This window comes from Rhizobium leguminosarum (genome assembly GCF_010668065.1).
In the GTDB taxonomy this organism is placed as follows: Bacteria; Pseudomonadota; Alphaproteobacteria; order Rhizobiales; family Rhizobiaceae; genus Rhizobium; species Rhizobium leguminosarum_S.
Genome location: NZ_WUEN01000002.1, coordinates 398,521 through 454,572 on the forward strand (window position 1 = coordinate 398,521; position 56,052 = coordinate 454,572).

Genomic DNA, 56,052 nt, shown 5'->3' on the forward strand with positions numbered 1-56,052 from the left:
GGCCGACGCCGCCGGCAGCGGCGTGGAACAGCAGGACCGTCTGCGGGCCGACCTTGAAGGTGCGGTTCAAGAGATATTCGGCGGTCATGCCCTTCAGCATCATCGCCGCTGCGGTCTTAAGCTCTATGCCTTCAGGCACATGCACCAGATGGCGCGTCTCGACATTTCGTTCGGCGCTATAGGCGCCGTCGGCGCCGGCATAGGCGACACGGTCGCCGACCTTGAAATCCTCGACGCCGGGGCCGACCGATGTCACGGTGCCGGCACCCTCCTTGCCGGTGACGAAGGGCAGATGCGGCGCCTTGTAGGTGCCGTTGCGGAAATAGACGTCGATGAAATTAAGCCCGACCGCCGCCTGCCTGATCTGCACTTCGCCCGCCGAGGGCGAGGGAAGATCGATCTCGACATAGTCGAAAACCTCCGGCCCGCCCGTCCTCGAAAATGAAACCGCCTGCGTTTTGGTCATCTGCCTATCCTAAGTTTCGCGTCCAAGGGCGGGGAAGAATTGCAGCACCGCGCCGATGACGTAAAGATAGGCTCCGGTCACGATGAAGAGAATGAGCGCCCATTCGGGTGTGTCGAAATGCATCAGCAGCGAAAAAATGCCCAGCCCCGACCACAGGAAAAAGACGCCGAGGTTGAGCGGGCGCAGCCTTTTGACCCGGACCGGGTGGAGGAAATTGATCGGCAGGAAGGTCAGCACCACCGAAACGATGACAACGGTCAGCGCCGTCGTGGCGCTGGCATCGATGACGAACAGCGTGAAGACGATCATGTTCCAGACGACGGGGAAGCCGGAAAAGAAATACTCGTCCGTCTTCATGCCCATATCGGCATAGTAGATGGCGCTGGAGACGACGATCATGCCGGCGGCGACGAAGGACCAGGGCTCGCCGATCATGCCGCTCTGATAAAGCGCGAAAGCCGGCAGAAGCACATAGGTGACGTAATCGATGATATTGTCGAGCGTATCGCCCGACCAGTTCGGTAGCACTTCCTTGACACGCACCTTGCGGGCGATCGGCCCGTCTATGCCGTCGACGAGAAGGGCAAGGCCCAGCCACCAGAACATGTCGATGAAGCGGTGCTCGGCGGCGGCGACGACGCCGAGAAAGGCAAGGAAGGAGCCGGATGCCGTCAGGATATGGACGGAAAAGGCGCGCATCTCCGCATAAGGAACACGCTTGTAGTTGAAAATCTTCATATTCCCCCGACCGCCCTATCGCGCTCGCCCCGGCAAGCATCTTTTTTTTCGCCACCATCGCCGGACCCTGTTGCTGAATCGGGTTCGACGCCGTAGGTCTTTGTTGTCGCACCGTTTTTGCCGAAAACCGGCATCCGTTTCCGGCGTGCTGCTCTAATATGCATCCTTTGCCGGGCTTCGCCAGCGGGAAATACGACATTCTCCGCCTGCCCCCTGCTCCCCATTGAATCCTGACGATGACATGCATATTTCCCTTTAGAAGCGTCGCGTGGAATGGAATGCCTTTAATTCCGGCCGGATATGTAATATCTCGCTCGCATCCGACTGTTCATCCGACGAAACGGGATCCGCTACCGAAATGAACGCGCCTGCAAAGACCGAAGACTTCGCCTTGTCCATCCCCGCTGGCGTCTATGCCGAGACGGTGCTCGATGTCACGCACTATACCGACCGGCTCTTCCGCTTCACGATGACCCGGCCGCAGGGCTTCCGTTTCCGTTCCGGCGAATTCGCGATGATCGGCCTGATGGTCGAGGGCAAGCCTGTGTTCCGCGCCTATTCGATCGCCAGCCCCGCCTGGGCCGAGGAGCTTGAATTCTTCTCGATCAAGGTGCCGGACGGTCCGCTCACTTCCCATCTGCAGGCGATCAAGCCGGGCGACCAGGTGCTGATGCGCAAGAAGCCGACGGGCACGCTGGTGCTCGATGCGCTGACGCCCGGCCGTCGTCTCTACATGTTCTCGACGGGAACGGGCATTGCGCCTTTCGCCAGCCTGATCCGCGATCCCGAGACCTATGAGAAGTTCGAGGAAGTCATCCTCACCCATACGACACGCGATGTCGCCGAACTGAAATACGGCTTCGACCTCGTGCACGAGATCCAGAACGACGAGTTGCTGAAGGAAGTCGTCGGCGACAAGCTGCGCCACTATCCCACGGTCACGCGCGAGGATTTCGAATATCGCGGCCGCATCACCGACCTGATCTCTTCCGGCAAGCTGTTCACCGATCTCGGCGTGCCGCCGCTCGACCCGGTGATCGACCGCGGCATGATCTGCGGTTCCTCGGCCATGCTGAAGGATACCAAGGAACTGCTCGAGAAGGCCGGCCTCGATGAAGGCGCCAACAGCAAGCCCGCCGAATTCGTCATCGAGCGCGCTTTCGTCGGCTAAAACATTTCTGACAACCAGACCTGTAGCGGCTCCGGAAACGGAGCCGCTTCTATGTGTGGCTGAGGTAATCGATCAGCAGCGCCATGGTGGCGCGCGCTTCATCCGGCCTGCCCTGATGGATGGCGCGGATGACGGCGACATGCAGCGAGATGGCGCGATCCATGCGCTCCGGGCTTGCCTTGGAGTACCAGAGGCGGCGCGAATGCGTCTGCACCGGGCCGAGTGCTGCCGTGATGAAGCCGTTCGGGCAGGCATCTTCAAGGATTTCGTCGAAGGCCTTGTCGGCGGCGAAGAAGCCGTCGAGATCGCCGGTGACGGCGCATTCCTCCATTGCGCGGACGCAATCGATGAGGCGCGCGCGCTGCTCGTCGCTCGCATGTTCGGCAACAAGGCTCGCCGCGATCGGCTCCAGCTCGCGGCGCACCTGCATGACATTGCCATGATCCTCGGGCGCGATCTCGGCGACCTGCAGCCCGACGCGCGGCTTCACCAGGATCAGCCCCTGCCAGGCAAGCTTCTGGATAGCCTCGCGCACCGGCGTACGCCCATGGCCCGCCATATCGATCAGCTGTTTTTCGGTGACAAGCGCGCCGGGCTTTAGCGCCAGCGTCACGATCAGATGCTCCAGCGCGAGATAGGCAAGATGGCTCTGAGAAGTCTGCAATACGGAGCTCCGTCGCCAAGTCTGATATATCACATAGTGACACGGCCAAAAACCGAAGACAAGTCGGCACCGAATATCAGAATAGAGACAGATAGATAACTTTGGCGAGGCGTGAAACTCGGCGATAGCATTGCCGGCATGGGCGTCTACGCCGTGAATGGCTCCTGCCGACCACCCCACTCTCCGTCGTGCTCGGCCTTGAGCCGAGCATCCACCACGCATCCATCAGCAGCCGCGGCAGGGATCCTCGGCTCAAGGCCGAGGAGGACGGAGAGTACGGTTGGCTTTCTCGCCAACTCACCCTCGCCTACAGAGGCAAACCGCATCGGCTGCTTCATCATCAGGCCGGCACCTTCCCTCGGTCACCCCTTGCGAAACGCCCGGCTGGAAACCGAGATCGAATTTTGACATGGGTCTTTTGCATTGGCGAACTGATAGCCATCGGCTTTATGGATGGCACCGAACTCCAGGCCGTTCTCCGCGCATCGCCTGCAAAAGGTCTCGACGTCCTCCACGTCGAAGACCAGCTTGACGGTGGATTGGCCGCTCCGCTGCCCCTTGGCGGCTTGGTGCAGCATGATATTCGCACCGCCGTCCTGAGCGACCAGTTCAATGATCCTGTCGCCCGGCAGGCTTGTCGCCTTGAAACCGAAGTGCTTCTCATAAAAGCGCGCGGTTTCCTCGACATTCCCAGCATAGATCACCAGCCTGTTGAGCGGCATGATGCTTGGCCTCCGATAACGGTTGCGTTCGATTGATAAGGGTAGAGAGACATCATGCGTTTTGCCATGGCGCATTATTCGTGCCGCAACGCCTCGATCGGGTTCAACTGCGCTGCCCTTCTCGCCGGGAAATAGCCGAAGATCATGCCGATTGCCGCGGAGAACAGGAAGGCGACGGCGACCATGAGCGGGCTGAAGACGAAGGGTACTTTCAGCAGCGTCACGGCGCCGAAGCCGAGGCTCAGGCCAAGCACGATGCCGGTGATGCCGCCGAACAGCGACAGCGCCACGGCTTCGACCAGGAACTGGGTGAGCACCTGGCTTTCGAGCGCGCCGATCGCCAGGCGGATGCCGATCTCGCGGGTTCGCTCGGTAACGGAGACCAGCATGATGTTCATGATGCCGATGCCGCCGACGAGCAGGCTGATCGCCGCGACGGCGCCGAGCAGGCCGGTTAGCAGCGTCGTCGTGCCGGTCATCGCCTCGGCGATCTGCGTCATGTCGTTGACGTTGAAATCGTCCTGGCGGCCGGGCACGATCTTGCGGCGCTCGCGCAGGAGATTTTCGACATCCGACTGCACCTTGGCTGTGGAGACACCGTCGCGCGCCGAGATGATGATCTGCGGCACGTTGCTGCTGCCGCTGATGCGCCGCTGAAACACCTTGACCGGCATGATGACGACATCGTCCTGATCGTTGCCCATGCCGGACTGGCCCCGCTTGGCGAGCACGCCGATGACGGGGCATGAGACCTTGCCGACGCGGATCTGCTGGCCGGTGGGATCGGCGCTGCCGAAGAGCTGCGAGCGCACCGTTTCGCCGATGATGCAGCGCGCCTGGCCGCGTTCCTCAGCGGGGGTGAAATTGCGGCCGAGCGCCAGGTTCCAATCCTGCGCGATGAAATAATCGTTGGTGGTGCCGGAGACGCTGGTCGAATGGTTCTGGCCGCCGAAAATCACCGTCGCCGTCGACTGATTGAGCGGCGCCACGGCCCGGAGGCCGCCGATCTGGTCGCGGATCGCCGCGACGTCCTTGACGCTGAAGCGCTTGGCCTCGGAGCTCGCCCGGCCGGGGCCGAACTGGCCGGGACGGACGAACAGCATGTTGGTGCCGAGCCGCGACAGCTCGGTCGAGACTTGCGCGGTGGTGCCGTTGCCGATCGTCACCAGCGCGATGACAGCGGCAACGCCGATGACGACGCCGAGCACGGTCAGGAAGGAGCGCAGCATGTTGCGGCTGATAGCCCGCAGCGCCAGCTTCAGCGTCTCAAAGAACATGATCCGCCCTCCTCCGGTGCTCGACCTCAGTCTCCAGCTTGCCGTCGACGAAACGCAGCAGCCGCTGGGCATAGGCGGCGATATCGGGTTCGTGGGTGACCATGACGATGGTGATGCCCTGCTCGCGGTTCAGCCGCGTCATCAGATCCATGATCTCGACGCTGGTCTTCGTGTCGAGATTGCCTGTGGGCTCATCGGCGAGGAGCAGTGCCGGCTCGGTGACGATGGCGCGGGCGATGGCGACGCGCTGCTGCTGGCCGCCTGACAGTTCCTGTGTCTTATGATGTTCGCGACCGGTGAGGCCGACCAGTGCCAGCGCCTCGCGAGCCCTTTCGCGGCGCTCGCGCACCGCCATGCCGCGATAGATCAGCGGCAGTTCGACATTTTCGACGGCCGAGGTGCGCGACAGGAGATTGAAGCCCTGGAAGACGAAGCCGAGCATGTGGCGGCGCAGCAGCGTCAGTTGGCTGCGGTCGAAGCCGCTGGTCGGAATGCCTTCGAAGATGTAGTCGCCGGCGCTCGGCACATCGAGGCAGCCGAGAATGTTCATCGCCGTCGATTTGCCGGAGCCAGACGGCCCCATGATCGCGACGAATTCATGGGCGTTGATCGCAAGGTCGACATGGTCGAGCGCGCGGATCGCCGCCTCGCCCTCGCCGTAGATTTTCGAGACCTGTCTGAATTCGATGAGCGGCGGGCTTGCCATCCGTCTCTCCGCCTAGTTCGCACGCGTCGTGGCGTCGGTCACCAGTGCGTCGTTTTCCTTGATGTCGCCGGAGACGACCTGGGTGAACTGGCCGTCGGATGAACCGACCTGGATGACGACAGGCGCAGGGCGGCCGTTGCGCAGCACCCAGACGCGGCGCTCAGCGCCCTTCAGCGCCGGACCGGCATTGTTGTTGCGCTGGCGCGGCGGGCCGAAGATACCGAAAATACCGCGGCCGCGCCTTTCCGCCTGCGCCGGGGCGTAGCGCAGCGCGGCATTTGGGACCATCAAGGTATCCTTGACGGCCTCGACGGTGACGTCGGCCGTCGCCGTCATGCCGGGGCGCAGCAGCAGATCGGCATTGTCGACGGATAGAACCGCCTTATAGGTCACGACATTGTTGACCACTTCGGAGGCGAAGCGGATCTGCTCGATCTCGGCGGGAAAGGTGCGGTCGGGATAGGCGTCGACGGTGAATTTCGCCTTCTGGCCGACGGCGATCTGGCCGACATCGGCCTCGTCGACATCGACCTGCAGCTCCATCTTCTTCAGGTCGCCGGCGATGGTGAAAAGGATCGGCGCCGAAAGCGAGGCGGCGACCGTGGCGCCCGGATTGACGGAGCGGGTGAGGATGACGCCGTCGATCGGCGAGATGATCTTTGCCTTGGCGAGATTGACCTCGGCGAGCTGCAGGTCGGCCTCCGAGGCGAGGACCTCGGCCTCGTTGATCTGTTTGGCGGCGACGGCGGAATCATATTTGTAGCTGGCGTCGTCGAGGCTCTGCTGGGTGGAGACGTTGCTTCTGACCAGGCTCTTCAACCGCTCGAGAGAGGTGCTTGCGGATTGCATATCGGCATTGGCCTTGATGACATTCGCCTTGGCCGAATTGAGCTTGGCGCGCGAGCTCTTCACATCCGCCTCGAGCTTGTTCGTATCGAGGAGGGCGAGCACTTCGCCTGATTTGACCGTGCTGTTGTAATCGACATTGACGTCGCGGACCGTGCCGGAAAGCTCGCTCGATATATCCACCTGCTCGGTCGGCTGTACGGAGCCGGTGGCGGTGACGAGCACCGTCAGGTCGCCGCGCTTTACCGGCTGGGTGGCATAGCTCAATTCGCTTTGCCCACGACCCATATAGAAATAAGCGGCGACGGCTGCGGCAGCGATGAGGATCAGCAGGATGAGCAGGCGTCCGCGCCAGCGGCTGCGCTTGCCTTGCCGTCCCGATGCGGCAAGGACCGCGGCGAGATCGGACGCTGCGCCTGTCTTTGCTCCGGTCTCGCTGCCGCTTACGATTTTGTTCATGTCGTCCTCAATCCGTCAGTGGCCGCCTGCGGCCTCTGCGGTGAAGTAATCACAGTGCAGATGAACCGGCGATTAGCGTTGCCGCCGAACTGGCACGGAATTGCGGATGGGTGAAATGAAATATTGGTAAGGAAAGTCAAGTTTTCGGTGAGCAAGCGTCCGTCAGTTCGCATCCTCGGCAAATTGGCCCGCGTCCGGCAAACGATGCAGCCACGGTTCACGCCGCTTGATCCAGACCTCATAGCCAGGCGCAAAGTCGGTTGGCGGACTGTCGAGCGAGCCCAGGCGGACTTCCGCCTCATCATCCCTAAGGCAGAAAAGCCTGCCGCCGCAGGCGGGGCAGAAGCTGCGGCCGGCGAATGTGGCGATCTCCCCGTTATGGGAAAAAGCCTGGCGCGGCCAGACCGCGAAGAAGGTGAAGGCGGAGCCGCTCGATTTACGGCAATCGGCGCAGTGGCAGAGGCCGGTGCGAAGCGGTTCGCCTTCCACCCTGTAGGCCACCGCCCCGCAAAGACAGCTTCCGGTTCGGATCCTCATAGAGCGCCTTCAGGCGTCGAGATTGGTCGGCAGGCCCGGCGGGCGGCGCTTCGCCGCCATCAACAGGTCGAGTTCGGTGGCCGACGGGCCGAACTTGTCGTAGAGGCGTTTTGCCTCCTTGTCGTCCAACCGGTATTTTCTGGCAAATTCGCCGATGCTGTAGGGGCGGCCCCGCAACACTCTTCGCGCCGGGGTCGCCGTATTCGGTGCGTCGGTCATCATTTTCTCCTTTTCGTCAGGTATCCTTTAAGCTAGAGCGACCCGTCGATTTGGAAAGAGCCCGCGAGCCGTATCAGGGCTTCCGGCGTGGATGGATGCGGTTGTTTTCCTGGAATCTTTTCGCCGACATGCGCATTTTTTGATCGAAGTTGCGGGCCGCGCCAAGCGGACGCGGCGGTGCCAGCCTGTGCTGCGTGCCGCACAAAAACTCTAACGTGCGGATACAAGGGACTGCCTGAGCACGCCGGCGACAAACGTGAGCGCGTCCCCCGTCGGCGACGGGCTTGCTCCATGAGCTGCGCGATCAAGGAACAATGATCGCCATGGCTAGAAAGCCGCTTTCTCGAAGGTATTCGACCAGTTCGGAAAATGGGATCATGGCGATGGTGAAGAGAGAATCTCTTGATGTCACCAGCAGCGCCCGGTTGGAAATCACCGGAGCCTGCCCCCACTCAAAATTGGAGAAATTGGGCCAGAACAATGGTGTGCGCCGGGCGTATTCCGCGTATGGCTCGGCGAAGAGGTGAAACAAATATATGGCCTCCCGCTTCGCCGTATATCTGAACACAAGATAGGCGAGCAGCGTGAAAATTCCGGTGAAAAGCAGACTACCAAACACCAGGCAGACACCGCTGATCATGCAGAGCGAAAACAGATAAAGAGGGTTGCGCGTGATCGAATAGGGTCCCTGGGTCACAAGCGCGGAATTCTTTCGACCTCCAATATAGATGGTCGACCAGATTCGTCCGATTATGCCAAAGGCGATCAACAACGTACCGAACTGAGCGAGCAGGGTCAGAAAAAGGCTTTCAGATCCGAAGCTTGGATGCGCGATGAGCTGGAAGGTGACAAAGGCAACGGTCAGCGCCCAAAAGGCCCAAATTCGCCGCTTCTGCTTGAAGGGGCGGTCGGAGGAAGTCGTATAAGCCATCAATATTTCCGATCTCTATAAAGTCTTCGAAACGCTCTGCAGGCTGCTGCCTGCAGAGCGAGGTTGAATTCGGGGGCCGAGGCAACAATCAGCTATCCGCAATCCCTCTGTTTGCATGGATGCTGTTCCTGAGCGCGCCACTCCTTGACGAGTTGGCGGCGGTTTCCCGGATAGTGATCGTCCAGGAAACAGACGGTCATGACGTGGTCAGCTTGGAAGATACGAAAGTCGCCCTGCAGTTCGCACCAACCCGCGATAAATCGCTGTGAATCAATGAAACCCAGCATGATTGGCCATATGGTCCTCTCGGACACGGCCCCGCTTCGATCTTTGTGCGTGATGCTTATCTTTCGCTGCTCGCGCATCGCTCGCCTGACCTGCGCCAGATCAACAACCGATGAACCTCTTTCAGAACGACCAACAAAGAACGTATTATCGTCCAAGCCCCGTCGCAGGTCGGGGGGAAGCACACCCCCGATTTTTGCAAGCGCGTTTTGAACAGCGTGCGCCAAAGCATCGTCCGTGTGTCGACTGACCCACTGCGCGCCAGCGACAAGCGCCTGGATCTCTTCTTCCGTGAAAGACAGAGGCGGCAAAAGGAAGCCCGGCTGCAGTATGTAGCCGACCCCGGGCTCTCCATCGATATCGGCGCCCATGGCCTGCAGCGTCACGATGTCACGACGGATGGTCCGCAGCGAAACGCCGAGCTCACGCGCAAGCGTCAAACCGGGCACCGTTCCGCGGTGACGACGAAGAACTTGCATCAGGTCAAATAATCGGTGGCTTCGTGACACGCTCAATCCATCATGACGAGGGCTTTTCCGGCGAGCTTCCGTCCGGACTCAAGAGCCGTGATGAGTGGAATGGCTTCGCTGAGAGGCACGATCTCGGCGATCGGAAGGCGAAGATTTTCGTCCTTGGCGGCACGAGCGATTCTATCGAGGATCTCGGACCTCGGTGTGCACACCACAACCTTCAGTCTTCGGTTGAACATTGACCGAATGAATTTCCCCGGCGTGGGATTGAGGTCCACGAACCGGCCATTCTGACGCAAGAGCCCAAGCCCCACTGCGTCCGTCATCGTCGCAGCCGTGTCGTAGACCACATCGAAACGCTCGCGAACCGTCGACAAATCAGTTGTCCGATAGTCGAACACGGTTTGAACGCCGAGGGCCAGCGCCCGTTCCGTCGCCACCGCGCTGCAACTGCCCGAGACCTTTGCGCCCAGAATCTGCGCGATCTGCACAGCCGCTTCGCCCACCGCACCGGTACAGCCATTGATGAAGACGTGCTCGCCGGCAGTCAGCTTCGCTTTGTCGACCAGCCCGTTCCAAGCAGTGGCTCCAGGCGTCCCGAGACAAGCCGCCGCCTCAAACGAAACGGTTTCGGGCTTCTTGGCCAAGAAGCTGTCCTTGGTGACGACAGCCTCTCCCAGGGCGCCGCTCTCCTTGAACCGTGCAAGACCAAACACGGCATCGCCGATCTTGAAGCGCGTCACCCCTTCACCGACCGAAATGACCGTCCCGGAAATATCCATCCCCATTGCGCGAGGAAAAGCCCTTCCCGTAACGATCTTCATCCGCCCCGCCCGCAGCTTCCAATCGATGGGATTGATCGCTGCGAACCTGATCTTCACCGCCACTTGTCCTTTACCCGGCGAAGCCAGTTCGAACTCCTCGAGCCGCATCAGATCGGGGCCGCCGTACTGGTGATATTGAATGCGTTTCATAGTGGGCCATTCTTCCTGTTTTGTTGAAGGCACGACTGTGACAGTGGCAGCCGCAGCAAGCCCGGGCAGCGCCAGCGGCTCGATGACCAGGCGACCTCCCCTGCCCGCGATTGACGGGAATGCTTGGGGATCGCATGGACATCCGCGGAGGCAATTTCCGGCGTCGCCGCGAAGTCTGATGACCGTGGCTTTCCTGAATTCCGTCACGTCGATGCAGGTTAGACCACCACGGTGCCAGATTCTGGCACCATCGTTAGTGTGACGTCGTCCGCTTGCAGATCTAGCGGCCGAGCAGCGATCTTCGGGAGGGATTGCCGCGACCGATCAGGAGCGGCTGTTCATGCGCTCGAACAGGGCTTCGCCCATCCGGCGCGTGTCCGCGGAGACGCCGACGAGGATCTCATCCTTATCCGCTTCAAGCTGCGCCAGCGCATCGGCAGCGAACTCTTCCGAGGAGACCATCATGCGGCTTGCGGTGCCTTCGCTGCGCGTACTACCGCCGAGAGCGGTATCGACGATCGGTGGCGCGACCTCGATCACCCGAATTGCTGTGGATTTCAGCTGATGGCGCAGGCTGAGCGTAAAGGAGTGGATCGCGGCCTTCGTGGCGCAATAGACCGGCACATCGGCCATCGGCGAAAAGGCGAGGCCCGAGCTGACGTTGATGATGAACGCATGCTCTTGCTGCCTCAAGGTGGCGAGCAGCTCGGCGATCAGATGGATCGGTGCCGTAAGATTGATCGCCACTTCCTGATCGAGAGTGTCGATCGCCGGATCGGTATTGAAATCGCGCCGATGCTGAACGCCGGCGTTGTTGACGACGACGTTGAGTGCCGGATGCTCCGCCTTCAGCCATTCGACCATAGAATGGCGGCTCTCGCCGTTGGCAACGTCGCAAATGCGGGTGATCAGCGCAGGCACGTCCTCCTGTGCCTTCCGGAGCGCTGCTTCGCTTCTGCCGCAAATGATGACGTGATTGCCCTTTTCGGAAAGGCGCCGCGCGAGCGCAAAACCGATGCCGGTTGCGCCGCCAGTGATGAGAATTGTGTTTCCTGTGAGCTTCAAGGTCGTCCATCCTTCCAACAGTTGAGAAGGTGCGCCGACGGTGACGTGGTTATCAGCGGACACACCTTTGCGACCGGCAAGTCGGTCTCGGGTGTCGCGGATACCCTTGCAGGGAGAATTGCCGTCCCTTGAGACGGCGACCGGGCTACCATCCGGTCAGCACTCTTTCGACGGGCCGTTCGTAGCAGAATGCCGATCATACCGCAATCAGTCGCCGATGGATGTGGGTTTCAGCCACCTTTCCAGCAGAGCGCCGTAAGAGCAAAAGGCTGTGTCGCTGGCAGAATTCCGCCTGTGACCGGCCTGCATTGATGATTCACGCTCATAAGTTCATGCGATTTGCAGCGCCTAATCATGGTTCGGTACGCGCTCTATATTCAAAGCATGAGATCGGGAAGCGCTACCACGACTGTAGCCAAACTGAGCGGAGAGCGACGATGAACTGGTCGGATGACGAGCTTAGCAAAATCGATCAGGCCGACGATTTGAAAATCGCGCCGTTCAGGGACGATGGCGCCACCTATGGCACCCCGACCTGGATCTGGGAGGTTGTCGTCGATGGCTCGCTCTACGTGCGCGGCTACCATGGTCAGAAGTCCCGCTGGTATCAGGCGGCGATCCACCAGAAGGCTGGACGAATCATTGCCGCCGGCATGACGCGCACCGTCGGCTTCGAGCCTGTAGACGGCCCGATCAACGATCGCATCGACGACGCCTACCGCGCCAAATACGGCAAGAGCCAGTATCTCGCGCCGATGGTCAGCGCCCGAGCACGCGCGGCGACCGTCCGGATCGCGCCGCGTGAGGAAACTACCTGACGGCAGTCGGATCCGAATGCGTCGTCGGTAGCCATCCAAACCAACTCGAGCAAAGGAGACGCAAGATGATCAAGCGCACACTCGGCCAGGGCCTGGAAGTCTCCGCCTTGTCGCTGGGCGCCATGGGCTATGGCAAGGCCCGCGAGCTTCCCGACCGGGCCGAGATGATCGACCTGCTTCGCACCGCCGTCGAACGCGGCATGGATTTCTTCGACACCGCTGAAGTCTACGGCCCCTGGACGAACGAGGAGATGGTGGGCGAAGCGCTTGCCCCGCTTCGCGGCAAGGTTAAGATCGCCACGAAATTTGGCTGGGACATCGACCAGGAGACGGGCAAGCACCGCGGTGGCGTCAATAGCAAGCCGGCGCAGATCCGCCGCGCCATCGAGGGCAGCCTAAAGCGCCTGCGCACCGACCACATCGACCTCTACTATCAGCACCGGGTCGATCCGGACGTGCCGATGGAAGATGTGGCCGGGACGGTCAGGCAGCTGATCGCCGAGGGCAAAGTGCGGTGGTTCGGTCTGTCCGAGGCCGGTGCCCAATCGATACGCCGGGCGCATGCGGTGCAGCCGGTGGCCGCGTTGCAGAGCGAATATTCCTTGTGGACCCGCGATCCGGAGGCCGAAATCATTCCGACAATCGAGGAACTCGGCATCGGGCTCGTGCCTTTCAGCCCTCTCGGCAAGGGATTTCTCACCGGCAAGATCGACCTCAACACCACATTCGACAGTTCCGATATCCGAGCGGGAATCCCCCGCTTCGCCGAGAAAGCGCGTCTTGCCAATCTGAAGCTGGTCGAACTGATCGGCAAGATCGGGGAGAAGCATGGCGCGACGCCGGCGCAGGTCGCGCTAGCCTGGCTGCTGGCGCAGAAGCCCTGGATTGTGCCGCTGTTCGGCACACGCAAGCTCGAACGGTTCGAGGAGAATATCGGGGCGCTGAACGTCACCTTGGACAAGGCCGATCTTGACGAGATCGAGCAGACCAACATCGTCATTCAGGGAGCTCGTTATCCCGAAGAAATGCTGCGCCGATCCGGTCTCTAGCGGCACATTCTGCAGCAGCCAATACCACAGAACCCTGCTTCGATGCTGACGACGGGCGCTTTGCAGCTTTCGTCGTTGCGCCGTTGCAGGCCCATTCCAGGCGATGCCGGAACAAGCAAGTTGGAAGGATATCATCATGAAACGAATTTTGGCCGCCACGGCTATCTCGGTGACGATGGGCGAGCCTCTCATGGCCCAGGAAGGAATTGGAGGCGGAAGTGCTTCATCATTGTCGGTCAGCGACATCCAGTCCGTATCGCCGGCTCTTGGCCGATACGCTGAAGAGGACGTACTCGGAAATCTGTGGCAGCGGCCGCAACTGTCACGCCGCGATCGCAGCATCGTCACGCTGGCCGTGCTGATCGCCCGAAACCAGGCGATCGATCTGAAGCACTACGTCGACGTCGCTCTCGATAACGGGGTGACCCCGACGGAGGTTTCCGAGGTCATCACGCATCTGGCTTTCTACGCAGGCTGGTCGAACGCGATGTCGGCAGTCGCCGCGACCAAGGACGCCTTCAAAGACCGGGGCATCACGGCCGATCAGCTGCCTGCGGCCTCTCCGCAACTGCTGCCGCTCAACGAAGAGGTCGAGCGCCAACGCGCCACCGGCGTCGAGAAGAATGTCGGTCCGATCTCTCCGGGGCTTGTGCAGTTTACGACTGACCCGCTGTTCCTCGATCTCTGGCAGCGGCCGGGCCTTGCACCGCGAGACCGCAGCCTTGTGACGGTCAGTTCGCTGATCGCATCGGGCCAGAGCGCCCAGATCACCTATCACCTCAACCGCGCCATGGATAACGGCCTGACCGCCGACGAAGCCGGTGAGGTCGTTGCCCATACGGCCTTCTACGCCGGCTGGCCGAACGCCTTCTCTGCGTCGTCGGTTGTCGGAGAGGTGCTGCGCAGCCGGACGAAATGAGGCTCCAACCCGCAGCAAAAGCCTGTCGGTTCCACGCAAAGCTAGTCCGGCGTTCTTGCTGCTCCAAAGCTCCCAGGCTTCATTGCTACCATTTCATAGGCAGGCGTTTATGATGAGCGTCGGTCTATGAGGAGGAATCATCAGTGGAGCGCCAGAATATCAACGACCTGATGGTGTTCCTGGTGGTTGCGAGGGAGCGCAGTTTCACCAAAGCCGCAGCCAAGTTCGGCGTCTCGCAGTCGGCGCTGAGCCATACGCTCCGTCAGCTCGAGCAGCGGCTGGGCGTGCGGCTGCTGACGAGGACGACGCGCAGCGTCTCGCCGACCGAGGCAGGCGAACGGATGCTGCAGAGCATCGGTCCGCTTTTCGACGAGATCGGATCTGCGCTCGATGGGCTCAACATTCTTCGGGACCAGCCGGCGGGCACCGTCCGGCTGACCGCCGGCGACTATCAGATCCAGTGCTACATATGGCCGAAGCTTCGGACCTTTCTCCAACAATATCCCGACATCAGGCTCGAACTGGACGTGAACTACGGTCTGCAGGACATCGTCAGCGAGGGCTACGACGCGGGCGTGCGCTTCGGCGAACAGATCGCCAAGGACATGATCTCGGTGAGGATCGGGCCGGATGTTCGTTTCGCGGTCGTCGCCGCAGAATCCTATTTTGCCTCACGCGATATTCCAACACATCCGAAGGACCTCATGCAGCACAGGTGCATCAATCTGCGCCTGCCCACCTATGGCGGTCTCTATGCCTGGGAGTTCGAAGAGAACGGTCGCGAGATTAAGGTTCGGGTGGACGGCCAGCTCGTCTTCAACACGATCTACAACGTTCTTGAGGCGGCTCTCGACGGTTTCGGCTTCGCCTATGTCCCGGAAGATATCGCCAAGCTCCATCTTAGAACCGGTCGCCTCCACCGGTTTCTGGAAGATTTTTCGCCCTATTGGGAGGGCTTCCATCTCTATTACCCAAGCCGGCGCCAGTCTTCCCCCGCCTTTTCCCTTCTCGTGAACGCGTTGCGTTATTCAACGTGAGCGGCTGCGACGACAGAGTGGCGAGCCGCTTTTTGCACCGTTGCGCGGCTCCTGCGGGAAATAAAGCGCAAAGGGATTCGCTTCAGACGACGAAACGCTTCGGCAATTCGGTGGCAAGCGCATCGATCGCCAGCCGCGACCGCAACGGCAGATACTGCGTGGTTGGCCACACGGCGTAGCATTCCATCGCCGCCCTCGGCCGATCGGTCCAGAGTTCGACCAGTTCGCCTGCCTGCACGCGGTCATGGATCAGCCAGTAGGGAAGCCAAGCGAGGCCCATGCCATCGACGGCGGCATCGGCGATCACTTCGAGATCGTCAAAGCGCAGTCTTGAAGTGACCGACAGGTCGATGAGAGCACCGGTCGCATCGGGAAGCTGCCAGGTCAGGCCATAATCGTTGCGCCAGTATACGAGCGTGTCATGTTCTGACAGATCCGCCAGCGAATGTGGCTCCCCTCGTACGGCAAGATAGGCTGGAGAAGCGCAGAGCGCCTTGCGCGGGCTGACCAGTCGCCGAGCGTGGAGCGCGGTTCCGTTGCCAAGAGCGCCATTGCGCACCGCCAGGTCGAAGCCGTCGGCGATCAGATCGACTTGGCGGTCACTGAAGCTGAGTTCGAGTTCGAGCCTCTCGTGCTGGCGCGCATAGGCACGCAGGATGGGTGCGGCGCAGTAGCGGCCAAACAAGACGGGCAGCGACACGCGCAACTTGCCGACGACCTCACGCCGGCCGGATTCCAGGAGAGATTCGCCTGCGCGCAGTTCCTCGATCGCACGCACACACCGCTCGTAATATTGCTGACCATCCTCGGTCAAGCTCTGCGTCCGCGTGGTCCTGTGAAACAACCGGACGCCCAGGCGCTCTTCGAGACGCGCGATGGCCTTACCGACTGCGGAGCGCGTCAACGACAATCGCTCGGCAGCTTTGGCAAAGCCGCCCGTCTCGACCGCCTCGACAAAGACTTGCACTCCATCAAACCTGTCTCGCACCGAGCGGATCCTCGCGAAGAACGGTCCTGCGATTGGAGAACCTCAGGAACCAAAGAAGAGAAAAACTATTTCTAACCATCAACTGCATTCTACGATATAAGGCCGGCCAAGCAAAGGATATTTCCTGGCAACAACGGCAGCACAGACGACCTCATCCGGCTCGGAAACTGGTTTGGTGTCATAACCCAATCGAAGACTGACCAGGCGCCGGATGTCGCGCCTGCCGGAAGCGATCTCAGAACGGCGGGCTACCTCGGCCGTCCGCGTGGCCGAGACCGTGCGCCGGTTCCAACCCGCCTGATCCATCTTTCTCAACCAAGGAATCCTGCCATGAAACTGCTTTGCCTCGATATTCCCCGGCCCGGCGCCAGTCTGGAAAAGTACCAGCCGCATATGTCGGATGAAGCCCGACACGCCTGGCAGATGTACAAGGGCGGCATCATCCGCGACATCTATTTCCGCCAGGACCGTCCGGGTGTCGCCATCATCGCCGAATGCGAGTCGGTCGAAGCCGCCAAGCAGGCCCTGAGCGAATTCCCGCTGGCCAAGGCCGGGCTTCTCGACTGGGAGGTCATCCCGCTTGGCCCCTTCCTCAATTGGGAAGCGCTGTTTGCGCCCGGCAACGCCTGAGATTCCTTGTCCGCGATACAACGGAACACTTTGCGCCCGATCGCGAATTTCGGGGGGCGCAGCAGAGCCTACGAGCGCATGTTGAAGAGCGATATGAAGTTCGCGTCGTCATCGACATGGCCTCGCTCAATTCCCGAGGAGCCAAAACAATGGCAAATAATATCAAGCCCATCCTTTGCGTGGTCACCAGCCATCCGATCAGAGGCGACACCGGCGAGCCCACCGGCTTTGCGATGGTCGAACTCACGCATCCGCTCGACGTTTTCCGCGCGGCCGGTATCCCGACCGAGATCGCCTCGATCCGGGGCGGCCATCCGCCGATCGACTTCTTCGACCTCACTGATCCGGTCAACGCCCGCTTCTGGAAAGACCGCGAGTTCCGCGATGCGCTCGCCCACTCGCTCATCCTCGACGAACTCGATCCCTCCCGCTACTCCGCAGTCTTCTTCGCCGGCGGCCACGGCACGATGTGGGATTTTGCCGACAGCCCGGCTGTGCAACGCGTGATCCGCGATGTCTACGAAACCGGCGGCATCGTCTCGGCGGTCTGCCACGGCCCCGCTGCATTGGTGAACGCAATGCTCTCGGACGGCAGCCATTTGGTCGCGGGCAAGAAGCTCGCCTCCTTCACGGACGAGGAAGAGGCGGAGGTCAAGTACACAGAGGTCGTGCCCTATCTGCTGGCAACGACCCTCAAGGAGCGAGGCGCGCTGCATCAGCCGGCGCCGAACTGGACAGAGAAGGTGGTGGTCGATGGCCGTCTGATCACAGGCCAGAACCCGGCTTCTGCACACGGCGTCGGCCAAGCGATCGTCGATCAACTCACCCAGAAGTCCTGACCGAAGGAATTCACCAATGAAGATCATCGCAATCGAAGAGCATGCCCTGCCCGATGAGGTGAAGCATGGGTGGGACACGATACCCGGCGCCGACGACGGAACGCTTGGGCTCAATCCGGGTCTGCTCGGCGAACGGCTGGCGGATCTTGAAGAGCAGCGGCTGACTCTGATGGACGAGACCGGCGTCGATGTGCAGGTTCTCTCGTTGACGACCCCGGGTCTCAACAATCTCGGCCATCACGGCGTCGATCTTGCTCGTCGCGCCAATGACATTCTGGCCGGCGCTGTTTCGGCTCACCCATCCCGCTTCCAGGCGATGGCGGCTCTCTCCTTTGCGCAACCGGACGAGGCGGCGCGAGAGCTGCGGCGAGCCGTCGAGGAACTCGGCTGCAAAGGTGCCGTTCTGTTCGGCCGGGTCGGCGACAAGAATCTCGATCATATGATCTTCGAGCCGACATTCGCCAGCGCAGCGGAGCTCAATGTCCCACTTCTGATTCACCCGCAGATCCCGCAGACGAGCATTCGCGACACCTATTATGCGGGCTTCGGCGCCCCCGTCGATCTCGCCCTGTCCACGTTTGCCCTCGGATGGCATTTCGAGGCAGGCATCCAGTTCGTGCGTCTGATCCTGGGCGGCGTCTTTGACCGTCACCCGAACCTCCAGGTCATCCTCGGGCACTGGGGTGAGCTGGTGCTGTTTTATCTCGAGCGGCTCGTCATGCTGGATCGGGTGTCCAAACTCCAGCGGCCATTCCTCGACTATGTCCGCAACAACCTCTATCTGACGGCCAGCGGCATGTTCAGCCCCGCCTATTTGCGGCAAGCGATCGATGCGGTCGGCGTGGACCGCATCTTGTTCTCGACAGACTACCCATACCAGTATCGCCCCGGAGGCGATGCGCGGCGATTTGTCGAAGATTTGGAGCTCGATGCCGCCGACAAGGAGAAGTTCGCGCATGCGAACTGGGAGCGCCTCACCGCAGGCCGTTTCCTCGCCTGCTCGGCAGGAAGCTCCCGTTCGTGAGGCAGACTCATAAGGTCTTGCAATTTGCCGCCGGTAATCCTTTCCGATGCGTGACCCATTTACTCACCTGAGCGATCCAGTGCTTCGCCCCTGAGCACGAGTCCCAGCATCGACTATTCCGGCTGACGGACTACTGAAGGCGCGGAGCCGCTACTCAAGAACCCGTTCAAGCTGTTGTTGGTGGAGCGGACGCTCAGCGACGTGATAGCGCAAGCGAGGACTGATCCATGAAGTTCGACACACCTGCAGGACCGAACCCAATTGACAGGATGACCGTTGTCGGCCAGCCTCACAACCGCTTCGAGGCAGAGCTCAAGACGACTGGGACTGCGACTTACGCCTACGAATATCACAACGTCGCACCGAACGCTGCCTACGGCTATATCCTTGGCGCGGCAATCGCCAAGGGCCGGATCTCATCGATCGACACCCGGCGCGCCGAGGCCGCGCCCGGCGTGCTGGCCGTCATTACTCACCGCAATGCCGGTCCGCTTGGTGTCGGAAAATTTTATGTCCAGCGCATGTTGGCTGCCCCTGATGTCGATCACTACCATCAGCCTGTTGCAGTCGTGGTGGCCGAAACCTTCGAACAGGCACGCGCGGCTTCCTCGCTGATCCGCGTCGACTATGCGCGCAGCCCGGGCCGATTCGATCTCGCCGAGCAACTGGACAGCGCGCCGGTTGCACCGCAGATGGAGTTTGGTGGACCGACCGAGACGCAGGTCGGAGACTTCGACCAGGCTTTCGCAGCCGCGGAGGTGAAGGTTGACGAGACCTATACTGTTCCCGACCAGGCGCATGCAATGATGGAGCCGCATGCGACGATCGCGACCTGGGATGGCGATCGGGTGACGTGCTGGACCTCAATTCAGCAGATGAATTGGGGAACCCGCGATCTCGGACTCATTCTCGGCATTCCGCGCGAAAACGTTCGGCTGATCTCAACCTTCATCGGCGGCGGCTTCGGCGGCAAGGGCACGGTGCAGTCAGATCTGGTGCTGGCGGCCGTTGCCGCGCGAATGGTGCGGCGACCGGTGAAGATCGCGCTTCAACGTCCGATAATGTTCAACAATACGATCCATCGGCCGAAGACGATCCAACGGATCCGGCTCGGCGCCTCGCGCGACGGTAAGCTGACGGCGGTCGGTCATGAGAGCTGGTCCGGCAATCTCGCCGGCGGCCGCACCGAGCCGACCACCCTTTCGACACGGTCGCTCTACGCCGGGGCGAACCGGATGACAGCTGTCCGGCTGGCGACGCTCGACCTGGCCGAGGGCAATGCCATGCGTGCGCCGGGAGAGGCACCCGGCTTGATGGCGCTCGAGATCGCCATGGACGAGATGGCCGAGAAGCTCGGCATGGATCCGGTCGAGTTCCGCATCCTGAACGATACCCAGGTCGATCCGGAAAATGCCGATCGGCCTTTTTCCTCGCGTCCCTTCGTCGAATGCCTGCGCACGGGCGCCGAACGCTTCGGATGGAGCATGCGCAAATCTCAGACAGGTCAAGTCCGCGACGGTGACTGGTTGATCGGCATGGGCATGGCGGGTGCGATCCGCGGGGCACCGATTTCAAAGGCCGGAGCGCGGGTTCGTCTCGATCGCCAGGGCATGCTGACGGTCGAGACGGACATGACGGACCTCGGCACCGGCAGCTACACGATCGTGCAGCAGACGGCGGCCGAGATGATGGGTCTGCCAATCGACCGCGTAGTGGCAAAGCTCGGGGATTCGAGCTTTCCGGAGACGCCGGGATCTGGAGGACAGCAGGGCGCGCCTTCCGTCACCGCAGGCGTCTATGCTGCCTGCACGAAGCTGCGGGCAGCGGTCGCCCAGCGTCTGGGCTTCAACGCCGTAGAGGCAGAGTTCGTCGACGGTCAGGTTCGTTCCGGAAATCGAAGCGCGCTGCTCGCTAGCGCTGCCGCCGATGGCGATCTGGTCGTCGAGGACAACATGGAATTCGGCGATCTGGCGAAGCGCTTCGCGATCCAGACCTTCGGGGCGCATTTTTCCGAGGTCGGCGTCGACGTCTATACCGGCGAAATCCGCGTTCGCCGCATGCTCGCCGTATGCGCGGCCGGCCGCATTCTCAATCCCAAGACCGCGCGCAGCCAGGTGATCGGCGGGATGACAATGGGGATCGGGGCGGCCCTCATGGAGGAGATGGTGGTCGATAAGAGGTCCGGCTTCTTCGTCAATCATGATCTCGCCGGCTACGAGGTTCCGGTCCACGCCGATATCCCCCATCTCGAGGCCGTGTTTCTCGACGAGGTAGATCCAGCGATATCGCCGGTGAAAGCGAAAGGCGTCGGGGAACTGGGAATGACTGGTGTCGCGCCGGCCGTCGCAAACGCGGTCTACAACGCAACCGGCGTGCGGGTGCGGCAATATCCGATCACACTGGAGAAATTGCTCGATCGGTTGCCTCATCGCGAGTGATAGCCCCGGCGAAATGACAAGAGGTCTCAAAGGACATCAGGATAGACGCCGGCCATCCTCGCCGAAAAGGTGGAGTACATCGGGATCGAGATGCAGCGGCAGGCTGTCGCCCGATTTCATGCGCTGCTGGCCGGCAAAGACCGCAATCAGCTTCTTCCCGCCTGCGTCGGCGTGGACGACGGTCTCCGAGCCCAGTTCCTCGACAAGGGTAACGCTTGTATCCAGTCTGCTCGCTGAACCCGCATCGGCAAGGGTGATGTGTTGGGGGCGGATGCCGATGCTGACCCTTTCGCCCGCCGGGCGTGCCTCCTTGGCAATCACGGAAAGACGATGGCCGCCGACGGTTTCGACCTCGGCGAAACCGCCCTCGTGACCGACGATCGCACCTTCGAGGAAATTCATGTGCGGCGCGCCGATGAAGCCGGCGACGAAGCGGTTGGCCGGCTTGTTGTAGAGTTCCAGCGGTGTTCCCACCTGCTCGATCCTGCCGCCTCTCAGCACAACGATGCGGTCGGCCAGCGTCATTGCCTCGACCTGATCGTGGGTGACATAGATCATCGTCGCCTTCAGGCGGGCGTGAAGGGCTGCGAGTTCGGCCCGCATGCTGACCCGGAGTTCCGCGTCGAGATTGGATAGCGGCTCGTCGAGCAGGAAGGCATCCGGCCGCCGCACGATGGCGCGGCCGATCGCCACGCGCTGGCGCTGGCCGCCGGAGAGCTGGCCCGGGCGGCGCTGCAGGAAAGGCTCGATCTCCAGCATGCGCGCGGCGTCGGTGATGCGCGCTTCGATCTCGGCTTTCGCCACCTTGGTGTTCTCGAGACCGAAGGCGAGGTTTTCCCGGACGCTCATATGCGGATAGAGCGCATAGGACTGGAAGACCATGGCCAGACCGCGATCGGCGGCGCTGATAGCGGTAACATCCTTGCCGTCGATGGCAATGCTGCCGCCAGTCGGCTTATCGAGGCCGGCGATGAGGCGCAGCAGCGTCGATTTTCCGCAACCGGAAGGGCCGACGAAGGCGACGAACTCGCCGTCGTTGACATGAAGCGAGACATCGCGAATGACCTCGACGGCGCCGAAGTTCTTGACGATTTTCCTGAGCTCGAGCCCGCTCATGTACTCTCCTGTTTCTTATATTAAGATTGGCCTATTTCAGCCCCGAGCCGGCGATGCCCGTCGTGATGAAGCGCTGCAGGAAGACGAAGATCAGCACGACCGGGATCATCGAGACGACGGTCATGGCGAGGATATAATGCCATTGCACGTTGAGCTCGCCGGCATAAACGTTGAGACCGACCTGCAAAGTATAGAGTTCCTTGCGCGAGAGCACGATCAGCGGCCAGAGGAAATCGTTCCAGCGCCAGACGACCGAGAAGATCGCCAGCACGGCGAGTGCCGGCGCCGACAGCGGCAGGATGATGCGCCAGTAGATCTGCCATTCGCTGGCCTTGTCCATGCGGGCGGCGTCGAGCAATTCGTCGGGAATCGTCAGCATGTATTGCCTGAGCAGGAAGACGCCCGTCGGGGTGGCGACCGTCGGCAGGATGACGCCCCAAAGGCTGTCGAAAAGGTTCAGCGTGCCGATGACGGAATAGAGCGGCACGACGATGACCGAAAGCGGCACCATCAGCGTCGCCAGGATCATCAGCATGACGGCGGTGCGGCCGGGGAATTGGTATTTCGACAGCGCGAAGGCGGCCATGGAATTGACGAGCAGCGTAATCGCTGTCGCGACGACGGTGACGAAGACGGAGTTGCGCAGGAACAGGAAGAAATCGAAGCGCTGGAACGGTTCGGTGTAGTTGCCGCCGGCGAATTCGACCTGACGCACCGGTGTGCGGTCCTTGATATTCGCCTTGACGATTTCGCCCGGCTGTTTCGGATCGACCATCTGGCCGATGATGCCGATGCGGCGGACTTCGGCGAGCACACGCGTGCTGCCATCCGGCATCGCGACATTATAGAGCGGCAACGGCTTGTCGTAACCCGGCACCACTGCCTGTTCGGTGACATAGGGCAGGAAGGAGGGCGGGAACTCGGCAAGGGCCGCCGGCGTCTTGAAGGAGGAGAAGACCAGCCAGATGGCCGGGCCGAACATCAGGAAGACGCCCGATATCAGCCAGATCCAGGTGACCACATCCGTCCAATGCCAGCCTCGGCCACGCCGGCGGAGCAGAAAGGCAGAGACAGCGCTCATTGGCGTGCTCCCTTCTTCTCGTTGCGGTTACTGACGCCGAGCTGGACCAGGGTCAGGATGACGAGCACGATGCCCATCAGGATCGAGGCAGCCGACGCCAGCCCTGGATTGCGCAGCGAACTCGCAAAACCGGTCTCATAGATATACTGGGTGATGTACATGGTGCTGGTGCCCGGGCCGCCGCCGGTCAAAACGAAGACCTCGTCGAAGATCTGCACGGCGCGGATCAGCGCCAAGACCAGAACGACGATGAGGTTCGGCATCAGAAGCGGCAGGGTGATGCGCCGGAAAATGCGGATCGGACGGGCGCTGTCCATCGCCGCCGCCTCGTAGAGATCCCGCGGGATTGCCTGCAGGCCGGCGAGCAGGATCAGCGCATAAAAGCCCATATGCGCCCAGACCGAAACGAAGACGGCGAAGAAGAAGGCCCAGAAACGATCGCTGAGCCAGGAGAAGGGTTCGAAGCCGAAGGGGCTCAGCGCATAGTTCAACAGGCCTTCACGCTGCAGGATCCATTTCCAGATGAGCCCGACGACGACGGGCGACAGCAGCACCGGGAAGAAGAAGACGGCGCGCCAGAAGCCGCGATTGGAAAGCTCGCGGTTGAGGATCAGCGCCGTTGCGAGCGCCGCGATCAGCATCGCAGTCACCTGGAAGACGACGAAGACGGCGGTATTGCGCACGGCCGCCCAGAAGGTGTCGGCCGCGCAGGTCGAAGGGTCGAGATAAGAGCCGCAATCGAAGAGGATTCGGTATTGGTCGGCGCCAACATAGGTCCTGTTCTGCAGGAAGATGGCGCTGCCGCTCGTCGTCGAATAGATGAAGTTGATCACCAGCGGCAGCAGCACGAAGACGGTGAAGATCAGCATGTTGGGCGCCAGGAAGACGCCCGCCATGCCGTTCAGCCCGGTCAGCTTCTGCCAGGCACGCATGGGAATGTCGATGAGCCCCATGGCAAGCCGGACAGGCGCCGAGAGCGCCTGCCGCAGACCGGTTTTCACAGGTGGTTCAGGAGAAACCGTCTTCGCCGTCATCTGCTCGTCCGTCAGTTGCCGGCGACCTTGGCCTTGATGTCCTCGTCGATGCGGGCATAGGCGTCGTCGAGCTTCATTTCGCCGGCGATCACCTGGCTGATGCGGGCGACGATGGCGCTGTAATATGCATCCGACCACTTCCAGCCCGGCAGCTTCATGGCGGGTGCCGCCGTCTGGCCGGCCGCTTCGACGAAGGCCTTCAGCGCCGCCTGCACATGCGGATTGTCGGTCTTGAAGTCCATCTGGCCGGCGGCGACGCCCTTATGCGCCGGAATGAACAGGCTGCGTTCGGCAAACTCCTTCTGCACGTCGGCACCTGCCAGGTAATCCATCACCTTGGCGACGTCCTTCGGGTTCTTGGTGTATTTGACGGCGACGAGACCGGCGCCGCCCTGCATGCCGGAGCATGCGGCCGAACCGCAGGGGCTGCCCGCCATCACCCAGTCGAAATTGTCGCCGATCTTCTGGGCGAAGCCCGAAACCTGCCAGCTGCCCGAATAAAGATAGGTAAGGCCGCCATTGATGAAGTCCTCGGCGGCGGAGCGGTAAGTGGTGCCGGCAGCACTCACCCAGACATCCTTGTTGATGGTGCCGTCCTCGTTCCACTTGACGAAGCGGCTGAGGAAGTCCTTGGCGCCCCGATCGATCGGCGCCGGCTTGCCGTCGGCGGCGATGTAGTTGGCGCCGTAAGAGATGTTCGGGCCGGAGACGCGGTGGCCGGAGCGGTCGATCGCCATGGCGAAGACCTTCTGGCTGTCGGCAACCTTCTTGGCCGCCGCCGCCCAATCGTCCCAGGTGGCTTTCGGGCCGGGAATTTCGACCCCGGCCTGCTCGAACAGCGTCTTGTTGACGAAGCCGCCGGTCAAGGTCAGCTGCGTCATGAAGCCGGTGATGGCGTTCGAGCCGTCGGGACGCATCCAGTCGGCCTGGGCGCCGAAATTGTCCTCCCAGTATTTCGCGTCGGTGAGGTAGGGCCGAAGATCGAGCCAGTGCTGGGCCGGCGCCTTCAGATTGGTGACGCGGGCGATATCCGGCCCCTGCCCGGCTTCGAGCTGAACCGGCAGCTGTTCCTTGACGACGTCGTAGGAGACTTCGTCGAGGATGACGTTGACGTCAGGATTGGCCTTGGAGAAGCGCGAGAGCAGGTCCTTGATCACCTCGCCTTCGCCGCCGTCGGAATACCACATGATGCGCACGTCGCCGGCATGGGCGGCAACGGAACTCAAGAGAATTGCAGCAAAAGCCGCGCCGATCGATTTCATTCTGGTCATTTTTTCCTCCTCTGATCGATCAATTCCTGCGTCCGGCCGGTCCTCCACCTGCCAGACACGTCGTCTACGAGGCCGCGCGCCGAGGCTGCCTGCCCGGTATCTTCAGATGTACCGCGTCTCCCCGCACCGACCAGTCCGTCGGGCGAAGAATACGGCCTTCGGCGCGCACGGTGCCGTCTTCTTCGAAGACGACCCGGCCATAATCCGGATCGATAACGATCAATGCGCCCTCTTCGTCGCGGCGGGCCGAAAGCGTGGCGAAACGCGCCTGCATGCCGTCAAGGCTACCCTCGCGCCCGACATCGGAGAGACGGACGATCCAGCGGCCCTTGCGGCCGGCCAGCCGCAGCTCGATATCCGTTGTCGGCCCTTGTTTTACCGGCTCCAGCGCGCCGTTGCCGATCAGCATCGCAATCCCGTTGCCGGAGCGGGCGAGCGCCAGATTGCCGTCGACCACCGTGTCGTCGAAAGCCTCGAGCGGGAACCAGGCATGGGTGAAATCCGGCTGGCCCTCATGGATCTCGAAATCGAGGATCGCCAGATCGCGATACTGATGCACGCGCGGCAGCGTTCCGCAGCCGCCCCAGAAGCTCGGCCGGCCATAACCGAATTGGATGGTTTCGCCGGGATGGTTGATCCAGATCTGCGCTTCCGGCCGGTCACCCAAGCGCAGATGCAGCACCGTCTCCTGGTAGCCCCAGGCGCCGGGGCGATAATGGGCGATGGTGCCGAGCGCGGTGTCACGGGTCTTGTAGTGGTAGAGGGCGGCGAAACGGTTCTCGCCCTGGGAAAAGGTCCATTCCTGCGCGTCGTCGGACTGGTGCGCGGCGATTTCAGCAAGCGCTTCTGGAAAACGCAGGCCGTGGTCGCGGATGCAGACGGCAAGCTGCGGCAAAGCGTGGACACGCCGGCCGTACCAGCCGCGGCCCCAGAGCAGCCGGGCAATGGCAGAGAGTTCGACCGAGCGGCCGGGGCGCAGCGTATGTTCGTAGGAGCGGCCCTGGCTACCGGTCAGCATGCCATGATGGGCCGAGCGGGCGACGATCTCCATCAGGCGGACGATGCAGGCGCCTGCCCGGTTGCGGATCGTCTCATCCGGCGCGCAGGCGGCCAGCGCCGTCAGGCCCTTGAGGTCGATCGGGAAATAGGGAACGGAATTCCACTCGGCCATTTCCCAGCGCTCGAAATGATCGAGCCAGGCGCGGACACGCTCTTCGCCGACCTGCATCTGCTCGGCGCCGGTGCGGCCGGAGCGGACGAAGACGGCATCGGGGAAAAGCCTGCCACCGAGATAGGCGGCGGTATGGAAGAGAAGCGCGTGGTTTTCCGAAAAATACCACTGAACGTCGTTGCCGGGCTCATCCATCCAGTAGCGGTAATTGAGGACGGCGTGCTCGATCCTGTCGCGCAGCGCAGGTGACAGCAGATCGCTCCAGCGCGTATAGGCAAAGAGCAGCGGCACCAGCACGAAATCGGCGCAGTCGTGGCAATCCTCGATAACAGGCAGCATGGCCGAAATCATCGCCTCGGTTTCCTCGCCGCCCTGCCCCAGCGCGAGGCGCGCGAAAGCACAGACCGTGTCGGGTTCGGAATAGGCGGCGACCTCGGCCAGCGCCTCGGCGACGCGGTCATCCAGTGCGGCGGGTGCTTCCCCCTGGCGTTGGGGATGACAGATCTCGACGCCGAGCGTGCGACCGAGCGAAAGCTCTCCTGTTTTGAAGGTGATGCGGAAATGGCGGAAATCGGCGGGCATATCCGCCGACGTGCCGAGCTCAAGCTTGGTTGCTCCCGTTTCCAGCTCGAAATCATAGTCGAAGCGCTCGATCGACATGAAGTCGCCTTCGATCTCGACATGGCAGCTCAGCGCCACCGGCAGCGGCGCGGGGAAGAGGATCGTCACGTCTTCGCCGAGATAGGCGGTGCGGTCGAAGTGCATGCCCTCGAGGATGACCTCCAGCGCATCCGCATCACCGGCGGCGATGGGAACAGGCAGAGTAGTTTCAACTTCCGGCCCTTCGACGTAATCCAGCTGGAAATAGAAGCGGGCGTCGCGCTCGGCGAGATCGTCGAAATAGACGCGGATCTCGTTGAGGCCGGCGGCCAGCTCGACCTCGAACAGCTGCTCGGCTTCGAGATTGCGCTCATAAGGCGCCATGAAGCCCTGCTCGCGGCCATTGACGAAGAGGATCGCGCCACCGCAGGTCGACAGGCGGAGCGTCGCGGCCCCAGCAGACTGGATATCGAGGAAGGTGCGCGCCCAGCAGCCGATGCGTGTCGGGCGGAACCAGAAGCCGGAGAGATCGACACGCGGGGAAGCAAAGGGAAGCCACCAGCGGACAGCCTCGAATTCGGCAGCCGGTTGCGGCCGCCGGCCGGAGAAAGATTTTTTGAATTCGGTGCGGCAGGGATATTCATGCGGAATGAAGTTCTTCGTCTTGGTGACGAAGAAGAAGGGATCCATGCTGCCGTCCATCGGACGGTCGGCGACGTCATAGCGCTCCTGCCACAGGCCGGCGAGCTGCCAGTAGACGATCGGGCTTTCCTTCACCGTTGCACGGCGGAGATGAGATTGCTGCTCGGCGGTCATGCTTCAGCCCGCCCGAGAACAGCTAGAGCATGAGGTCGTCCGAAAACCGCTCACACTTTTCGGCATCATGCTCGATCCTTGGGACGCCGGGTAAAACGCCGACGCATGGACTGGCGGTCTAGCCACATTTCAAAGCCTCCCTGCTCTGCCGCTTGCCGCGGACTCCTCAGCAACAATTGTGCATAGGCATTCTATTTGCGCAATCTGAAAGATTTTTGCATAGTAACAGACAGCGAGGAGACGACATGGCGGCGGAAGAGAAAAAAGGCAGGCGCACGCGCCTCGACGACATTGCCGCCCGATGCGGCGTCTCGATCAGCACGGTGTCGCGTGCGCTGGCCGGCGAAAAGGGCGTCAGGCCGGAGATCCGCAAGCTGGTGCTGGAAACGGCAAGTGCGGTCAGCTACGCGCTGCCGGCAAGCGTTGCCGGCAAGAAGGTCATGCTCGTCGCCTCCGGCGCGGCGATGATCGACTATGTCCGCAACCAGTTCACGCTCTATGTGCTCGAAGGATTGAATGGGCGTGCCGCCGCCCTCGGCATCGAACTGGCGATGCGCCCGGTCGCCGACAAGGGGGATGAAGCCCGCGTCGTCGCCGAGATGCGTGACGATCCGAGCTTTGGCGGCATGCTGATCCTGACCGTCGACGAAGAGGAGATGCTGGCAGCGGCCGCTGATCTCGGAAAGCCCGTCGTGCTGGTCAACAGCGACGATCCCTATATGCGGCTTTCGAGTGTTACGCCCTGCAACCGTTCAGCCGCCTTCATCGCTGCCGAGCGGCTGATCAAGGCCGGGCATCAACGCATCCTGTTCATGCTGAGGCCGGGGCGGCGGACCATCGAGCGGCGCCTTGAGGGCTGGCGCGATGCCCTGCAGCATCATGGGCTGACGGCCGATGCCGATCTGGTGCTCGAAGTCGATGACTGGCTGCCGGAACTCGGCGCCGAGGCCGTCACCCGTCTTGTCCGCGAGAAAGGCCTCACCTTCACCGCCATCCTGACGGCGGGCGACAGTCTGGCCAATGGCGCGGTGCGCGGATTGCAAGCCATGGGTTATGCCGTGCCGCAGGACATCTCGGTGATGGGCATAGACGACCTGCCGCAATCGGCCTTTCTCAATCCGCCGCTCTCGACGGTGCATATTCCGATGCGCGAACTCGGCGCCACCGCGCTCGATCTTTTGCGCGACATGATGCTCGGCCTTGCTGCCCCACGGCGGCGGGTCGAGCTTGCCTGCCATCTTGTCGAAAGGGGCAGCGTTGCGGCTGTCCGCATCCCTGCCGCATCGGCGGGCCGCTGAATCCACACCGCGATCGAGGATATCAAGCCTCGATAAAACTCGCCTCAAACAGTTCTCGCGCATAGGCATCATGCGTGGTGCCGGCTTGCAGATCCGCTTTTGTGAGCTCGTCGACGAAGCAACCGTTCTTCATGATCAGCACCCGGTCGCACATATGGGCGATGACTGCGAGGTCGTGGCTGACAAGCAGATAGGTCAGGCCCTTTTCCTCGCGCTGATCGGCCAGCAGGTTGAGGATTTCGGCCTGGACCGAGACGTCGAGCGCCGATGTCGGCTCGTCGAGCAACAGGATGGGCGGCGACAGGATCAGGGCCCGGGCGATTGCCACCCTCTGCCTCTGGCCGCCGGAAAGTTCGTGCGGAAAACGGTTTGCGAAGCTCGCCGGCAAACCGACCTGGATCAAAGCCCTTTCGACCTTCGACCAGATATCCGAATGGCCCATCGCGCGCAGCGGCTCGGCCAAGGCGGTGCCGATACGATGGCGCGGATGCAGAGATCCGTATGGGTCCTGAAACACCATCTGGGCAAATTTCAGCTCCTCGCGGGAGCGCTTCTTGACGATCGGTTTGCCGCCAAGTTCGATGTGACCGGTCCAGCCGGCCTCCATGCCGGCGAGACACCGCAGCACCGTTGATTTACCGCATCCGGATTCACCGACAATGCCAAGGGTCTCCCCCTGGCCAACCTGAAAACTGATGCCCCTGACGACATGGTTGCTTGATTTGCCGGAGGCAAAGACGACATCGAGGTCACGCACATTGATCATTGCGCCGTCTCCAGATCGAGTTTCGTCCTGTCGAGAACCGCAAGTCGGCGAACCGGATTCCTGGGGTCGGGCAGCGCCGCGATCAGCCCGCGGGTATAGGGATGGCGAGCCTCCTCCAGACTGGTCAGCGTTTCCACGATCCGGCCGGCATACATGACGATGATGCGCTCGCAAAAGGCTGCCACCATGCGAATGTCGTGGCTGATCAACAGCAGGCCGGAATTGTTCTCGCGCACCAGTTCATCGAGCAACAGCAGCACGTCCTTGCGGACGCTGACATCAAGCGCCGAGGTCGGCTCGTCGGCGATCACAAGCTTCGGCCGTGCCAGCAGCATCATGGCGATCATCACGCGCTGGCCCATGCCGCCCGATATCTGGTGGGGATAAAGCGCCATGACCCGCTCCGCATCGCTGATGCGCACGCGCTCCAGCATGGCGCGGGCAGCCTCATGCGCCTGTTTCTTGTGAAGACCGAGGTGAAGGCGGGCGGCTTCGGCGATCTGTTTGCCGATCGAAAGCACCGGATTCAGCGAATAGCGCGGATCCTGCATGATCAGCGCGATGTCCTTGCCGCGCAGCGCTCCCATCTGACGCTCGCTCTTTGAAAGCAACGGATCGCCGCTAAGATCCATGCGTTCGGCCGAGACCACCGCGGCCGGCGGCAAAAGGCGCATGATGGCGCGACCGGTCGTCGATTTGCCGGAACCGGATTCTCCGACGATCCCGACACGTTCGCGCCCGACGTCGAAGCTGACATTGGAGACGGCGGGCACGGCGCCTCGGCCGAAACGGACGGTCAATCCTTCGACGGAAAGAACGGGCTGCAAATCACGATCTTGCATGGCGGGGATCCAAAAGGTCGCGCAGAGCATCTCCGGCGATGTTGAAGGCAAGGCTGGTGAGGAGGATGGCGATACCCGGCATCACGGCAACCCACCAATAATCGAGCATGAATTTGCGGCCGCTGGAGATCATCGCGCCCCATTCCGGCGCCGGCGGCTGAGCGCCAAGGCCGAGGAAGCCAAGCGAAGCCGCCGTCAGAATGATACCCGCCATGTTGAGCGTCAGGCGAACAATGACGGAGGGAACGCACATCGGCGCGATATAGAGAAGAAGGATGCGCATCGGCGAGGCACCATAAAGGCGGGCGGCGACCACATAATCGGCGTTTCTGACGACAAGCGCCTCGGCGCGCGCGAGTCTCGCAATCGGCGGCCATGCAGTCAGCGAGATCGCGATGATTGCGGTGGTCAAGCCGGCGCCGAGTGCCGCAGCAAAAGCCAGAGCCAGGATCAGCGACGGGAACGACAGAACGATATCGGTGGCGCGCATCAGCAACGCATCGGTGCGCCCGCCGAAGAAGCCGGCAACGACGCCGATCAGCAGGCCGATCGGCCCGACGATCAAGGAGATCGACAGCACGGTCTGGATGGTGATGCGCGTGCCGAAGATGAGGCGGCTCAAGATGTCCCGACCGAATTCGTCCGTGCCCGCCAGATGCGCGAGGCTCGGCGGCTGCAAGGCCTCGCCAAGCGACTGTATGGCCGGATCGTAGGGCGCCAGGAGCGGCGCGAAGATCGCGACAATGCAAAGCAAACCGAGGATGACGAAACCGGCAAGACCGAGCGGCTCGTGGGCCAATTTGCGGCCGGCGCGCGCAAACGACGCCGCGATACGGGTCGACACACTTGGAGGGCGGATCTCTATTTCGCTGCGGATGACATCGCTCATCGGGCCGCCTCCCGCATACGCGGATCAAAGACGGCGTAAGCGACGTCGGCCAGGAAGTTCAACAACATGAAAATGAATCCCACAATGATGGTGCCGGCGACGATAGCGTTCATGTCGCCGATCATCAGCGCGTTCGTCATGTACTGGCCAATGCCCGGCCAGGAGAAAACGATCTCGGTCACGACAGCGCCTTCGAGCAGACCGCCGTAGGAAATGGCAAGGATGGTGATCAGCTGCACCGCAATGTTCGGCAGGACGTGGTGCCAGATCGTGCCGAGCGGGCTTACACCCTTGGCTCGGGCCGCAATGACATAATCCTGGCTCAACTGCTCCAGCGTGAAGCTGCGGGTCATGCGGGTGATGTAGGCCATCGCCGCATAGGCAAGGATGACAGCCGGAAGAATGATATGGCCGAGCGCATTCCAGAAGATTTCCGTCTCGCCCTGCAGCAGGCTGTCGATCAACAACAGGCCGGTTTTCGGCGTAACGAGGCCTTCGTAAAACACATCAATCCTGCCCGGTCCGCCGACCCAGTTGAGGCCGGCATAGAAGATGACGAGCCCGACGATGCCGAACCAGAAAACCGGGATCGAATGACCGACGAGCGCGACGACGCGGGCCGTCTTGTCGATGAAGCTGTCGCGAAAGAGTGCTGCGACCAGCCCGAGCGGGACACCGACGAAGGTCGAAATGATCACCGCCAGCGTCGCGAGTTCAAACGTCGCCGGAAAGGCTTGAGCGAGATCCGAAGAGACCGGATTGCCGGTGAGGACGGCCGTGCCGAAATCACCATGCGCCAACCCGTTCAGATAGAGGAAAAACTGCCGGTAGATCGGCAGATCGAGCCCCAGACGCGCCCGCATCGCCGCATAGGCTGAGGGATCGGCGAGCTCGCCGACGATTGCGCCGACCGGATCGGTGGGCAAGACGCGGCCGATCACGAAGGTCACACATAAGAGGATGAACAGGCTGACCAGCAAATGCGCCAGGCGTCGGCCAAATTCGGCTACGGAGAGTTCCTTCATGATCGGCTGTCCTGGGGAGTATTACTGGGTTTCGACCTTGGTCACGTTCTCGAGACGCGTCAGCTGAGACGGATGCCCCACATATCCCTCGACCTTGGTGGATAGGACGATCGGCTCAAAGCGCTCGAAGAGCGGAAGCACCGCCGGCTTCTGTTCGACGAACAGCTTCTGCATCTGAACATAGATTTCGCCACGCTTCTTGGCGTCCGGCTCCATCGATGCTTTCGCTGTCAGGGCCGTGAGTTCCGGGATGTCCCAGGCCGAGCGCCAGACGAAATTGCCGGCATTGTTGGCTTCCTTCGAGTTGTCGGGATTGGAGGAGAACTGCTCCATCGAACCGAGGACGTTCGGCATATAGGCGCTGGTCTGCGGGATCAGCAGATCGAAATCCCTGGCGCGATGGGCGGCGATGATTTCCGAGCCGTTGCCCTGCTGGATGTCGATCTTGATGCCGATCTGGGCAAGCGATGCCTGGATGGCGGTGGCCAGATCGATGCGCGGCGTTTGCGCGATGGTCTTCAGCGACAGCGAGAAGCCGTCCTTGAAGCCTGCCTCGCTCAGCAGCTGCTTGGACTTTTCGACGTCGAGATGCCAATCGGGGTTCGGGATGGCGTATTCGAAATTCTCCGGAACGGGTACGTTTCTGGCCCGGCCGTAAGGACCCATGATGGTCTTTTCGATGCCCTTGTAGTCGATGCCATAGGCAATGGCTTCGCGAACCTTCGGGTTGGCGAGGTATTTGTTGCCGGCATTCATCGACAGCACGTAGAAACCGCCCGTCGGAATACGCTGGATGGCAAAGCCTTTCTTGTCGCTGAACGTCGCGAGATCCGATGCGGTCAGCGCGCTGGCAATATCGATATCGCCGCGCTCAAGCATCAGCCGCTCGACCTGGCTTTCGGGAACGTGCCGGACGATGACGCGGCGCATTTTCGGCGCACCGGCCATATAATCCTTGTTGGCATCGAGGATCACCAGTTCGTTCGGGGACCAGCGATTGAGGGTGAACGGACCGGAGCCGGCCGAATGGGTTCGCATCCAGGCGTTTCCGTAGTCGTTATCGACGGCGTGGCTCTCGACCTCGACGCTGTCGACCACGCTGGTCGTCGTCGTCGTCAGCCGGTAGAGCAGCAGCTCTGCCGTCACCTGCTCGGAGAGATCGATCCGCACCGTCTGATCATCGACGGCCTTGACGAGCTTTTCGACATTGTCCTTGTCGTAACCGACGCGCTTGAGGTTAGCGGCGGCGGCCTGGTCCATCTTCAGGAGCCGCGCCAGCGAGTAAACGACATCCTTCGAGGTGACCGGGTTGCCGGAGGCGAAATTGGCTTTGCGCAGCGTAAATGTGATGCCCTTGTCGTCAACCTTCCAGCTTTCCGCCAGCTGCGGAAGAATCTTACCGTCAGCCGTGCTGGCGACCAGCCGATCGTAGAGATTCGACATGATCTCGACCGCCTTGCCTTCGGTCGCCTGCTGCGGATCCAGCGACAGAACCTGCGCCAGCGATGTGCCGACCACCAGTTGGTCCTGCGGTGTGGCGGCCTGCGAGAGCGGTGCAGCGATCGTCAGGGCGCCGATCACGGCGCCGACGAACAAGCCCTTAGAAAAATGCTTCATTGTCAGTCCTCCCTAGACTACTATAAAAGACATATTATGTCGCCCGTATGTCGTATTATGATTTATCGAAGTCTGATATGATTTGCAAGACCCGAGCGGGAGACGTGATGCAAAGGGATTGGGGGAACGGAAAATGACGACACTCGGCGGTGGCCGGCAAAGACTAGCGCAGCAGGTCATCGATCAGTTGCGGGCGCAGATCGAGACGGGGAAGCTACGGGTCGGCGACCAACTGCCGACCGAGCCGCAGCTTGAAGCGACATTCGGCGTCAGCCGCACCGTGGTGCGCGAGGCGATCGCCGATCTGAGGTCTGCAGGCTTCGTCAAGCCGATCCAGGGCAAAGGCGTCTTCGTCGCGGATCCGAAGGCGCATTCGGTCCTGTCACTGACGCCGGTGGAAATCAAAAGCATTCCGGAAACCCTGGAATTGCTGGAGTTTCGCATGGCGGCAGAGGGTGAAGCGGCGGCTATCGCCGCCTATCGCCGCACGGCCGAGCAGGAGGCGGCGATTCGCGAAGCCAACCGCAGAATGGCGCACCTGATCGAAACCGGACAGCAAACGGTGGAAGCGGACTACGCCTTCCACATGGCGATTGCCGCCGCCACGAACAACCGATTCTATGTCGATGTGCTGCGCCATTTCGGCCCCAGAGCCATCCCCCGCGGCCAGTTTCCGACACTGCCTGAGGCCAATGACCGCAGCTATCTTCAGAAGGTCTATGCCGAACATGTCGAAATCCTCGCGGCAATCGCCGATCAGGATCCCGAACGCGCCCGCCAGGCAATGCGCGCCCATATGCTGGCCAGCCAACGCCGCTACCGCATGCTCGCCGAGCAGCAATAGGGCTCGACACTCTTCAAAATTCATATTATGTCATATGACATTGTGTAATTTCGAAAGAGACTCAAATGTATCTGGGAACACAGGTCGCAGCGCGGGATGACGACGATTATCGTATCTTCGCGCAACTGGGTGTGAAGCATATCAACGCCGACCCGGCGGGAAAGCCGAGCAGCTGGACGCTCTCCGATCTCGAACGTCATCGCGACAAGGTCGAAAGCTTCGGCCTGATCCTCGACATGATCCAGTTACCCCTACCCTCGCAGCCGATCGAGAAGGCTTCCTATCCCGATATCCTGCTTGCCGGCCCCGAGCGCGACAGACAGATCGACGCCGTCTGCAAGCTGATCGAGAATGCCGCCGCCGCCGGCATTCCTGCGGTGAAGTACAATCTCAACCTGATCGGCATTCCCCGTACGCCGGATGAACCGGGACGCGGCGGATCGCTGAATGCCAGCTTCCGCTGGGACAAGACGGATCAGCAGGCCGAGCCCGGCCTTGCCGGCGTGCTTTCCGAGGACGAAAACTGGGAGCGGATCGACTATTTCCTGGAACGCGTCGTTCCTGTCGCTGCAAGCAACCGCGTCCGGCTCGCCTGCCATCCGCACGATCCCTATACGCCGCCGGGTTATCGCGGCGTCACGCGTGTGCTGGGTACGGTGGAAGGCCTGAAGAAATTCGTGCTGATGCGAGAAAACCCCTATCACGGCCTCAATTTCTGCCAGGGTTCGATCGGCGAGATGCTGGAAAATCCCGGCAAGGAAATCGACGATGTCATCCGCTGGTTCGGCCAGCGCGGCAAGATCTTCAATGTTCACTTTCGCAACATTCGCGGCGGCAAGCTGTCCTTCATGGAGACCTTCCCTGAAGAAGGCGACATGGACATGGTTCGCTCGGCCAGGATCTATAAGGAGGTGGGCTTCAAATACATGCTGATGCCCGACCATGTGCCGACCGTCAGCGGCAAGGATCCCACCGCCACCGCATTTGCCTTCTGCTACGGCTATATCGCCGCACTTCTACAAGTGCTCGAGAGCGAGTGAGCCGGTTTTCAACACGTCAAGAATAGGACTTCATGATGAACCCGATTGAATTGAAGAAGGCCGTCGGTAGTGGTCTCCTGTCGTTTCCGGTTACGCACTTCGACGATCAACTGAAATTTGACGAAGCCAAATACCGCCGTCATGTCGAGTGGCTTGCAGGTTATGACGCTGCTGCACTGTTTGCCGCTGGTGGCACCGGGGAGTTCTTCTCTCTCAATCCGGCCGAGATTCCGCAGGTGATCCGGGCCGCCAAGGCGTCGGCGGGCAAGACGCCGATCATTTCGGGAACCGGCTACGGCACGTCGCTCGCCATCGAGATCGCAGTCGCGGCCGAAAAGGCCGGCGCGGACGGACTGCTGCTGTTGCCGCCCTATCTGATGTTTGCCGAACAGGCGGGTCTCATCGCCCATGTCAAGGCAGTCTGCCAATCGGTCGGCATCGGTGTCATCGTCTATAACCGCGACAATGCCGTCCTGACCGCCGACAGCATCGCGCGCCTGGCGGAGGAATGCCCGAACCTGATCGGCTTCAAGGACGGCGTCGGCGATGTCGACAAGGTGATCGAGATCACCACCCTGCTTGGCGACCGTCTCGTCTACGTCGGCGGCATGCCGACCCATGAGGTTTATGCGCAAGCCTATTTCGCGGCAGGCGTGACGACCTATTCATCGGCCGTTTTCAACTTCGTGCCCGCGCTTGCCCAGCGCTTTTACGGCGCCTTGCGCACCGGCGATCAGGCAACAGTCGACGAGATCCTGAAGAGCTTTTTCTTCCCCTTCGTCGCCTTGCGCAACCGCAAGAAGGGATATGCCGTCTCGATCATCAAGGCCGGCCTTCGCGTCCTCGGGCAGAACCCCGGCCCCGTGCGCCCACCTCTGACGGATCTTACCCAGGAAGAGCTCGTGCTGCTGGAAAAGATCGTCCAGGCCAACGGCGTCACACGGATCGCGGCGGAATAATATATCGCGGCAGTAGGCCGCCGGGATTGCCCGGCGGCTGTCCGATTCGCACCAACTGCGGACATCGGCTCGGCTTGGGTAGACGACCGCTATGGGGCCGGAAGCGGCGCGTCTGTTATCGGGGCGAGTTCATGCATCGCGCCGGATCTACACCATCATCGATTCTGAATAGTTGTCGATTTGGCATTCATGGGCGCAAAACCAAACTGTGCCTTGAAGGCTCGGCTGAAGGCTGCTTCGGAATCATAGCCCACTTGCCTGGCGACCGACCCAACCTTGGCATCAGGCTGGCGCATCAAGCCCAAGGCGAGCGTCAGCCGCCAGCGGCTGTGGTAGGAAAGTGGCGCTTCTTTCACCAATGCTGTAAATCGCGCCGCGAAGCCGGACCGGGACAGGCCCGCCACGCGAGCCAGATCGAGCACGGTCCAGCGCCGATAAGGTTCGTCGTGGATGGCCTTGAGCGCGCGGCTGATGCGCGCATCCCCGAGCGCTCCAAGCCAGCCGACATTGCCGCCCCGCTCGATCCGCACCCAGCTACGCAGGATACTGATCACCAGCACGTCGATCAGCCGTGAAATCATGATGGACGCGCCGGGATACACCTCCTGGGCTTCCTTCATCATGAAGTAGCCAAGGCCCTCGGCCCATCCGGCGGTCTCGCCGCTGGCTTTTGGAATGTGAATGACCGACGGCAGTGCCGATACGAGCCAGGGCACGGAAGCGCTTTCGAACCGAAAGGCTCCGGCGATAAGCTTGGTCTGTTGGCCGCCTCCGCCGTGGGAGACATTGAGTTTTTCGGCGGTAACCTGCGCCGCCATCAGGGCTGCCAAGTCAGCCTCAGTTTCACACTCGCCATCGCTCAAGCCGTGTCCAAGGCCCCGCGGCAGCATGATCAGATCGCCAGTTGCCACCTGCAAGGCATGGCCCTGATCGTTCACAACCGTCAGGCCCCCTTCGAGCACGATGAAGAAATAAGCCGCCCCTGGATGAAAGCGTAGCGCCCATGGTTGGCTGAGCTCGACTGTAAAGACGATTTCGCCATGCAGGCTGACCATGGCCAAAATCTGGGAGAGCAGATCCACCCGAGAGGCGAGCATGATCGCATTTTTGGACGATGGAGCATGCATTGCGGGGCTCGGGTCATGGTGATCCATCTCGGTAAGCCCTAGTTTGGTTTTGTCTTCAAAGAGGAATTATCTGGCAGTTCAAGTGTTTCCGCGAAGGCAAGGCCATCCTGGTCTTCCTGCCGTCGTTTAGGCGACAGCATTGCAGATTATCCGAATTAAGCAATCGCGCTGATGCGCCCTATAGGAGCTCCAAATGAAATCTCTTCTTATGTCCGCCCTAATGCTGACGACCGCCATGCTTGGTGCTGCACCCGCAAGGGCCCAGCCGGCTCTCCCGGATCAAACAATTAAGAATATCGTTCTTGTCCACGGCGCCTTCGTCGACGAAACCAGTTGGGATGGCGTCGCTGCAATCCTGACCGCCAAGGGTTACAAGGTGACTGCGGTAAAGAACCCATTGACCTCGCTTGCTGACGACGTCGCTGCCACCAATGCGGTGCTGGATGCGCAAGATGGCCCGGTTGTCCTGGTGGGCCATTCCTGGGGTGGCGTGGTAATCGGCGAGGCGGGCGACAACGCCAAGGTGGCATCACTCGTCTATGTCTCGGCCTTTGCGCCCGAGAAAGGTGAAACCATCACAGCATTGGCAGCCAGCGGTCCGGCAACCCCCGGAGCGGCGGCCATTCGGCCCGACGCAAAGGGTTACTTGACCATCGATCCTGCAGTATTCCCCAGTGCAGTGGCGGGCGACCTGCCCAAGAAGATCGGTGAACATCTGGCGGCGCACCAGATGCCGATCAACCACACCGCCTTCGATGCGCCTGCTGAGGTCGCGGCATGGCACGACAAGCCAAGCTGGTACGTCCTGAGCTCCAAGGACCTCGTCCTTGATCCCCACGCCCAGGCTTTCTTTGCCGAACGGATGAAGGCCAAGGTGACGACGGTCGAGGGTAGCCACGCCTCGCTGGCCTCGCACGCCAAGGAAGTGGCTGCGGTCATAGAAGCGGCCGCAGGAGCAAAGTAGCCTTCGTCAACCGATGCTATCGCCCGCCTAGCGGTGGTCGGTAGCATCGATGTGCAACGATCCCGGTCGCAGAGCAAAGCCCCCGCCACTGCCCACACGCCATGGCCTCGGAAAGCGCAGCACCGGATAGGACTCAGCCATCACGCCCCCTCACCGCCCATGAGGCGGTATCGTGATCGGGGTGCTGGTTGTTGCTCTCCTTGATCGCCGCCGCCCAGTCGGCGCCGTTGTCTTCGGTCGCACCGGTATTTTCTATGCCCGTGATCGTATCGAACCATGCCACCATGTTCTCGGTGCAGGTATTGGCAAGCGGCGAGAAGGCGTGCGGATCGTCAAGCGAACCGATCATCAGGTTGGTGCGACCGTTTTCGAGGTGGTGGAAGAACAATGGCGTTCCGCAATTGGCGCAGAAGCCGCGCTCGACAAGCTCCGAGCTCTTCCAGACGCTTGGCTTGCCGCGTGTCCAGCTGAGCGCATCATCGGGCGCGGCGACGAGCGCCGCGAAGATGTTGCCCGAGGCTTTCTGACACATGCGGCAATGGCAGAGATGCGAATTGTCGAACATAGCGGTTGCGTGGTAGCGCACGGCACCGCACTGGCAGCCGCCACTCACCTCCATCTCGATGCGTTTCATTTTTTCTCCTCCTTCAAGAGGCGGGTTTGGGCTTAATCTCTTTTAGGTTTTCGTCACTTTCCCGCTGCCCGAAGCTGTCATGCTGCCTTAGTGGTACGTCACGACAGGATTGAACACCCTTTGCAGGAAGGGCCTGAGAGCTGCCTGCATGTGGTTCCTTGGAATTTGATGTCCACAGTCAAAGAGGTGGAGCGTCGCCAGGACTCCGGCATTGGACAGAGCTTTTGAGAAGAGTTCGGCTTGGGCAACTGGAGCACGGTCATCATGCTTTCCATGCAGCAACAGCGTCTCAGACCGAACTTCGGGCGCATAATGCAATGCAGAGCGAGCCAGAAAGGCCTCTCGCGATAGGCCCGCCTCTTTCTCGATAGCCCACCGCAAACCGTCTGAACTCTCGTGATAAGCGACTTCAAGATCGTAGACGCCGCTGGATAGAATGACTGCTCGCAGATCAGAAACCTGGGTGGCGACCATTGCCGATGCAACGGCACCACGACTGTTTCCATAGAGAACAATTCGGTCAGGATCGACGGAAGGCTGGCCCCGCAGGAAAGCGAGAGCAGCTATGATCGCTTGCTGGGTTTTGGGACCGCAGAAATCCGGAGGGCCATCTGATGCCCCAAAACCGGGCTGCGAGACTGCCGCAGCAGTGATATTCAAACCAGAACAGAAGCGAAGCAACGCGCCGCTGTCGACCGCCTCTATCCCTCCAAGCAGACGGCCACCCTGATTGCCGTGGACAAATAGGATTGCTCCTGCGGGCGTTTCGCTTGCGGCTTGAGCTTGAAAAAGCTCGACCGTGGCTCCGTCACCGCGGTCAATGAGATGTCGAGTTACTACCGGCATAATCACCATCAGGTTTTTGCGTGCCGGACAGACAATAGTGCAACTTGTGGCATTGGCAACGTCCGGTGGCGGCGGATATCGTTGAGAAACCAAATGGCTTAGCCGCTCATCCGTCCGTTTCGGTCTTTTGATCGAAATTCCGGAAGCGACAGCACAATAAAGGCCGCAGATGAATAGTGATCATTTTGATGAACGATCAACTTCCGCACTTATGAATATCATCCAAGACAAGGACGCCGGTAACGAAAATAGGTATGCTGCAACACAATCCGTTTTAAGAAGATGGCGACAAGGAGTTGATCTAAAATTCCTCATCGATCTCATTCTTTCGGAGAGTTCGCGGGACCGCCTCCGTGGTGCACAATACCTTGCGGAGTTGGGGCAGGAGGTAGAAGGTTTGAATGTCGCTGCGACAAAACTCGCCGATGACGCCCTGTCAGATTGTCGTAGGGCGTTTGTCGAATACACAGTGAATTCCGGACGCTATGATCAAACGATTTCCAACGCCTTGGCGAAATGCCTATTGGACTTGAACCTATATGTGAGGGTGGAAGTAATTAATTGGGCGGTCCATATATCCGATGAGAGATTTGAAAACTTTTCCCAATTGGTTGAAGCTGGAGCCGGTTGGCCTGAGTTTCGGTTCCCTAACCCTCTGAGTAATGATTTCTGGAATGCCTCCATTCTAAAACGCGCAGTTCGAGGGCTAGATATCATTCGTTGCATCCGCGACGGCAAGGAAATCGAGCAGATCAAGAAAGACTTTCCGGAAGAAGACAGTTTTATATTCGATGTTATTCAATTTTCGAAAACGCGCCGAGAACGGCTCGCGAAATGGCAAGACAAATCACCGCATTGATTAGCTGGAGCCATGTGTCTCGCCCGTCCTTCTAGCTCGGCTTGCGCGCAAACGGGCATCGCGCGATCTCTCGACTCCCTCTTCTCTCCTCAGGGAGAAGAGGATATGCCGCATCCTCCCCGGTTCCCGCTCGTCGCCGCGAATTGGACAGCCGTGGGACAAACCGCCCCGCCTACAGCGCCACACCAGTACCGCGGTCGAAAACGTGCACCTGATCGCTAGTGATGCTTGCCTCGAAGACGGCGCCGTACCGGGCGGGGTATTCGCCGTCGACGATGGCGGTCACCTGTTGTCCGGCGAGATCGAAGACGACATGGGTCTGGGCGCCTGTCGGTTCCACCAGCATCGTCCGGCCGGCAAGCGGCGTGCCGGCGGCAACACCTGGAATGAGATGTTCGGGGCGCAGGCCGATGGTGACCGCCTGGCCGGCCTTGACCTTGCGGTCGGGCGCGATGCGGATGGCCGTGCCGTCGCCGAGGCGGGCGGCGGGCTCACCGTTTTCGCCGTCGACCGTGCCTTCGAGCATGTTCATCGCCGGCGATCCGATGAAGGCGGCGACGAAGAGATTGGCGGGTTTCCTGTAGAGTTCGAGCGGCGTCCCCTCTTGCTCCACCCTGCCCTGATTGAGCACGACGATGCGGTCGGCAAGCGTCATCGCTTCGATCTGGTCATGGGTGACATAGATCGAGGTCGTCCTGACCTTCTGGTGCAGCGTCTTGATTTCCGAGCGCATCTGCACGCGCAGCTTGGCATCGAGGTTGGAGAGCGGCTCGTCGAACAGGAAGACGGCGGGATTCCGCACGACGGCGCGGCCCATGGCGACGCGCTGGCGCTGGCCGCCGGAAAGCTGGGCCGGCTTGCGGTCGAGGAGTTCGGCGAGATCCAGCATGCGGGCGGCTTCGGCCACCCGGGTCTCGATCTGCGGTTTGGCAACGCCGGCGAGCTTCAGATTGAAACCCATGTTTTCGGCGACCGTCATGTGCGGATAGAGCGCGTAGGATTGGAAGACCATGGCGATGTTGCGTTCGCGCGGCGTCATGGCGTTGACGACCTTGCCGCCGATGGAGATGTCGCCGTCGGTGATCTCCTCGAGGCCGGCGATCATTCTGAGCAGCGTCGATTTTCCGCAACCGGACGGGCCGACGAGGGCGACGAATTCGCCATCCTCAATATGAAGCGAAATGCCGTGGATGACGTCGACGGCGCCATAGGTCTTGCTGATATCGGTGAGTTCAACGGATGCCATAATTGCACTCCAACGGTTCGGCTCAGGACTTCACGGCGCCGGCGGTCAGACCGGCGATGATGTGTCTCTGGGCGACGAAAAAGACGATGATGGTGGGAAGGATGGTCAGCGTGATGAAGGCCAGCACCAGCTGCCATTCCGTGCCGTACTCGCCGCGATAGACCATGATGCCGAGCGGCCAGGGATATTTCGATTCCGAGTTCAGCATGATCAGCGGCAGGATGTAGCTGTTCCAGCTGCCGACGAAGGAGATGATACTGACGGTGGCGACGATCGGCCGGGAAAGCGGCAGCGAGATATGCCAGAAGAATCTGAGATAACCGCAGCCGTCGACGAAGGCCGCCTGAAACAATTCTTCCGGAAGGTTGCGGAAGTAGTTTCGAAACAGCAGGATGCTCATGCCGAGGCCGAAGGCCACCTGCGGCAGCACCACGCCCCAATAGGTATCGAGCAGGCCGAGATCGCGGATGCGGATGAACAGCGGCAGGATCGCGGTTGCCGCCGGAAACATCAGGCCGAGCAGGAAATAATTGAGCAGGAATGACGATCCGAAAAAGCGGATATGGGCAAAGGCGAAAGCCGCCATCGACGATACGATCAACGTCAGGAGGACGGTGAGCGAGGCGATCACCAGCGAATTGCCGATCTGCAGCCAGTAGCGTTCACCGAAGAGGATATCGGTGTAGTTCGCCCATTGCCACTCCGTCGGCAGGCCGAAGGGATTGGTGCGCAGGTCGCCCAGCGTCTTGAAGCCGCCGAGCGCGGTCGTCAGCAGCGGCACGAGCACGATCGCGGCAATCAGGCTCAGCGACACGTAGAGATAGACGCGTGTTGATGTGCTCATGCGGATGGAAGAGCTCATATCAGTCATGGCGCATGAATATCCTTTTGTAACCGAAGGCGAGCGTCACGCAGATGATGAAGAGCACCACGCCGACGGCGCTGCCGAGGCCGACCTGCATGCGCATGACGCCATAGGTATAGAGGAAGGTGACCATCGTCTGGGTGGAGTTGGACGGCCCGCCGCCCGTCAGCGGCATGATCATGTCGAAGAGCTGCAGCGAGCCGACGACGGCAAAGAAGATGGAAAGACGCAAGGTCGAGCCGAGCAGCGGCAGCGTGACGTAACGGAACTTCTGCCAGCCGGTGGCGCCGTCGATTTCGGCGGCCTCCAGCACGCTCTTGTCGACGGATTGCAGCCCGGCGATGAAAAGCATCATGTGGAAGCCGAAATATTTCCAGACGATCACCCCAAGCACGGCATAGATCGCCACGTCCTTGTCGGCGAGCACGTAAGGGTTGGCGAAGCCGAAGAAGTTGGAAACGGCGGCAAACAAGCCATAGTCGCCATCATAGACGAAGCGCCAGATAAGGCCCGCGGCAACGTCCGCCAGCACATAGGGCAGGAAGAAGATGAGGCGGTAGCCGACGACACCCGGAATGCGGTGCGCCAGCATGGTCGCCAGCCAGATGGCAAGCGGCACCTGGATGCAGATCGAGATCACGATGATCAGGCCGTTATTGACCAGCGCCTGGGTGAAGGCCGCATTTCGAAACAGGACCTGGAAATTGCGCAGCGCGATGAACTCGGTCGGCGTGCCGTAGCCATTCCACTTGTAGAGGCTGTACCAGGCCGCCTCGCCCATCGGCATGATGACGAAGAGGGTGAAAAGCAGCAGCGCCGGCGGCAGGAAGATCAACAGCACCGCCAGCCGGTCATGGGCGACCGAGCTCTTGCTGTTTGCGGCTTTTTTTGCCGGCCTTGCGGCACTGGTTATCGATGGGACTGAGATATTGGCCATGGGTCCTGCTTTCGCATCTCGTCGGCAGCAATGCTGGCGCTCCGAATTTTAGCGGAGCGCCAGGAAGGGTCTGCAGGCGCTGGTTATTGTTCCAGCTCGAAAGCGTCCTGGATCATCTGGGCGCCGTCCTTGGAATTCATGTGACCGGAGACGATTTCCACCGACACGTCGTTGACGACACGGCCGACCGCCGCACCGAGATCCTGGTCGAAATAATTCTGATGCCAGGTCGAACCGGCCAGCTGTTTGGCCGACTCGGCAAGCAGCGGGTTGGTGACGCCATCGCCGGCGCCGACGGCAACGGGCAGAAGCATACCTGATTTGGCCATCGCCCGCTCATTGTCCGCATTCGTCAGGAAAGCGAGGAAATCGAGCGCTTCCTTGGATGCCTTCTTGGTAACCGCCCAGCCGTTCAGACCGCCGAGCGTATCGGTCGGCTTGCCGGCACCGCCATCGACCGCCGGGAAGGCGAAACGGCCGATATTTTCGGGTGCGAGACCCTTGCCGTCGCCGGCATTCTTGCGCTGGTTGGCCTCGGTATTTTCAAAGCCGAGGATGATCGCCGCCTTGCCGTCGCCGAAAACGCCGAGCGCCTGCGGCCAGGTCGAGCCGAGATAGCCGGGCTGGAACGGTTCGAGCTTTCCGAGTTCGGCAAGATCGTCGCCGGCCTTGATGATCGCGGGATCAAGGAAACCTTCGCCCTGGCCGGTCTTTGCCGCTTCGAAGACCTTCTGTCCGCCTTCTCGCATGACGAGATAGCTCCAGTAGAAGTGGATCGGCCATTTCTCACCGCCGCCGCCGGCGATCGGCACGATGCCTGCTGCCTTGATCTTCTTCACGGTACCCAGAAAATCAGTCCAGTTCTTGATGTCCTCGGCCTTCACGCCGGCCTTGGCAAAGAGCTCCTTATTGTAGAAAAAGCTGACGAGACCGACCTTGTAGGGAATAGCCCAGGTCTTGCCTTCGAATGTCAGGCCGCTGACCGAAGCCGGGCTATAGGCGCCGCGCAATTTGCCGCCATCGGCATCCAGAGCCGGCGTCACATCCTGGAGGGCGCCGGTCTCGGACTGCTGCTTCAGGACGCCGCCGCCCCAGCTGAAAAAGAAATCCGGCACGTCGTCGGATTGCAGCAATGTCGGAAGCTTGGCCTTGAAGGCCTCGTTTTCGAGAAACTGCATCTGGATATCGACGTCGGGATGCTGGGCTTCGTATTTCTTGACGATGTCTTCCCAGGCCGCAACATATTTCGGGTCGAGCTCGAGATGCAGCCATTTGACGACTGTCGCCGCCGAAGCCGCACCTGCTCCGGCCAGCAACATGCCGGCGGCCGCGGCCATGGATGCGATACGCCTGCCGCCAAAAGCGGCGCTCTTGAACCTAAAAGTCATGATTTTTCCTCCCAGGGGTCCTGTCCTTACAATTTTTCCCCTATGCGGATTAATTCAACGGAGCTTTCGCATATTGTCAACCCAATGCCTCTATTTTTATCAAATGCGCTTGACAGGACCACTGAATTCCCTGCTATTTATTTCGTAACCCGTTAAAAATATTTGGGTTCCGCCCCAACGAAACGCTCGCCTGGCTAGTTCCCATGAAGACCGCAGATCCCGAATTAATGCGCGCGATCAATCGCTTGAACGTGCTCGATACCATCAGGCGCCATGGCCCGATCTCGCGGATAGAGATCAGCGAGCGTACCGAACTCTCCACCACGACCGTTTCGGCGATTACCGCCTCATTGCTTGACGACGGGCTGATCCTGCCGCGTCACGAAGGCGATATCCGCAATGAGGCCGTGCGCGGACGGCCACGGGTGATGCTGGAGCTCAATCCGGATGCCGCCCGCGTGGTCGGCGCCAAGATCGCCGCCAACAGGATGGTCTTCGTCGTCACCAATTTCCGCGGCGACGTGCTGTCGAAGCTCGCCTTGCCGATCCGCATCGACCGGCAGCCGATCGGCGTCATCGCCGATCTCGTCGAGGATGGCGTCCGGCGCTGCGTCGTCGATGCCGGGCTTTCGCTGGAGGATGTCGACAGCGTCTGCCTCGGATTTCCCGGCGTCATCGAGCACCGCACCGGCTATATCAGGAGCAGCCCGATCTTTCGCGACACCAATGTCGATTTCGCCGCCGAGATGTCGACGCGGCTGGCGACGCCGACCATTGTCGAAAGCGACGCCCACGCCATCACGCTTGGCCATCACTGGTTCGGGAAGGCGCGCGATCTCGAAGATATGGTGCTGATTTCGCTGGAGCAGACACTGGGGCTCGGCGTCCTGCACGGCAACAGCCTGTTTCGCGGCGCCGGCGGTCTCAGCCACAATCTCGGCGACCTGGTGCTCGGCATGGGACCGAACGGCGTCGTGCGGCTCTTCAGCCAGGCCGGCGAAAGCGCGATCCTCGGCGAACAGCAGGCCGACGGGCGTTTTGCCGAAGCAATCCGTCTCGGCCGTGGCATGAACCATGCCCAGGCGCTGATCAAGGCCGATGACGACCGGCTGATCAGTGCCGCCATCCGCGCCGGCGAAGCGGTGGGTTTGACCATTGCCAACATCGTCACCCTGTTTGCGCCGCCGCGGGTTATTCTTGTGGGGTCGAGCCTGGCGCTCGGCGAACCCTTTCTCAACAGCCTGCGCGACGCCTATACGCTCGCCATTCCGCCGTCGCTGCGCGGCGTGAGCGAACTCGTCTTCGACGATTCGACCGATGATTTCTGGGCGCAGGGTGCCGCAGCGGTGGCGCTCTACGAACTCTACGAATCGCCCTGGAGCACGACGGGGCCGGCGCTCTGACGAGCGACACAACCAAGATCAATGGCAAGACCAATGGAGGAATTCATGGACAAGGTCGGTATCGGCATCATCGGATGCGGCAATATTTCCGGCGCCTATCTCACGGCGATGGCATCCTTTCCCATCCTCGATATCCGCGGCGTCGCCGATCTCAACCGGGAGCTGGCGGAAGCAAAGGCTGCGGAATTCAATGTTCCCGTCAAGACGGTCGAGGAGCTTTTTGCCGATCACAAGGTTGAAATCATCGTCAATCTGACGATCCCGAAGGCCCATGTTGCCGTGGCATTGCAGGCGCTCGATGCCGGCAAGCACACCTATTCGGAAAAGCCGCTCGGTATTAATTTCGCGGAAGGGAAAAAATTGGCGGAAGCCGCCAAGGCGAGGAATCTCCGCATCGGCGCTGCCCCAGACACCTTCCTCGGCGGCGGCCACCAGACGGCCCGCGCCCTGATCGACAAGGGCGTCATCGGCCAGCCGGTCGGCGGCTCGGCAACCTTCATGTGCCCGGGCCATGAGCGCTGGCATCCGAACCCGGCCTTCTATTACGAGGTCGGCGGCGGGCCGATGCTCGATATGGGTCCTTATTACATCACCGATCTCGTCAATCTTCTCGGGCCGGTTTCTCAAGTTGCGGGCTTTGCAACGACGCCGCGCGCGGAACGACTGATCACCAGCGAACCGCGAAACGGCGAACGCATTCCCGTGCACGTGCCGACCCATGTCACCGGCATGATGGCCTTTGCCAACGGCGCCGTCGTCCAAATCGCCATGAGCTTCGACGTTGCCGGCCACAAGCATGTGCCGCTCGAAGTCTACGGAACCGAAGGCACGCTGATCGTTCCCGATCCCAACAAGTTTGGCGGACCGGTGGAATACCTGAAGAAGGGCGGTTCGTTCGAGGACCAGCCGGTCACATCACCCTATGCCGATGGCAACTACCGCTCGCTCGGCGTTGCCGATATGGCGCATGCGATCCGCTCCAACCGGCCGCACCGCGCCAATGGCGATCTGGCCCTGCATGTGCTCGAAGTCATGGAAGCATTCCACACCGCCGCCGCGACCGGCCGGACAGTCGCGATCACCACGGCAACGGAGCGCCCTGCTCCCTTGTCCGATTCCATCGTCGACGGACGACTGGCGAAATAAGTTTCAGGAGGAAAGACTATGCGTGAAGCACTGATCGTTTGGGGTGGCTGGAGCGGGCATGAGCCGCAGGAGTGCGCCGAAATCATCAAGACCATGCTCGAGGAGGATGGCTTCAAGGTCTATCTCGAGCACGGCACCGAGGCGCTTGCCGACCCTTCCGTCCATGATCTCAGCCTCGTCGTGCCGATCATGACGATGTCGAAGATCGAGAAGGAAGAGGTCAAGAACCTCGCGACCGCGATCGAAAGCGGCGTCGGCATCGCCGGCTATCACGGCGGCGCGGGCGATGCCTTCCGCGACTCCGTCGACTACCAGTTCATCATCGGCGGCCAGTGGGTGGCTCACCCCGGCAACATCATCGACTATACCGTCAACATCACCCGTCCCGACGATCCCCTCATGGAGGGCATCGCCGACTTTCCCTATACCTCAGAGCAATATTACATGCATGTCGACCCCTCGAACGAGGTTCTGGCGACGACCAAGTTCACCGGCGATCACGCCTACTGGATCGACGGCGTCGTCATGCCGGTCCTCTGGAAGCGGAAATACGGCAAGGGCCGGGTCTTCTATTCCTCGCTCGGCCATCAGGCCAAGGAATTCGACGTTCCCCAGATGAAGACCATCTTCCGCCGCGGCGCCAACTGGGCGGCGCGGTAAGGGCTAGACTGTCTGGTCGTACGGATGCTGCCCCTCACCCTAACCTTGCCGGGGTCGAGCCACTGGTCTCGACCCGTCCTGCGGACCCCCGTAAACGGGGAGAGGGGACGTGCCCCGCAAGGGGTTCGTGGGGAACGGAGAGGTCGCGGCTTGTTCCCTTCGCCCCGCAAGCGGGGAGAAGGTGCCGGCAGGCGGATAAGGGGCAGCAGCCCGAGGATCTCAGCCGATGATCAACGCCGTCCCGTAGAGCCCCAGCGCGAAAACCGTGTGGGCGAGAAGGTTGAAGCATCGGACCTTGTTCGGGGTCGGATGTTTGGAGGCGGCCCAGCCGATGCCGAGGCCTGGCTGCAGCAGGAACCACCCTGCCCCGACGGTGACGATGCCGAAGATCCAGGCGGGAAGAAATGTCGGGGCCGCCAGCCAGGCCGAGCCCATGATGATGGCGAAGATCACGCCATAGAGGATGCCGACGGCGTAATGGCTGATCCAGCCGAGCGCCAGTTCATGAGCATAGGGCTCGGCGTCGGCAATGTTCTCGTGAAAGACTTTGCCGCGGCGAAGGTGCCAGAACCAGCGTCCCACAGGTGCCCAGTTGGGCGCCGACTGGCCGAACTGGATGAGCAGGATCGCCCAGAGGTCCATGAGCATGGTTGCGCCGGCGCCGATCACCAGGCCGCGCCACAGAATATCGAACATTGGGAATCACCGGAAAACGTTGCGATTGCAGGTCGCTACAAGATCATCGCAGACGCGCCGGCGCAATGGCTCCGGTGAATTCAAAGGCCATATAAGGGAAGGATTCCGAGGCTAATCCGCCTGCGGTCCGCCCTCGCCCTCTGTTTCTCCCGCGCCATTGCCGATATCGCCACTGATATCCTCCGCAAACTTCCGCATGAGGCGAACGAGTTCATTGAAGTCGTGATCGTCCCAGCTCTCGAAAATGGCGCGTCCCATCCGCTCGCGGGCGACGTCGATGCGATCGGTCATTGCCTTGCCCTTCGGGCTGATGACCGCCTCGCGCACGCGGCGATCGGTAGCATTGCCGCGGCGCTCCACCAGATCGAGACTTTCGAGCTTGGCGACCTGACGGCTGACGGTGGTGTAGTCGCGCCCGGCGCGGTCGGCAAGTTCGACCACTCCAATGGGACCGAGCCGTTCGATCGTGACCAGCAGCGGAAACAGGGCGCGATCGAGCGAAATGCCCGCCTCGCGGACCATCTGCTCGTCACGCTGCGGGCGGTTCATGACGCTGACGATCTCGATCAAAGCCCCATGCAGTTCGCGCAGTTTTCCGCCTATATGTGTATTTTGCACATTCTTTGTTGACGTCATGCCGATTCTCCTATTATGTGCATAATACACACATGGAGAAACCAATGACAGAGAATTCCACAGTCGACGTGCTGATATCAGGCGCCGGGGCTGCCGGCCTGACGCTGGCGATCGAGCTGGCGCGGCGGGGCGTATCCTTCCGCCTGATCGAAAAATTGAACGACCCGTTCCGCGGTTCCCGCGGCAAGGGCATTCAGCCGCGGAGCCAGGAGGTGTTCGAGGATCTCGGCATTCTCGACCGGATCGTCGCCCAAGGCGGCACCTATCCCAGGCAGCGGGAATATCGTGACGACGGCAGCGTCAGCGAATCCGACGCCGTGGTGGGTGGGGAGCCGACGCCGGCCGAGCCCTATCATCTTCCCCTGATGGTGCCGCAGTTCCTGACCGAAGGCGCGATGCGCGAACGCCTGCTCGAACTGGGGCATCGCCCCGAATTTGGATGCGAACTCATCGGCTTCGAACAGGATGAGGCCGGCGTGACTGCGCGGCTTAAAGGCAGATCCGGTGAAGAGACCATCCGCGTGCGTTGGCTGGTCGGCGCCGATGGCGGCCGCAGCTTCGTGCGCCATGCGCTGGGTATCGGCTTTCCCGGCAAGACGCTCGGCGTGCGCGCCATGGTCGCCGATGTCCTTCTGACAGGGTTGGACCGAGACGTATGGCATCGCTTCGGCGATGGCGACATGCAGCGGCAGATCGCCATTTGCCCACTCGCGGGGACGGATCTGTTCCAGATCCAGGGACCCATCCCGCTCGAAGGCGAGGTCGACCTCTCCGCGGCAGGCTTGACCGCCCTGGTGAAGGAGCGCACCGGCCGCGACGACATCGAGGTCCAATCGGCCTCCTGGGCGTCAGCCTTCCATATGAACGCCCGGCTTGCCGATCGCTACCGGCTCGGCCGCGTGTTCCTGGTCGGCGATGCCGCCCATACGCATCCGCCGACCGGCGGACAGGGTCTGAATACCAGCGTTCAGGACGCCTATAATCTCGGATGGAAACTGGCTGCGGTCACTGCCAGCGCTCCCGACGCGCTGCTCGACAGCTATGAGGAAGAACGCCGCCCGGTCGCCGCCGCCGTGCTCGGTCTGGCGACCAATCTTCTCGACGCCATGAAGCGAGGCGATATGCGGCGCGGCCGCGATGTGCATCAACTCGATATCGGCTACCCCGCCTCCTCCTTCGCGCTGGAAAAGCCGGAGCGGAACGCCGGTCTGCTTGCGGGTGATCGTGCGCCCGATGCGCCGCTCAAAGGTGTCGCCGGCCAGCCGACGCGCCTGTTCGAACTGTTCAGGGGGCCGCACTGGACGCTGCTCGGCTACGAGGCCGAGCAAGCCGCCGTGCCGCCGCGCCCGGGCCTGCATATCCACAGGATCGGCGAGCGCGGAGATGTCATCGACGAAGGCGGGCATTTCAATGATGCCTACGGTCTGACATCGGGCGACTGGGTGCTCGTGCGTCCGGACGGCTATGTCGGCGCTATCATTGCGTCTGCTCACGCCTGGGCGCTGGAAGCCTATCTCGCAAATGTCGGCCTTGCTGCATAAGCGGCAACTCAAAGCGTCACGGCCTCGGCGCGTCTGAAGACAGGTGTGCCGTAGCCAATCGCCACGCCGAGTAGCGCGCTTTCGTTTGCTAGCCGCCGTACAAGGCCCCAAGAGAGCCTCAGAATGAGGAGCGTTGGAGGATACCGCACCATAGACCAAGCGGCATCGGATCTTTCAGAGAGCATCCCGCTCGTATCGCGGCGCCCATCCGCGGGCCATCCCGCGGCTCATCACTCTTTCCGCCAGCGCCAATTGCTGGCGGAGATGTTTGCAGTCATCGAGCAGCGAGCGTATCGCCGCCTTGGCATTGTCGTCATGCCAGGCAAGCACGGCTTCGACTTCCCAGGCTTGATCGGGCCAGGTTTGATCCGGCCAGGCTTGACCAGGTCCAGTTTGTTCGGGGCGTGCCCGATGGGGTTCCAAGGCTTTTGCCGGCTGCATCAGTTCAGCGCCAACGGCAATTGAACAGGGCGTGGCAAGGGCGGCAGCGGCCGGCTGAGTTCGACCTTTCTCTGCCAGGCGGCACGCCGCTGTTGATCCCGCTCGCGGGCTGCGCGGGATGCTTCGACAAGCGCGAGGGCGTTGGCGATCACCTGTTCCGTATGCGTCATGATCATCTCCAATGTTCCTGTTTTGTTCTAAGTTAGAACTTCGGCAGGAAAAGTCAAGCGTCGGGACGATATGGCTTGAGGATGGGTGTTGCAGGCCGGAAGCTGGCGCCGAAGCGCGGAGAGTATTCAGTCCGCCGCTTCTATGACGGCAATGCCGGCCTCCTGTGCCGCCCTGATGAAGGCGGCCCGCACGTGCTCCGGTGGGAGATCGCCGATAATCGCATCCAGGCACGACTTGACGGCCTCGAAATACTCTTCGCCGTCGTCTACCGGCCAGTCACGCAGGAGCGTGCGCGCGGCGTCCCACACAGAGTTAATAACGGCATAATGACCAAGCCCCATTGAGGCCAAGCCAACCGGTCGAAAATGTGCCGTCTGTCTCACTTTGCTACAGCTTTTCCCAATTTCGGTGGAGCTTATGGAATACGATGCAATTTGCGTGCCGTTGGCAAGCCGCCTACCGGCCGAAGCGTGGCTTTTGATCCTGGAACGGGATGATTTTAGACTAGGTCGGCCTAAAATCTGAATCCTGTTCTACATTATAGAGTTAGAGCATGACATCGTCCGAAAATCGCTCACACTTTTCGGCATCACGCTCTGGTCAATCATGGCCGTCACAGACGTGTTTCTCCATCCCTCCCGGGTCCGGCACTCGCCGCGCTTGAGAACATGGAACGCCTGAAGACCCCGACAGCTCCCCCGACCAGTCATTAAGCGACTGATTATGGTAAATATCGGGCTTTCCATCCCAAGCCTGCTGATTAAAACTCAGTCTTTCCTTTTATACTCTATAAGGATTACAGCAACTCATATGCTTTTCTGGAAGCAAGAACCTCTCTAATCATTCATTGATTGTCCCAGAGGTGGACGGAGTTTCGTCCCGGTCGTACAATGCCATCTATCCTGCACGCGGCGGATCTGGAAGGAGCGCGCGATGCCTATTTTCATGGACCGGCACTTTCTTGAAGGAACGACAGCCGCCGACGTTGCCCGGGCGCATCGCATGGATCTCGATATTCAGGAAAAGTATGGCGTCAAGTTCCTGACCTACTGGTTCGATCAGCGGCGCGGGACCGCCTTTTGCCTTGTGGATGCGCCGGATGCGGAAACCGCGCAATGCGTGCATCGCGAGGCCCATGGCTTCGTCGCCGGCGAGATCGTCGAGGTCGCCTTGTCGGCGGTCGAGGCTTTTCTTGGCCGCATTCACGATCCTGAGCCGGCGCCTGGCCAGTCGTCCAGCGACGTCGATCCCGGCCACCGGGCAATCCTCTTTACCGATATCGTCGGATCGACAGCGATGACGTCACGCCTCGGCGACCGCATTGCGACCGAAATGGTCCGAGCCCATGACGCTATCGTGCGCAGATGCCTCAGCCAGAATTCAGGCCGCGAAGTGAAACACACCGGCGACGGCATCATGGCGGCCTTCGCCGCGACAACGGCAGCCGTCGCATGCGCCATGGCGATCCAGCGGGAATTCGAGCGTTACAACGGCGGAAACACCGAGCCTATCCATATCCGCATCGGAGTGGATTGCGGCGAACCGGTCGAAGACAGCAACGACATCTTCGGCTCAACGGTGCAACTTGCCGCACGTCTCTGCGCGGCAGCCTCCAGCGACCAGATCCTCGTCTCGGAGAATATTTCTCGGGAATATGGCGCCGCCGATCTTTTCACTCACGCAACGCGCCGACGGTTCAAGGGGTTCTCGAAGCCCATGCTGATCTTCCGATGCGACTGGACCAATGCCGAGGTAAATTAAGATCTGCTGGATCCGACACCCGAATAGCCGGCTGCCTCTTGGCAGGGCTTGCCGCGGTGCTTTGTGGCCAAGAAATAGGCGGCCATCCGATCAGCAGATATCGAAACCAGAACGCGCCGCAACTGATGTGACGGCGCGCCCTGACCTGGCATGCAGACGGCCCCAACAGGCCTATAATCTCATTAAGCATTACCAATTTGATGGTTCATCAGTCCGTCGAATTTGGGGCCACCCTCGACCTTCGCAAGCACGCCAGCCATCTTCAGGAACCGCCGGAAATTCTCGCGCGCAGCGCTCAGCGGGAAACGCCCGTTGGCAGTATCTCTGCACGCCTTCAACAGCGTGTCATATGCCAAACCCCGTTTGTCCTCCGGCCACCCGTCCAGAACATCGAAGATTTCATCGAGGCACGTGACCTCATCGATGAAATGTTGACGATGAAGCAGAATCGGATCAAACCGAGTTGACGACATAGTATCCTCCCATTTATATTACTTTTTTATGGTGTAATTTTACTCAAAAACCGCAATCTATTCAAGTCGAAATCGCGTCCGCTTGACTATTAACGTCGCTAAACTACTTCCACAACGACAGAATAGCCCGACCAGGTTAGACTTACGTGAATTTAATCATCGACTGAGGCGCGACGCATCACGATTATAGATTGATTGATCAATCGTGCGAATGTTTCGGGTCAGGTGAGCGTGATCTAGCGGGCCAGAAGTTTTCGTATAGGCTCGTGTTGGCATCGTAGATTGCGACCATGACAAGCTTGTGAGGAGACGTTCAGATGAACCGATTTTTTCCATTGGTAGCGGGAGTGCTGATCGGTGTGTCCGCGTTCACGTCTTCCTGCACGTCGCCTGCAAGGCAGGATCACCAGGATTTTCAATATCAGCGGAATACATCGGTAAACCCGGCATGCGCGGATGGGTTCAGACCCAGCAATGCTCGCTCGTGCAGCTATTGAAAGGCATGGAGCCGGAAATTGGCCTTGCGCCGGAGGCGGCACGCTACAGCAATTGGCTCGGTTGGGAACTTCAAGCCCTGCCTCACCGTTAAGTGATCGGGTCACAATGGCCCGACCCTC

General features: G+C 60.9%; 57 protein-coding genes (1 of these 57 only partly in view). 20 read left to right on the forward strand and 37 right to left on the reverse strand.

Features of this window, described 5'->3' with window-relative positions:
• Positions 1-466: the beginning of a quinone oxidoreductase family protein gene (locus GR198_RS06410; protein ID WP_164052060.1), read on the reverse strand. It extends 515 nt beyond the left edge of the window; 466 of the gene's 981 nt are visible here — the first part of the coding sequence; the start codon lies at positions 464-466; its stop codon lies beyond the left edge, outside the window.
• Between the two features lie 9 nt (positions 467-475).
• Complete coding sequence (pcsA, locus tag GR198_RS06415) at positions 476-1,204, reverse strand: phosphatidylcholine synthase (protein ID WP_130825465.1); 729 nt, start codon at positions 1,202-1,204, stop codon at positions 476-478.
• A gap of 358 nt (positions 1,205-1,562) precedes the next feature.
• Here pcsA and GR198_RS06420 point away from each other — a divergent pair, with 358 nt between their 5' ends.
• Positions 1,563-2,375: a ferredoxin--NADP reductase gene (locus GR198_RS06420; protein ID WP_003539571.1), complete on the forward strand. Its 813-nt coding sequence runs from the start codon at positions 1,563-1,565 to the stop codon at positions 2,373-2,375.
• Between the two features lie 49 nt (positions 2,376-2,424).
• Here GR198_RS06420 and GR198_RS06425 read toward each other — a convergent pair whose 3' ends face one another.
• The 11 genes from GR198_RS06425 to GR198_RS06475 form a co-directional block, all read right to left on the reverse strand.
• Positions 2,425-3,039: a GntR family transcriptional regulator gene (locus GR198_RS06425; protein ID WP_164067965.1), complete on the reverse strand. Its 615-nt coding sequence runs from the start codon at positions 3,037-3,039 to the stop codon at positions 2,425-2,427.
• A 362-nt stretch (positions 3,040-3,401) separates the two neighbouring features.
• Entirely contained in the window at positions 3,402-3,761 is a 360-nt protein-coding gene (locus GR198_RS06430; RefSeq protein ID WP_029875216.1) for a VOC family protein, read from the reverse strand.
• A 74-nt stretch (positions 3,762-3,835) separates the two neighbouring features.
• Positions 3,836-5,038: an ABC transporter permease gene (locus tag GR198_RS06435; RefSeq protein WP_029875217.1), complete on the reverse strand. Its 1,203-nt coding sequence runs from the start codon at positions 5,036-5,038 to the stop codon at positions 3,836-3,838.
• Positions 5,028-5,744 (reverse strand): ABC transporter ATP-binding protein, encoded by a 717-nt coding sequence (locus GR198_RS06440; RefSeq protein WP_003539566.1) that lies wholly within the window; start codon positions 5,742-5,744, stop codon positions 5,028-5,030. Before GR198_RS06440 ends, GR198_RS06435 begins: the two co-directional genes overlap by 11 nt.
• 12 nt (positions 5,745-5,756) lie before the next feature.
• On the reverse strand, positions 5,757-7,049 hold the full coding sequence (locus GR198_RS06445; protein ID WP_029875218.1) for an efflux RND transporter periplasmic adaptor subunit: 1,293 nt from the start codon (positions 7,047-7,049) through the stop codon (positions 5,757-5,759).
• A 162-nt stretch (positions 7,050-7,211) separates the two neighbouring features.
• Positions 7,212-7,586, reverse strand: a complete 375-nt coding sequence (locus GR198_RS06450) for a GFA family protein (protein ID WP_029875219.1) — start codon at positions 7,584-7,586, stop codon at positions 7,212-7,214.
• Between the two features lie 9 nt (positions 7,587-7,595).
• Positions 7,596-7,805: a hypothetical protein gene (locus tag GR198_RS06455; protein ID WP_003539563.1), complete on the reverse strand. Its 210-nt coding sequence runs from the start codon at positions 7,803-7,805 to the stop codon at positions 7,596-7,598.
• A gap of 304 nt (positions 7,806-8,109) precedes the next feature.
• The gene (locus GR198_RS06460) at positions 8,110-8,736 is read right to left on the reverse strand and encodes a methyltransferase family protein (RefSeq protein WP_029875220.1); all 627 of its coding nucleotides are present in this window, start codon (positions 8,734-8,736) and stop codon (positions 8,110-8,112) included.
• Between the two features lie 92 nt (positions 8,737-8,828).
• On the reverse strand, positions 8,829-9,536 hold the full coding sequence (locus tag GR198_RS06465; protein ID WP_050573721.1) for a helix-turn-helix transcriptional regulator: 708 nt from the start codon (positions 9,534-9,536) through the stop codon (positions 8,829-8,831).
• Positions 9,533-10,465 carry an NAD(P)-dependent alcohol dehydrogenase gene (locus GR198_RS06470; protein WP_029875222.1) on the reverse strand — a complete coding sequence of 311 codons (933 nt, stop codon included), beginning with the start codon at positions 10,463-10,465 and terminating at the stop codon, positions 9,533-9,535. The genes GR198_RS06465 and GR198_RS06470 overlap by 4 nt, the downstream gene beginning before the upstream one ends.
• A gap of 324 nt (positions 10,466-10,789) precedes the next feature.
• Positions 10,790-11,530 (reverse strand): SDR family oxidoreductase, encoded by a 741-nt coding sequence (locus tag GR198_RS06475; RefSeq protein WP_029875223.1) that lies wholly within the window; start codon positions 11,528-11,530, stop codon positions 10,790-10,792.
• Between the two features lie 437 nt (positions 11,531-11,967).
• On the opposite strand from GR198_RS06475, the gene GR198_RS06480 reads away from it, so the two are divergent.
• The 4 genes from GR198_RS06480 to GR198_RS06495 all read left to right on the forward strand — a co-directional run bounded on the left by GR198_RS06480 (position 11,968) and on the right by GR198_RS06495 (position 15,353).
• The gene (locus GR198_RS06480; RefSeq protein ID WP_029875224.1) at positions 11,968-12,348 is read left to right on the forward strand and encodes a DUF2255 family protein; all 381 of its coding nucleotides are present in this window, start codon (positions 11,968-11,970) and stop codon (positions 12,346-12,348) included.
• 65 nt (positions 12,349-12,413) lie between these two features.
• Positions 12,414-13,397, forward strand: a complete 984-nt coding sequence (locus GR198_RS06485; protein WP_029875225.1) for an aldo/keto reductase — start codon at positions 12,414-12,416, stop codon at positions 13,395-13,397.
• A gap of 136 nt (positions 13,398-13,533) precedes the next feature.
• Positions 13,534-14,316, forward strand: coding sequence for a carboxymuconolactone decarboxylase family protein (locus tag GR198_RS06490; protein WP_029875226.1), 783 nt, complete (start codon positions 13,534-13,536; stop codon positions 14,314-14,316).
• Between the two features lie 143 nt (positions 14,317-14,459).
• Entirely contained in the window at positions 14,460-15,353 is an 894-nt protein-coding gene (locus GR198_RS06495; RefSeq protein ID WP_029875227.1) for a LysR family transcriptional regulator, read from the forward strand.
• Between the two features lie 82 nt (positions 15,354-15,435).
• On the opposite strand, the gene GR198_RS06500 is transcribed toward GR198_RS06495, so the two are convergent.
• Complete coding sequence (locus tag GR198_RS06500) at positions 15,436-16,341, reverse strand: LysR family transcriptional regulator (RefSeq protein ID WP_164067967.1); 906 nt, start codon at positions 16,339-16,341, stop codon at positions 15,436-15,438.
• A gap of 330 nt (positions 16,342-16,671) precedes the next feature.
• On the opposite strand from GR198_RS06500, the gene GR198_RS06505 reads away from it, so the two are divergent.
• The 4 genes from GR198_RS06505 (at position 16,672) to paoC (ending at position 21,272) form a co-directional block, all read left to right on the forward strand.
• Complete coding sequence (locus tag GR198_RS06505) at positions 16,672-16,971, forward strand: hypothetical protein (RefSeq protein WP_017988295.1); 300 nt, start codon at positions 16,672-16,674, stop codon at positions 16,969-16,971.
• Positions 16,972-17,120: 149 nt separating this feature from the next.
• A complete protein-coding gene (locus GR198_RS06510; RefSeq protein ID WP_164067969.1) occupies positions 17,121-17,810 on the forward strand; it encodes a type 1 glutamine amidotransferase domain-containing protein in 690 nt (229 codons plus the stop codon).
• A gap of 16 nt (positions 17,811-17,826) precedes the next feature.
• Positions 17,827-18,834 (forward strand): amidohydrolase family protein, encoded by a 1,008-nt coding sequence (locus GR198_RS06515; protein WP_164067971.1) that lies wholly within the window; start codon positions 17,827-17,829, stop codon positions 18,832-18,834.
• 227 nt (positions 18,835-19,061) lie between these two features.
• On the forward strand, positions 19,062-21,272 hold the full coding sequence (gene paoC / locus GR198_RS06520; RefSeq protein WP_164067973.1) for an aldehyde oxidoreductase molybdenum-binding subunit PaoC: 2,211 nt from the start codon (positions 19,062-19,064) through the stop codon (positions 21,270-21,272).
• A gap of 36 nt (positions 21,273-21,308) precedes the next feature.
• Here the strand turns inward: paoC and GR198_RS06525 are convergent, their stop codons facing one another.
• The 5 genes from GR198_RS06525 to GR198_RS06545 form a co-directional block, all read right to left on the reverse strand.
• Positions 21,309-22,388, reverse strand: a complete 1,080-nt coding sequence (locus GR198_RS06525; protein WP_164045671.1) for an ABC transporter ATP-binding protein — start codon at positions 22,386-22,388, stop codon at positions 21,309-21,311.
• 31 nt (positions 22,389-22,419) lie between these two features.
• Positions 22,420-23,469 (reverse strand): carbohydrate ABC transporter permease, encoded by a 1,050-nt coding sequence (locus GR198_RS06530; protein ID WP_164067975.1) that lies wholly within the window; start codon positions 23,467-23,469, stop codon positions 22,420-22,422.
• The gene (locus GR198_RS06535; protein ID WP_164052076.1) at positions 23,466-24,503 is read right to left on the reverse strand and encodes a carbohydrate ABC transporter permease; all 1,038 of its coding nucleotides are present in this window, start codon (positions 24,501-24,503) and stop codon (positions 23,466-23,468) included. The genes GR198_RS06530 and GR198_RS06535 overlap by 4 nt, the downstream gene beginning before the upstream one ends.
• Before the next feature lie 11 nt (positions 24,504-24,514).
• The gene (locus GR198_RS06540; RefSeq protein ID WP_164067977.1) at positions 24,515-25,774 is read right to left on the reverse strand and encodes an ABC transporter substrate-binding protein; all 1,260 of its coding nucleotides are present in this window, start codon (positions 25,772-25,774) and stop codon (positions 24,515-24,517) included.
• 64 nt (positions 25,775-25,838) lie between these two features.
• A complete protein-coding gene (locus GR198_RS06545; RefSeq protein ID WP_164052077.1) occupies positions 25,839-28,361 on the reverse strand; it encodes a hypothetical protein in 2,523 nt (840 codons plus the stop codon).
• Between the two features lie 245 nt (positions 28,362-28,606).
• On the opposite strand from GR198_RS06545, the gene GR198_RS06550 reads away from it, so the two are divergent.
• Positions 28,607-29,659, forward strand: coding sequence for a LacI family DNA-binding transcriptional regulator (locus GR198_RS06550; protein WP_164067979.1), 1,053 nt, complete (start codon positions 28,607-28,609; stop codon positions 29,657-29,659).
• A 22-nt stretch (positions 29,660-29,681) separates the two neighbouring features.
• On the opposite strand, the gene GR198_RS06555 is transcribed toward GR198_RS06550, so the two are convergent.
• The 5 genes from GR198_RS06555 to GR198_RS06575 are packed head-to-tail and all read right to left on the reverse strand — an operon-like array spanning position 29,682 to position 34,798.
• The gene (locus tag GR198_RS06555; RefSeq protein ID WP_164067981.1) at positions 29,682-30,425 is read right to left on the reverse strand and encodes an ABC transporter ATP-binding protein; all 744 of its coding nucleotides are present in this window, start codon (positions 30,423-30,425) and stop codon (positions 29,682-29,684) included.
• The gene (locus GR198_RS06560; protein WP_164045666.1) at positions 30,422-31,267 is read right to left on the reverse strand and encodes an ABC transporter ATP-binding protein; all 846 of its coding nucleotides are present in this window, start codon (positions 31,265-31,267) and stop codon (positions 30,422-30,424) included. Before GR198_RS06560 ends, GR198_RS06555 begins: the two co-directional genes overlap by 4 nt.
• On the reverse strand, positions 31,254-32,156 hold the full coding sequence (locus tag GR198_RS06565) for an ABC transporter permease (protein ID WP_164067983.1): 903 nt from the start codon (positions 32,154-32,156) through the stop codon (positions 31,254-31,256). Before GR198_RS06565 ends, GR198_RS06560 begins: the two co-directional genes overlap by 14 nt.
• On the reverse strand, positions 32,153-33,181 hold the full coding sequence (locus tag GR198_RS06570; RefSeq protein WP_164067985.1) for an ABC transporter permease: 1,029 nt from the start codon (positions 33,179-33,181) through the stop codon (positions 32,153-32,155). The genes GR198_RS06565 and GR198_RS06570 overlap by 4 nt, the downstream gene beginning before the upstream one ends.
• A 21-nt stretch (positions 33,182-33,202) precedes the next feature.
• Positions 33,203-34,798, reverse strand: a complete 1,596-nt coding sequence (locus GR198_RS06575; protein WP_164045664.1) for an ABC transporter substrate-binding protein — start codon at positions 34,796-34,798, stop codon at positions 33,203-33,205.
• A gap of 133 nt (positions 34,799-34,931) precedes the next feature.
• Between GR198_RS06575 and GR198_RS06580 the strand changes: the two genes are divergently transcribed.
• From GR198_RS06580 to kdgD, 3 genes are all read left to right on the forward strand, one after another.
• Positions 34,932-35,642 (forward strand): FadR/GntR family transcriptional regulator, encoded by a 711-nt coding sequence (locus GR198_RS06580; protein WP_029873220.1) that lies wholly within the window; start codon positions 34,932-34,934, stop codon positions 35,640-35,642.
• 65 nt (positions 35,643-35,707) lie between these two features.
• Positions 35,708-36,682: a mannonate dehydratase gene (locus GR198_RS06585; RefSeq protein WP_029873219.1), complete on the forward strand. Its 975-nt coding sequence runs from the start codon at positions 35,708-35,710 to the stop codon at positions 36,680-36,682.
• Positions 36,683-36,714: 32 nt separating this feature from the next.
• On the forward strand, positions 36,715-37,641 hold the full coding sequence (gene kdgD / locus GR198_RS06590; RefSeq protein WP_164067987.1) for a 5-dehydro-4-deoxyglucarate dehydratase: 927 nt from the start codon (positions 36,715-36,717) through the stop codon (positions 37,639-37,641).
• A gap of 155 nt (positions 37,642-37,796) precedes the next feature.
• On the opposite strand, the gene GR198_RS06595 is transcribed toward kdgD, so the two are convergent.
• A complete protein-coding gene (locus GR198_RS06595; protein WP_246711052.1) occupies positions 37,797-38,795 on the reverse strand; it encodes an AraC family transcriptional regulator in 999 nt (332 codons plus the stop codon).
• 166 nt (positions 38,796-38,961) lie between these two features.
• On the opposite strand from GR198_RS06595, the gene GR198_RS06600 reads away from it, so the two are divergent.
• Entirely contained in the window at positions 38,962-39,732 is a 771-nt protein-coding gene (locus tag GR198_RS06600) for an alpha/beta fold hydrolase (RefSeq protein ID WP_164067989.1), read from the forward strand.
• 133 nt (positions 39,733-39,865) lie between these two features.
• On the opposite strand, the gene GR198_RS06605 is transcribed toward GR198_RS06600, so the two are convergent.
• Together GR198_RS06605 and GR198_RS06610 are read right to left on the reverse strand one after the other, a co-directional pair.
• Entirely contained in the window at positions 39,866-40,366 is a 501-nt protein-coding gene (locus tag GR198_RS06605; protein WP_130852886.1) for a GFA family protein, read from the reverse strand.
• Between the two features lie 87 nt (positions 40,367-40,453).
• On the reverse strand, positions 40,454-41,221 hold the full coding sequence (locus GR198_RS06610; RefSeq protein ID WP_164067991.1) for an alpha/beta hydrolase family protein: 768 nt from the start codon (positions 41,219-41,221) through the stop codon (positions 40,454-40,456).
• Positions 41,222-41,381: 160 nt separating this feature from the next.
• Between GR198_RS06610 and GR198_RS06615 the strand changes: the two genes are divergently transcribed.
• Positions 41,382-42,071 (forward strand): hypothetical protein, encoded by a 690-nt coding sequence (locus GR198_RS06615; RefSeq protein WP_050573685.1) that lies wholly within the window; start codon positions 41,382-41,384, stop codon positions 42,069-42,071.
• 172 nt (positions 42,072-42,243) lie between these two features.
• Here GR198_RS06615 and GR198_RS06620 read toward each other — a convergent pair whose 3' ends face one another.
• The 4 genes from GR198_RS06620 to GR198_RS06635 all read right to left on the reverse strand — a co-directional run bounded on the left by GR198_RS06620 (position 42,244) and on the right by GR198_RS06635 (position 46,507).
• On the reverse strand, positions 42,244-43,317 hold the full coding sequence (locus tag GR198_RS06620; RefSeq protein ID WP_163880360.1) for an ABC transporter ATP-binding protein: 1,074 nt from the start codon (positions 43,315-43,317) through the stop codon (positions 42,244-42,246).
• A gap of 22 nt (positions 43,318-43,339) precedes the next feature.
• Positions 43,340-44,188 (reverse strand): carbohydrate ABC transporter permease, encoded by an 849-nt coding sequence (locus GR198_RS06625; protein WP_164067993.1) that lies wholly within the window; start codon positions 44,186-44,188, stop codon positions 43,340-43,342.
• Entirely contained in the window at positions 44,181-45,119 is a 939-nt protein-coding gene (locus tag GR198_RS06630; RefSeq protein ID WP_164067995.1) for a carbohydrate ABC transporter permease, read from the reverse strand. The genes GR198_RS06625 and GR198_RS06630 overlap by 8 nt, the downstream gene beginning before the upstream one ends.
• Before the next feature lie 83 nt (positions 45,120-45,202).
• A complete protein-coding gene (locus GR198_RS06635) occupies positions 45,203-46,507 on the reverse strand; it encodes an ABC transporter substrate-binding protein (protein ID WP_164067997.1) in 1,305 nt (434 codons plus the stop codon).
• 203 nt (positions 46,508-46,710) lie between these two features.
• Between GR198_RS06635 and GR198_RS06640 the strand changes: the two genes are divergently transcribed.
• The 3 genes from GR198_RS06640 to GR198_RS06650 are packed head-to-tail and all read left to right on the forward strand — an operon-like array spanning position 46,711 to position 49,716.
• Positions 46,711-47,910, forward strand: a complete 1,200-nt coding sequence (locus GR198_RS06640; protein ID WP_017960374.1) for an ROK family transcriptional regulator — start codon at positions 46,711-46,713, stop codon at positions 47,908-47,910.
• 45 nt (positions 47,911-47,955) lie between these two features.
• Positions 47,956-49,056 carry a Gfo/Idh/MocA family protein gene (locus GR198_RS06645; protein ID WP_029873209.1) on the forward strand — a complete coding sequence of 367 codons (1,101 nt, stop codon included), beginning with the start codon at positions 47,956-47,958 and terminating at the stop codon, positions 49,054-49,056.
• A gap of 18 nt (positions 49,057-49,074) precedes the next feature.
• On the forward strand, positions 49,075-49,716 hold the full coding sequence (locus GR198_RS06650) for a ThuA domain-containing protein (protein ID WP_029873208.1): 642 nt from the start codon (positions 49,075-49,077) through the stop codon (positions 49,714-49,716).
• Positions 49,717-49,935: 219 nt separating this feature from the next.
• Here the strand turns inward: GR198_RS06650 and GR198_RS06655 are convergent, their stop codons facing one another.
• Together GR198_RS06655 and GR198_RS06660 are read right to left on the reverse strand one after the other, a co-directional pair.
• Positions 49,936-50,412, reverse strand: coding sequence for a DUF2938 domain-containing protein (locus GR198_RS06655; RefSeq protein WP_164067999.1), 477 nt, complete (start codon positions 50,410-50,412; stop codon positions 49,936-49,938).
• Between the two features lie 111 nt (positions 50,413-50,523).
• Positions 50,524-51,048: a MarR family winged helix-turn-helix transcriptional regulator gene (locus GR198_RS06660; protein ID WP_029873206.1), complete on the reverse strand. Its 525-nt coding sequence runs from the start codon at positions 51,046-51,048 to the stop codon at positions 50,524-50,526.
• 44 nt (positions 51,049-51,092) lie between these two features.
• Here GR198_RS06660 and GR198_RS06665 point away from each other — a divergent pair, with 44 nt between their 5' ends.
• Positions 51,093-52,589, forward strand: coding sequence for an FAD-dependent oxidoreductase (locus GR198_RS06665; RefSeq protein ID WP_029873205.1), 1,497 nt, complete (start codon positions 51,093-51,095; stop codon positions 52,587-52,589).
• A gap of 174 nt (positions 52,590-52,763) precedes the next feature.
• Here the strand turns inward: GR198_RS06665 and GR198_RS06670 are convergent, their stop codons facing one another.
• The 3 genes from GR198_RS06670 to GR198_RS06680 form a co-directional block, all read right to left on the reverse strand.
• Positions 52,764-53,030, reverse strand: coding sequence for a hypothetical protein (locus tag GR198_RS06670; RefSeq protein ID WP_027665917.1), 267 nt, complete (start codon positions 53,028-53,030; stop codon positions 52,764-52,766).
• The gene (locus GR198_RS06675; RefSeq protein WP_162039352.1) at positions 53,030-53,200 is read right to left on the reverse strand and encodes a hypothetical protein; all 171 of its coding nucleotides are present in this window, start codon (positions 53,198-53,200) and stop codon (positions 53,030-53,032) included. The genes GR198_RS06670 and GR198_RS06675 overlap by 1 nt, the downstream gene beginning before the upstream one ends.
• Before the next feature lie 126 nt (positions 53,201-53,326).
• Positions 53,327-53,584 (reverse strand): DUF982 domain-containing protein, encoded by a 258-nt coding sequence (locus GR198_RS06680; RefSeq protein ID WP_011651896.1) that lies wholly within the window; start codon positions 53,582-53,584, stop codon positions 53,327-53,329.
• A 550-nt stretch (positions 53,585-54,134) separates the two neighbouring features.
• On the opposite strand from GR198_RS06680, the gene GR198_RS06685 reads away from it, so the two are divergent.
• Positions 54,135-54,962 carry a nickel-binding protein gene (locus GR198_RS06685; RefSeq protein WP_029873204.1) on the forward strand — a complete coding sequence of 276 codons (828 nt, stop codon included), beginning with the start codon at positions 54,135-54,137 and terminating at the stop codon, positions 54,960-54,962.
• Between the two features lie 182 nt (positions 54,963-55,144).
• Here the strand turns inward: GR198_RS06685 and GR198_RS06690 are convergent, their stop codons facing one another.
• Complete coding sequence (locus tag GR198_RS06690; RefSeq protein WP_011651894.1) at positions 55,145-55,435, reverse strand: DUF982 domain-containing protein; 291 nt, start codon at positions 55,433-55,435, stop codon at positions 55,145-55,147.
• Between the last annotated feature and the right edge of the window lie 617 nt (positions 55,436-56,052).

Coding starts and splice junctions, on each gene's coding strand:
- GR198_RS06610 (WP_164067991.1), bottom strand. CDS start 41,221: ATGGTGATTATGCCGGTAGTAACTCGACATCTCATTGACCGCGGTGAC.
- GR198_RS06640 (WP_017960374.1), top strand. CDS start 46,711: ATGAAGACCGCAGATCCCGAATTAATGCGCGCGATCAATCGCTTGAAC.
- GR198_RS06515 (WP_164067971.1), top strand. CDS start 17,827: ATGAAGATCATCGCAATCGAAGAGCATGCCCTGCCCGATGAGGTGAAG.
- GR198_RS06625 (WP_164067993.1), bottom strand. CDS start 44,188: ATGACTGATATGAGCTCTTCCATCCGCATGAGCACATCAACACGCGTC.
- GR198_RS06690 (WP_011651894.1), bottom strand. CDS start 55,435: ATGTCGTCAACTCGGTTTGATCCGATTCTGCTTCATCGTCAACATTTC.
- GR198_RS06645 (WP_029873209.1), top strand. CDS start 47,956: ATGGACAAGGTCGGTATCGGCATCATCGGATGCGGCAATATTTCCGGC.
- GR198_RS06440 (WP_003539566.1), bottom strand. CDS start 5,744: ATGGCAAGCCCGCCGCTCATCGAATTCAGACAGGTCTCGAAAATCTAC.
- GR198_RS06595 (WP_246711052.1), bottom strand. CDS start 38,795: ATGGATCACCATGACCCGAGCCCCGCAATGCATGCTCCATCGTCCAAA.
- GR198_RS06565 (WP_164067983.1), bottom strand. CDS start 32,156: ATGAGCGATGTCATCCGCAGCGAAATAGAGATCCGCCCTCCAAGTGTG.
- GR198_RS06585 (WP_029873219.1), top strand. CDS start 35,708: ATGTATCTGGGAACACAGGTCGCAGCGCGGGATGACGACGATTATCGT.
- GR198_RS06510 (WP_164067969.1), top strand. CDS start 17,121: ATGGCAAATAATATCAAGCCCATCCTTTGCGTGGTCACCAGCCATCCG.
- GR198_RS06670 (WP_027665917.1), bottom strand. CDS start 53,030: ATGCAGCCGGCAAAAGCCTTGGAACCCCATCGGGCACGCCCCGAACAA.
- GR198_RS06605 (WP_130852886.1), bottom strand. CDS start 40,366: ATGAAACGCATCGAGATGGAGGTGAGTGGCGGCTGCCAGTGCGGTGCC.
- GR198_RS06535 (WP_164052076.1), bottom strand. CDS start 24,503: ATGACGGCGAAGACGGTTTCTCCTGAACCACCTGTGAAAACCGGTCTG.
- GR198_RS06580 (WP_029873220.1), top strand. CDS start 34,932: ATGACGACACTCGGCGGTGGCCGGCAAAGACTAGCGCAGCAGGTCATC.
- GR198_RS06460 (WP_029875220.1), bottom strand. CDS start 8,736: ATGGCTTATACGACTTCCTCCGACCGCCCCTTCAAGCAGAAGCGGCGA.
- GR198_RS06560 (WP_164045666.1), bottom strand. CDS start 31,267: ATGCAAGATCGTGATTTGCAGCCCGTTCTTTCCGTCGAAGGATTGACC.
- GR198_RS06485 (WP_029875225.1), top strand. CDS start 12,414: ATGATCAAGCGCACACTCGGCCAGGGCCTGGAAGTCTCCGCCTTGTCG.
- GR198_RS06630 (WP_164067995.1), bottom strand. CDS start 45,119: ATGGCCAATATCTCAGTCCCATCGATAACCAGTGCCGCAAGGCCGGCA.
- GR198_RS06540 (WP_164067977.1), bottom strand. CDS start 25,774: ATGACCAGAATGAAATCGATCGGCGCGGCTTTTGCTGCAATTCTCTTG.
- GR198_RS06490 (WP_029875226.1), top strand. CDS start 13,534: ATGAAACGAATTTTGGCCGCCACGGCTATCTCGGTGACGATGGGCGAG.
- GR198_RS06665 (WP_029873205.1), top strand. CDS start 51,093: ATGACAGAGAATTCCACAGTCGACGTGCTGATATCAGGCGCCGGGGCT.
- GR198_RS06445 (WP_029875218.1), bottom strand. CDS start 7,049: ATGAACAAAATCGTAAGCGGCAGCGAGACCGGAGCAAAGACAGGCGCA.
- GR198_RS06575 (WP_164045664.1), bottom strand. CDS start 34,798: ATGAAGCATTTTTCTAAGGGCTTGTTCGTCGGCGCCGTGATCGGCGCC.
- GR198_RS06430 (WP_029875216.1), bottom strand. CDS start 3,761: ATGCCGCTCAACAGGCTGGTGATCTATGCTGGGAATGTCGAGGAAACC.
- GR198_RS06615 (WP_050573685.1), top strand. CDS start 41,382: ATGAATAGTGATCATTTTGATGAACGATCAACTTCCGCACTTATGAAT.
- GR198_RS06525 (WP_164045671.1), bottom strand. CDS start 22,388: ATGAGCGGGCTCGAGCTCAGGAAAATCGTCAAGAACTTCGGCGCCGTC.
- GR198_RS06620 (WP_163880360.1), bottom strand. CDS start 43,317: ATGGCATCCGTTGAACTCACCGATATCAGCAAGACCTATGGCGCCGTC.
- GR198_RS06655 (WP_164067999.1), bottom strand. CDS start 50,412: ATGTTCGATATTCTGTGGCGCGGCCTGGTGATCGGCGCCGGCGCAACC.
- GR198_RS06450 (WP_029875219.1), bottom strand. CDS start 7,586: ATGAGGATCCGAACCGGAAGCTGTCTTTGCGGGGCGGTGGCCTACAGG.
- GR198_RS06675 (WP_162039352.1), bottom strand. CDS start 53,200: ATGACGCATACGGAACAGGTGATCGCCAACGCCCTCGCGCTTGTCGAA.
- GR198_RS06530 (WP_164067975.1), bottom strand. CDS start 23,469: ATGAGCGCTGTCTCTGCCTTTCTGCTCCGCCGGCGTGGCCGAGGCTGG.
- GR198_RS06635 (WP_164067997.1), bottom strand. CDS start 46,507: ATGACTTTTAGGTTCAAGAGCGCCGCTTTTGGCGGCAGGCGTATCGCA.
- GR198_RS06660 (WP_029873206.1), bottom strand. CDS start 51,048: ATGACGTCAACAAAGAATGTGCAAAATACACATATAGGCGGAAAACTG.
- GR198_RS06600 (WP_164067989.1), top strand. CDS start 38,962: ATGAAATCTCTTCTTATGTCCGCCCTAATGCTGACGACCGCCATGCTT.
- GR198_RS06650 (WP_029873208.1), top strand. CDS start 49,075: ATGCGTGAAGCACTGATCGTTTGGGGTGGCTGGAGCGGGCATGAGCCG.
- GR198_RS06455 (WP_003539563.1), bottom strand. CDS start 7,805: ATGACCGACGCACCGAATACGGCGACCCCGGCGCGAAGAGTGTTGCGG.
- GR198_RS06435 (WP_029875217.1), bottom strand. CDS start 5,038: ATGTTCTTTGAGACGCTGAAGCTGGCGCTGCGGGCTATCAGCCGCAAC.
- GR198_RS06570 (WP_164067985.1), bottom strand. CDS start 33,181: ATGAAGGAACTCTCCGTAGCCGAATTTGGCCGACGCCTGGCGCATTTG.
- GR198_RS06555 (WP_164067981.1), bottom strand. CDS start 30,425: ATGATCAATGTGCGTGACCTCGATGTCGTCTTTGCCTCCGGCAAATCA.
- GR198_RS06545 (WP_164052077.1), bottom strand. CDS start 28,361: ATGACCGCCGAGCAGCAATCTCATCTCCGCCGTGCAACGGTGAAGGAA.
- GR198_RS06420 (WP_003539571.1), top strand. CDS start 1,563: ATGAACGCGCCTGCAAAGACCGAAGACTTCGCCTTGTCCATCCCCGCT.
- GR198_RS06470 (WP_029875222.1), bottom strand. CDS start 10,465: ATGAAACGCATTCAATATCACCAGTACGGCGGCCCCGATCTGATGCGG.
- paoC (WP_164067973.1), top strand. CDS start 19,062: ATGAAGTTCGACACACCTGCAGGACCGAACCCAATTGACAGGATGACC.
- GR198_RS06550 (WP_164067979.1), top strand. CDS start 28,607: ATGGCGGCGGAAGAGAAAAAAGGCAGGCGCACGCGCCTCGACGACATT.
- GR198_RS06480 (WP_029875224.1), top strand. CDS start 11,968: ATGAACTGGTCGGATGACGAGCTTAGCAAAATCGATCAGGCCGACGAT.
- kdgD (WP_164067987.1), top strand. CDS start 36,715: ATGATGAACCCGATTGAATTGAAGAAGGCCGTCGGTAGTGGTCTCCTG.
- GR198_RS06685 (WP_029873204.1), top strand. CDS start 54,135: ATGCCTATTTTCATGGACCGGCACTTTCTTGAAGGAACGACAGCCGCC.
- GR198_RS06505 (WP_017988295.1), top strand. CDS start 16,672: ATGAAACTGCTTTGCCTCGATATTCCCCGGCCCGGCGCCAGTCTGGAA.
- pcsA (WP_130825465.1), bottom strand. CDS start 1,204: ATGAAGATTTTCAACTACAAGCGTGTTCCTTATGCGGAGATGCGCGCC.